61 protein-coding genes (2 of these 61 running past the window's edge) are annotated in these 57,671 nt (G+C 39.7%); 58 read left to right on the top strand and 3 right to left on the bottom strand.

Annotated features, from left to right (window positions below):
• The 8 genes from fmt to spoVM all read left to right on the top strand — a co-directional run.
• A protein-coding gene (fmt, locus tag FLK20_RS10130; protein WP_194165596.1) for a methionyl-tRNA formyltransferase crosses the window boundary here: on the top strand, positions 1-656 show its 3' portion. 286 nt of this gene lie to the left of the window's left edge; only the last 656 of its 942 coding nucleotides appear in the window; its start codon lies off the left edge, out of view; it ends in the stop codon at positions 654-656.
• 7 nt (positions 657-663) lie between these two features.
• A complete protein-coding gene (gene rsmB, locus FLK20_RS10125) occupies positions 664-2,010 on the top strand; it encodes a 16S rRNA (cytosine(967)-C(5))-methyltransferase RsmB (protein ID WP_152656524.1) in 1,347 nt (448 codons plus the stop codon).
• A 212-nt stretch (positions 2,011-2,222) separates the two neighbouring features.
• Positions 2,223-2,984: a Stp1/IreP family PP2C-type Ser/Thr phosphatase gene (locus tag FLK20_RS10120; RefSeq protein ID WP_152656437.1), complete on the top strand. Its 762-nt coding sequence runs from the start codon at positions 2,223-2,225 to the stop codon at positions 2,982-2,984.
• On the top strand, positions 2,981-5,140 hold the full coding sequence (pknB, locus tag FLK20_RS10115) for a Stk1 family PASTA domain-containing Ser/Thr kinase (protein WP_152656436.1): 2,160 nt from the start codon (positions 2,981-2,983) through the stop codon (positions 5,138-5,140). The genes FLK20_RS10120 and pknB overlap by 4 nt, the downstream gene beginning before the upstream one ends.
• Positions 5,141-6,022 carry a ribosome small subunit-dependent GTPase A gene (rsgA, locus tag FLK20_RS10110; protein ID WP_152656435.1) on the top strand — a complete coding sequence of 294 codons (882 nt, stop codon included), beginning with the start codon at positions 5,141-5,143 and terminating at the stop codon, positions 6,020-6,022. It begins immediately after the preceding gene.
• A gap of 2 nt (positions 6,023-6,024) precedes the next feature.
• On the top strand, positions 6,025-6,678 hold the full coding sequence (gene rpe / locus FLK20_RS10105; protein ID WP_152656434.1) for a ribulose-phosphate 3-epimerase: 654 nt from the start codon (positions 6,025-6,027) through the stop codon (positions 6,676-6,678).
• Complete coding sequence (locus tag FLK20_RS10100) at positions 6,678-7,325, top strand: thiamine diphosphokinase (protein WP_152656433.1); 648 nt, start codon at positions 6,678-6,680, stop codon at positions 7,323-7,325. The genes rpe and FLK20_RS10100 overlap by 1 nt, the downstream gene beginning before the upstream one ends.
• Positions 7,326-7,367: 42 nt before the next feature.
• Positions 7,368-7,451, top strand: coding sequence for a stage V sporulation protein SpoVM (gene spoVM / locus FLK20_RS10095; RefSeq protein ID WP_042535106.1), 84 nt, complete (start codon positions 7,368-7,370; stop codon positions 7,449-7,451).
• 173 nt (positions 7,452-7,624) lie between these two features.
• Here the strand turns inward: spoVM and rpmB are convergent, their stop codons facing one another.
• Complete coding sequence (gene rpmB / locus FLK20_RS10090; protein ID WP_095308553.1) at positions 7,625-7,813, bottom strand: 50S ribosomal protein L28; 189 nt, start codon at positions 7,811-7,813, stop codon at positions 7,625-7,627.
• A 598-nt stretch (positions 7,814-8,411) separates the two neighbouring features.
• On the opposite strand from rpmB, the gene FLK20_RS10085 reads away from it, so the two are divergent.
• Together FLK20_RS10085 and FLK20_RS10080 are read left to right on the top strand one after the other, a co-directional pair.
• On the top strand, positions 8,412-8,774 hold the full coding sequence (locus tag FLK20_RS10085; RefSeq protein ID WP_152656432.1) for an Asp23/Gls24 family envelope stress response protein: 363 nt from the start codon (positions 8,412-8,414) through the stop codon (positions 8,772-8,774).
• Between the two features lie 19 nt (positions 8,775-8,793).
• The gene (locus tag FLK20_RS10080; RefSeq protein WP_152656431.1) at positions 8,794-10,452 is read left to right on the top strand and encodes a DAK2 domain-containing protein; all 1,659 of its coding nucleotides are present in this window, start codon (positions 8,794-8,796) and stop codon (positions 10,450-10,452) included.
• A 114-nt stretch (positions 10,453-10,566) separates the two neighbouring features.
• Here FLK20_RS10080 and FLK20_RS10075 read toward each other — a convergent pair whose 3' ends face one another.
• Positions 10,567-11,823, bottom strand: a complete 1,257-nt coding sequence (locus FLK20_RS10075; protein ID WP_152656430.1) for an NCS2 family permease — start codon at positions 11,821-11,823, stop codon at positions 10,567-10,569.
• A 241-nt stretch (positions 11,824-12,064) separates the two neighbouring features.
• Here FLK20_RS10075 and sdaAB point away from each other — a divergent pair, with 241 nt between their 5' ends.
• From sdaAB to rnc, 9 genes are all read left to right on the top strand, one after another.
• On the top strand, positions 12,065-12,727 hold the full coding sequence (sdaAB, locus tag FLK20_RS10070) for an L-serine ammonia-lyase, iron-sulfur-dependent subunit beta (protein WP_152656429.1): 663 nt from the start codon (positions 12,065-12,067) through the stop codon (positions 12,725-12,727).
• A 13-nt stretch (positions 12,728-12,740) separates the two neighbouring features.
• Positions 12,741-13,616, top strand: a complete 876-nt coding sequence (sdaAA, locus tag FLK20_RS10065) for an L-serine ammonia-lyase, iron-sulfur-dependent, subunit alpha (RefSeq protein WP_152656428.1) — start codon at positions 12,741-12,743, stop codon at positions 13,614-13,616.
• A gap of 17 nt (positions 13,617-13,633) precedes the next feature.
• Positions 13,634-15,670, top strand: a complete 2,037-nt coding sequence (recG, locus tag FLK20_RS10060) for an ATP-dependent DNA helicase RecG (protein ID WP_152656427.1) — start codon at positions 13,634-13,636, stop codon at positions 15,668-15,670.
• A gap of 134 nt (positions 15,671-15,804) precedes the next feature.
• Entirely contained in the window at positions 15,805-16,377 is a 573-nt protein-coding gene (gene fapR / locus FLK20_RS10055; RefSeq protein ID WP_152656426.1) for a transcription factor FapR, read from the top strand.
• Positions 16,378-16,383: 6 nt separating this feature from the next.
• Positions 16,384-17,385 carry a phosphate acyltransferase PlsX gene (gene plsX / locus FLK20_RS10050; RefSeq protein WP_152656425.1) on the top strand — a complete coding sequence of 334 codons (1,002 nt, stop codon included), beginning with the start codon at positions 16,384-16,386 and terminating at the stop codon, positions 17,383-17,385.
• Complete coding sequence (fabD, locus tag FLK20_RS10045; RefSeq protein WP_152656424.1) at positions 17,385-18,323, top strand: ACP S-malonyltransferase; 939 nt, start codon at positions 17,385-17,387, stop codon at positions 18,321-18,323. Before plsX ends, fabD begins: the two co-directional genes overlap by 1 nt.
• Positions 18,323-19,063 (top strand): 3-oxoacyl-[acyl-carrier-protein] reductase, encoded by a 741-nt coding sequence (gene fabG, locus FLK20_RS10040; RefSeq protein ID WP_152656423.1) that lies wholly within the window; start codon positions 18,323-18,325, stop codon positions 19,061-19,063. Before fabD ends, fabG begins: the two co-directional genes overlap by 1 nt.
• A 153-nt stretch (positions 19,064-19,216) precedes the next feature.
• Positions 19,217-19,450, top strand: coding sequence for an acyl carrier protein (gene acpP / locus FLK20_RS10035; RefSeq protein ID WP_040980049.1), 234 nt, complete (start codon positions 19,217-19,219; stop codon positions 19,448-19,450).
• Positions 19,451-19,552: 102 nt separating this feature from the next.
• Entirely contained in the window at positions 19,553-20,239 is a 687-nt protein-coding gene (gene rnc / locus FLK20_RS10030) for a ribonuclease III (RefSeq protein WP_152656422.1), read from the top strand.
• 74 nt (positions 20,240-20,313) lie between these two features.
• Here rnc and FLK20_RS10025 read toward each other — a convergent pair whose 3' ends face one another.
• Positions 20,314-20,535 (bottom strand): DUF1128 domain-containing protein, encoded by a 222-nt coding sequence (locus tag FLK20_RS10025; RefSeq protein WP_152656421.1) that lies wholly within the window; start codon positions 20,533-20,535, stop codon positions 20,314-20,316.
• A gap of 361 nt (positions 20,536-20,896) precedes the next feature.
• On the opposite strand from FLK20_RS10025, the gene smc reads away from it, so the two are divergent.
• The 39 genes from smc to fliM form a co-directional block, all read left to right on the top strand.
• Positions 20,897-24,466, top strand: a complete 3,570-nt coding sequence (smc, locus tag FLK20_RS10020; protein WP_152656420.1) for a chromosome segregation protein SMC — start codon at positions 20,897-20,899, stop codon at positions 24,464-24,466.
• Positions 24,467-24,478: 12 nt separating this feature from the next.
• On the top strand, positions 24,479-25,489 hold the full coding sequence (ftsY, locus tag FLK20_RS10015) for a signal recognition particle-docking protein FtsY (RefSeq protein WP_152656419.1): 1,011 nt from the start codon (positions 24,479-24,481) through the stop codon (positions 25,487-25,489).
• Between the two features lie 87 nt (positions 25,490-25,576).
• On the top strand, positions 25,577-25,894 hold the full coding sequence (locus tag FLK20_RS10010) for a putative DNA-binding protein (protein WP_152656418.1): 318 nt from the start codon (positions 25,577-25,579) through the stop codon (positions 25,892-25,894).
• 13 nt (positions 25,895-25,907) lie between these two features.
• A complete protein-coding gene (gene ffh / locus FLK20_RS10005) occupies positions 25,908-27,254 on the top strand; it encodes a signal recognition particle protein (protein ID WP_152656417.1) in 1,347 nt (448 codons plus the stop codon).
• Positions 27,255-27,612: 358 nt separating this feature from the next.
• Positions 27,613-27,885: a 30S ribosomal protein S16 gene (rpsP, locus tag FLK20_RS10000; RefSeq protein WP_040980064.1), complete on the top strand. Its 273-nt coding sequence runs from the start codon at positions 27,613-27,615 to the stop codon at positions 27,883-27,885.
• A gap of 13 nt (positions 27,886-27,898) precedes the next feature.
• On the top strand, positions 27,899-28,126 hold the full coding sequence (locus tag FLK20_RS09995) for a KH domain-containing protein (RefSeq protein WP_152656416.1): 228 nt from the start codon (positions 27,899-27,901) through the stop codon (positions 28,124-28,126).
• Positions 28,127-28,262: 136 nt separating this feature from the next.
• A complete protein-coding gene (locus FLK20_RS09990) occupies positions 28,263-28,652 on the top strand; it encodes a YlqD family protein (protein WP_152656415.1) in 390 nt (129 codons plus the stop codon).
• 14 nt (positions 28,653-28,666) lie between these two features.
• Positions 28,667-29,179, top strand: coding sequence for a ribosome maturation factor RimM (gene rimM / locus FLK20_RS09985; protein WP_152656414.1), 513 nt, complete (start codon positions 28,667-28,669; stop codon positions 29,177-29,179).
• Positions 29,180-29,920: a tRNA (guanosine(37)-N1)-methyltransferase TrmD gene (trmD, locus tag FLK20_RS09980; RefSeq protein ID WP_152656413.1), complete on the top strand. Its 741-nt coding sequence runs from the start codon at positions 29,180-29,182 to the stop codon at positions 29,918-29,920.
• 120 nt (positions 29,921-30,040) lie between these two features.
• Positions 30,041-30,385 (top strand): 50S ribosomal protein L19, encoded by a 345-nt coding sequence (gene rplS / locus FLK20_RS09975; RefSeq protein ID WP_152656412.1) that lies wholly within the window; start codon positions 30,041-30,043, stop codon positions 30,383-30,385.
• Positions 30,386-30,621: 236 nt separating this feature from the next.
• Positions 30,622-31,170 (top strand): signal peptidase I, encoded by a 549-nt coding sequence (lepB, locus tag FLK20_RS09970; protein ID WP_152656411.1) that lies wholly within the window; start codon positions 30,622-30,624, stop codon positions 31,168-31,170.
• Positions 31,171-31,303: 133 nt separating this feature from the next.
• Entirely contained in the window at positions 31,304-32,143 is an 840-nt protein-coding gene (gene ylqF, locus FLK20_RS09965) for a ribosome biogenesis GTPase YlqF (RefSeq protein WP_152656523.1), read from the top strand.
• Between the two features lie 128 nt (positions 32,144-32,271).
• On the top strand, positions 32,272-33,060 hold the full coding sequence (locus FLK20_RS09960; RefSeq protein ID WP_152656410.1) for a ribonuclease HII: 789 nt from the start codon (positions 32,272-32,274) through the stop codon (positions 33,058-33,060).
• A gap of 18 nt (positions 33,061-33,078) precedes the next feature.
• The gene (locus tag FLK20_RS09955; RefSeq protein ID WP_152656409.1) at positions 33,079-34,800 is read left to right on the top strand and encodes a hypothetical protein; all 1,722 of its coding nucleotides are present in this window, start codon (positions 33,079-33,081) and stop codon (positions 34,798-34,800) included.
• Positions 34,797-35,075, top strand: a complete 279-nt coding sequence (locus FLK20_RS09950) for an EscU/YscU/HrcU family type III secretion system export apparatus switch protein (protein WP_152656408.1) — start codon at positions 34,797-34,799, stop codon at positions 35,073-35,075. Before FLK20_RS09955 ends, FLK20_RS09950 begins: the two co-directional genes overlap by 4 nt.
• A gap of 378 nt (positions 35,076-35,453) precedes the next feature.
• Positions 35,454-36,614, top strand: coding sequence for an ADP-forming succinate--CoA ligase subunit beta (gene sucC / locus FLK20_RS09945; protein WP_152656407.1), 1,161 nt, complete (start codon positions 35,454-35,456; stop codon positions 36,612-36,614).
• Between the two features lie 61 nt (positions 36,615-36,675).
• Positions 36,676-37,578, top strand: a complete 903-nt coding sequence (gene sucD, locus FLK20_RS09940; protein ID WP_152656406.1) for a succinate--CoA ligase subunit alpha — start codon at positions 36,676-36,678, stop codon at positions 37,576-37,578.
• 111 nt (positions 37,579-37,689) lie between these two features.
• Complete coding sequence (gene dprA / locus FLK20_RS09935; RefSeq protein WP_227994960.1) at positions 37,690-38,601, top strand: DNA-processing protein DprA; 912 nt, start codon at positions 37,690-37,692, stop codon at positions 38,599-38,601.
• Between the two features lie 84 nt (positions 38,602-38,685).
• Positions 38,686-40,764: a type I DNA topoisomerase gene (topA, locus tag FLK20_RS09930; protein WP_152656405.1), complete on the top strand. Its 2,079-nt coding sequence runs from the start codon at positions 38,686-38,688 to the stop codon at positions 40,762-40,764.
• Positions 40,765-41,499: 735 nt separating this feature from the next.
• A complete protein-coding gene (gene xerC / locus FLK20_RS09925; protein ID WP_152656521.1) occupies positions 41,500-42,393 on the top strand; it encodes a tyrosine recombinase XerC in 894 nt (297 codons plus the stop codon).
• 13 nt (positions 42,394-42,406) lie between these two features.
• Positions 42,407-42,952: an ATP-dependent protease subunit HslV gene (hslV, locus tag FLK20_RS09920; protein WP_152656404.1), complete on the top strand. Its 546-nt coding sequence runs from the start codon at positions 42,407-42,409 to the stop codon at positions 42,950-42,952.
• 43 nt (positions 42,953-42,995) lie between these two features.
• Positions 42,996-44,393 carry an ATP-dependent protease ATPase subunit HslU gene (hslU, locus tag FLK20_RS09915; protein ID WP_152656403.1) on the top strand — a complete coding sequence of 466 codons (1,398 nt, stop codon included), beginning with the start codon at positions 42,996-42,998 and terminating at the stop codon, positions 44,391-44,393.
• A gap of 28 nt (positions 44,394-44,421) precedes the next feature.
• Positions 44,422-45,201 carry a GTP-sensing pleiotropic transcriptional regulator CodY gene (gene codY, locus FLK20_RS09910; RefSeq protein WP_152656402.1) on the top strand — a complete coding sequence of 260 codons (780 nt, stop codon included), beginning with the start codon at positions 44,422-44,424 and terminating at the stop codon, positions 45,199-45,201.
• A gap of 556 nt (positions 45,202-45,757) precedes the next feature.
• Entirely contained in the window at positions 45,758-46,150 is a 393-nt protein-coding gene (flgB, locus tag FLK20_RS09905; protein ID WP_152656401.1) for a flagellar basal body rod protein FlgB, read from the top strand.
• A gap of 2 nt (positions 46,151-46,152) precedes the next feature.
• Positions 46,153-46,605, top strand: a complete 453-nt coding sequence (gene flgC / locus FLK20_RS09900) for a flagellar basal body rod protein FlgC (RefSeq protein ID WP_152656400.1) — start codon at positions 46,153-46,155, stop codon at positions 46,603-46,605.
• A 23-nt stretch (positions 46,606-46,628) separates the two neighbouring features.
• Entirely contained in the window at positions 46,629-46,931 is a 303-nt protein-coding gene (fliE, locus tag FLK20_RS09895; protein WP_152656399.1) for a flagellar hook-basal body complex protein FliE, read from the top strand.
• A 61-nt stretch (positions 46,932-46,992) separates the two neighbouring features.
• Positions 46,993-48,597 carry a flagellar basal-body MS-ring/collar protein FliF gene (gene fliF / locus FLK20_RS09890; RefSeq protein WP_152656398.1) on the top strand — a complete coding sequence of 535 codons (1,605 nt, stop codon included), beginning with the start codon at positions 46,993-46,995 and terminating at the stop codon, positions 48,595-48,597.
• Between the two features lie 12 nt (positions 48,598-48,609).
• Complete coding sequence (fliG, locus tag FLK20_RS09885; RefSeq protein ID WP_152656397.1) at positions 48,610-49,620, top strand: flagellar motor switch protein FliG; 1,011 nt, start codon at positions 48,610-48,612, stop codon at positions 49,618-49,620.
• Positions 49,613-50,350, top strand: a complete 738-nt coding sequence (gene fliH / locus FLK20_RS09880; protein ID WP_194165595.1) for a flagellar assembly protein FliH — start codon at positions 49,613-49,615, stop codon at positions 50,348-50,350. The genes fliG and fliH overlap by 8 nt, the downstream gene beginning before the upstream one ends.
• Positions 50,347-51,657: a flagellar protein export ATPase FliI gene (fliI, locus tag FLK20_RS09875; protein ID WP_152656395.1), complete on the top strand. Its 1,311-nt coding sequence runs from the start codon at positions 50,347-50,349 to the stop codon at positions 51,655-51,657. The genes fliH and fliI overlap by 4 nt, the downstream gene beginning before the upstream one ends.
• Before the next feature lie 17 nt (positions 51,658-51,674).
• Positions 51,675-52,121, top strand: coding sequence for a flagellar export protein FliJ (fliJ, locus tag FLK20_RS09870; protein WP_152656394.1), 447 nt, complete (start codon positions 51,675-51,677; stop codon positions 52,119-52,121).
• Between the two features lie 5 nt (positions 52,122-52,126).
• Positions 52,127-52,756, top strand: coding sequence for a MotE family protein (locus FLK20_RS09865; RefSeq protein WP_194165594.1), 630 nt, complete (start codon positions 52,127-52,129; stop codon positions 52,754-52,756).
• A 52-nt stretch (positions 52,757-52,808) separates the two neighbouring features.
• On the top strand, positions 52,809-54,572 hold the full coding sequence (locus FLK20_RS09860; protein WP_152656392.1) for a flagellar hook-length control protein FliK: 1,764 nt from the start codon (positions 52,809-52,811) through the stop codon (positions 54,570-54,572).
• Positions 54,573-54,621: 49 nt separating this feature from the next.
• The gene (gene flgD, locus FLK20_RS09855) at positions 54,622-55,134 is read left to right on the top strand and encodes a flagellar hook assembly protein FlgD (RefSeq protein ID WP_370453182.1); all 513 of its coding nucleotides are present in this window, start codon (positions 54,622-54,624) and stop codon (positions 55,132-55,134) included.
• On the top strand, positions 55,134-55,499 hold the full coding sequence (locus tag FLK20_RS09850) for a TIGR02530 family flagellar biosynthesis protein (protein ID WP_152656391.1): 366 nt from the start codon (positions 55,134-55,136) through the stop codon (positions 55,497-55,499). The genes flgD and FLK20_RS09850 overlap by 1 nt, the downstream gene beginning before the upstream one ends.
• A gap of 88 nt (positions 55,500-55,587) precedes the next feature.
• Complete coding sequence (flgG, locus tag FLK20_RS09845) at positions 55,588-56,379, top strand: flagellar basal body rod protein FlgG (protein WP_152656390.1); 792 nt, start codon at positions 55,588-55,590, stop codon at positions 56,377-56,379.
• Between the two features lie 58 nt (positions 56,380-56,437).
• Positions 56,438-56,656, top strand: coding sequence for a flagellar FlbD family protein (locus tag FLK20_RS09840; protein ID WP_152656389.1), 219 nt, complete (start codon positions 56,438-56,440; stop codon positions 56,654-56,656).
• On the top strand, positions 56,649-57,068 hold the full coding sequence (gene fliL / locus FLK20_RS09835) for a flagellar basal body-associated protein FliL (RefSeq protein WP_152656388.1): 420 nt from the start codon (positions 56,649-56,651) through the stop codon (positions 57,066-57,068). Before FLK20_RS09840 ends, fliL begins: the two co-directional genes overlap by 8 nt.
• A gap of 37 nt (positions 57,069-57,105) precedes the next feature.
• Positions 57,106-57,671, top strand: the 5' portion of a protein-coding gene (gene fliM, locus FLK20_RS09830; RefSeq protein WP_152656387.1) for a flagellar motor switch protein FliM. It continues 427 nt past the right edge of the window; only the first 566 of its 993 coding nucleotides appear in the window; its start codon is at positions 57,106-57,108; its stop codon lies beyond the right edge, outside the window.

Below are 57,671 nucleotides of genomic sequence, written 5' to 3'. Positions count from 1 at the left end.
ATATAGCTCCTTTTGGAGCAATCAATGTTCATGCATCTCTGCTCCCGGAACTGCGCGGCGGTGCACCGATTCATTATTCCATTATGCAAGGGAAGAAGACAACAGGGGTAACCATCATGTATATGGCTGAGAAATTAGATGCAGGAGATATTCTTACCCAGGTAGAGGTGGAGATTGAGGATACAGATCATGTCGGCATATTGCATGATAAACTGGCTGGTGCCGGATCAGATTTACTTATAGACACATTGCCTGATTTGTTCGCTGGTAACATAACACCGGTGAAGCAGGACGAAGCATTTGCAACCTTCGCATCGAACATCAAACGTGAACAAGAAAAGATTGACTGGAATAAGCCTGCCCGGGAGATTTATAATCAAATCAGAGGACTTCATCCCTGGCCTGTTGCATTTACTACTTATCAGGGCAAAGTCATGAAAATCTGGTGGGGAGAAGAAGGATCGGAAAGCTCATCTGCAAGGACAGCAGGCGAAATTATTAACAGGGACTCTGAATCATTTACCGTTCAATGCGGAGACGGGACGAGTATGAAGATAACAGAAATACAGCCTGCCGGGAAAACACGCATGAAGGTAAAAGATTATCTGCAGGCCTCACAGGACAGGATTCAAATTGGCGTCATACTAGGAGAATAAAATAATGATGAAATATCAATTGAGACAAACCATGCTCGATGTTCTAATTCGAATTGAAAAAGACAAAGGATTTAGCAATCTGCTATTAAATCATGAATTAAAGCAAACAGATTTAACAGAAAAGGATAAAAGATTACTGACCGAGGTTGTTTACGGAACGGTGCAAAATCAAATAGCAATTGACTATTATCTGGCAGCATTTATGAAAAATAAGAAGAAATTAGATTTATGGGTGAAACAGCTTTTAAGAATGTCAGTATATCAAATGGTTTATTTAGAAAAAATTCCAGATCATGCTGTTGTCCATGAATCCGTTGAAATTGCCAAAATTCGCGGACATAAGGGGATAGCTTCCTTTGTCAATGGGATATTACGCAGTATTCAACGGAAGGGTATTCCCGACTTAGCTCTGATTGATGACCCGGTTGAACGGATTTCGATAGAGACAAGCCACCCTACTTGGCTTGTAAAGAGATGGATAGAGATGTATGGCATGGAATGCACACAAGCGATGTGCCGTGAAAATTTAAAGCATTTTCCAATGTCGATCCGAATTCAGCCTCTGAAAACAAATCGCGAATCTGTTATGAAGCAGCTGGAGAATGAAGGCTTTACTGTAGCAGCATCGCAATTTTCATCCCAAGGCATCCTGATTGAAAAAGGAAATATCTTCAAAACAAATCTTTTGCAGGATGGATTAGTAACTATACAAGACCAAAGCTCCATGCTTGCTGCAGAATCTTTAAAGCTGGAGCCGGGTATGAAAGTACTGGATACGTGCAGTGCTCCAGGCGGAAAAGTGACGCATATTGCTGAAAAAATAGCAGATCAAGGAGAAATTCATGCCTATGATTTGCATCAGAAAAAAGTTAAATTAATAGAAGAAAAAGCAGCTACATTAGATTTGCATTCGATATCTGCTTTTCAGGGAGATGCCAGAAAGCTTCATGAAAAGTATGAAGAAGCAAGCTTTGACAGGATTCTTATCGATGCCCCCTGCTCAGGCTTAGGTGTAATTAATGGTAAGCCGGAAATTAAATATACAAAGCAGGCTCAGGATATCGAACGTCTTGCATCTATTCAGCTGGAGATAATTCAGGCTGCATCAAAACTTCTCAAGCCTGCTGGATTGCTTATTTACAGCACTTGTACAGTCGATAAGGAAGAGAATAATCAAGTGGTGCAGAGGTTTTTAGAAAAGAACCCTGCATTCAGTATCGATCTCTCCTTTAGAGAGGAACTCTCCGAACCGCTAATAAAAGCACCGGGATGGTCATCGGAAGGCTTACAACTATTCCCTCAAGATTTTCAAACAGACGGATTTTTCCTGACAAGAATCAAACGGAATAGCTAGAATATGCTTTAAAAGGGTGAAAATTTAATTTAACTTGTACGCCGGACAGTTTTATTCTGTGTAAGATTGTGCCATAATTATAAAGAAGCATATGTTCAAAAGGGTGAGAAATGCACCATGCAGTTTGATTTTCAACTTTTGAACCTTGATGAAAAGTAATAATAGTGAATTAAACAGGATATATATTTGGATCTGTAAAGGGGGAGTAGCTCTTGAAAGGGCTTTTCTTAACGCATTGCGGACAAGTTCGTAATCATAATGAAGATGCGGGTGGTGTTTTTGAGAATAAAAGCAGTCAGCCCATTGCAGTTATTGCTGATGGCATGGGTGGCCATCAGGCTGGTGATGTAGCAAGTATGCTGGCTGTTGAAAATATCAAAAACAGATGGGAAGAAACGGAACGGGTTGAACATCCAGATGATATGGAACAGTGGTTTCAGCAGACAATCAAAGCGACAAATGAACAAATCTATCAGAAGTCTCAAGAAAACAAGCAGCTGGAAGGAATGGGAACAACACTGGTTGCTGCGGCGATGGTCGGAAACTTACTTACGATTGCTCATATTGGAGACAGCCGCCTGTATATTGCAAGGGGGACCCAATTTGAACAGCTGACAGAGGATCATTCCTTTGTCAATGAGCTTGTAAAAAGAGGCGAGATTACAGAGGGAGATGCAGAGGTTCATCCTTATAAAAATTATATCATTCGTGCCCTGGGGACAGATCAAGAGGTCGATACGGATGTAAAAACGCTGACTTGGGAGGCTGGAGACCGTTTGCTGCTATGCTCAGACGGTTTATCGGATAAGCTTAGTCAAACAGAATTAGCACAATTTATTACAGCAGATAAAGGGATGGATGAGATAGGTCAGCAACTTATTGATTTAGCGAATCAGCGTGGTGGAGAAGATAATATTTCGCTTATATTGATAACACATGACGGTTCAGGCTCGGAGGCAGGTGAACCAGCATGAACACTGGACATTTATTAAATGACCGTTATCGAATTGAGAGAAAAATAGGCGGCGGCGGCATGGCAAATGTCTTTCTTGCCAGAGATACGATTCTTGATCGTGATGTAGCAGTAAAAGCATTACGAACCGATTATGTACATGATCAGGAATTTATTGCCCGTTTTGATCGTGAAGCACAATCTGCAAGCTCTCTCTCTCATCCGAATATTGTTAATATCTTTGACGTTGGTGAAGATGACCAGATATTATATATGGTCATGGAATATGTGGAGGGAATGACCTTAAAGGAGTATATCCAGCAGTTTGGACCAGTGGAGGTTCCGCTTGCATTGGATATTATGAAACAAATTGCTTCTGCCATTGCACTTGCACATGAAAATGATATTATTCATCGTGATATTAAGCCTCAAAATATATTGATTGACCGCTTTGGCCAAGCAAAAGTGACAGACTTCGGTATTGCCATGGCTCTTAGTGCGACAGCATTAACCCAGACAAATTCCATCTTAGGTTCTGTGCATTATCTTTCACCAGAGCAGGCGCGCGGCGGCATGGCAACTAAAAAATCAGATATTTATTCATTAGGTATCGTATTATTTGAATTGCTAACAGGGAAGCTTCCGTTTTCCGGACAATCTCCTGTATCCATTGCTTTAAAACATTTGCAAAATGATACACCATCTGTTAAGGAAATAAATCCGGATATTCCGCAGAGTGTAGAGAATATCGTTTTGCAGGCAACAGCCAAAAATCCGTTTTACCGCTATCAGGATGTTTATCAGTTTGAAGCAGCACTTGAAGCAGCACTTTCGCCGGAAAAATTACATGAAGCTGCTTTTACTATTCCGGACGAAGAGGGTGACGAGACAAAGGCCATTCCAATCATTACGGATGAAAATCTGTCTGCGGACGACACAGAAACAGGGCGGACGATTGTCCATCAGGTTGATACAGAGCCGACGAAAAGCTATCCTGAGGAAAATAATGAAAAGAAAAAGGAAAAAAAGAAGCCTACGAGTAAAAAGAAGAAAATTATCTGGATTTCGATTCTATTACTATTGTTTCTCAGTATTGGAGCAGCTGCCATTGTATATGCGATGCAGCCCCAGGATGTGACGATAGAAGATTTTGCTAATCAGCCGGCTGATGAAGCGATAGAAATGCTGGAAAGTCAAAATCTACTGGTGGAAATAGAAGAGGTCAACTCGGATGAAATTGAGTCCGGCTATGTGGAGAGAACAGATCCGGCTGCAGGAAGAACGGTAAAAGAAGGGGCAACGGTCACCTTGTTTGTCAGTCAAGGACCTGAACAAGTGGAGTTTGATGACTATGAAGGAGAAGATTTTGAAGAGGTTAGAGAACAGCTGAGTCAAGAGGGTTTTGAGGATATTACACCGTTTGAACGATATTCTGATCAGCCGGTTGGTGAGATTATTTCGCAGGTGCAGCCAGATCCAGGCGCATCAGTCGTTCCAGCTGACACGAAGGTTATTTTTGAAGTCAGTGCCGGACCAGAGACGGTGAGCCTCAATAACTTAACAGGAATGAATGAAGAGGATGTACAAGCTTATTTAGATCGTTATGAATTAGTTTTGAATAAGCATGAAGAGTACTCAGATGATGTTGAAGAAGGTCTCGTTATCAGACAATCTCCTGAGTCTGGAACGGATATAGAAAAGGGCTCGACCGTCGATGTTTATTTCTCCCTTGGACCTGAGGAAGAGCCGCCGCGTTCTCACTCGGTTTCTTATATGGTTCCATATACGCTTGGTAATGAGCAAGAATCAAGTGAAGACGGGGGAGAAGAAAACGAAGAAGCGTCATCCAGTGATGAAAACAATGAACAGAATCAAAATGGTGAATCGGATGAAACGAATGAAGATAATGGAGATGAAGGAAGCGGAGAAAACGAAGCAGATGGAGAAAGCGAAGAGGAAACAGATACATCTGACTCAGAAGAGCAAATCGTACGAATCTATATCGGTGATAGCAATAACGATATTTCAGATGTATATCGGGAAATAGAAATAACAGAAGATACAGAAGTGACATTTACCTTAACGATTGCAGCAGATACCGATGCGGAATATCGTATCACCAGAGATGACGTAACCATTACGGAAAGGACTGTATCCTATGAGGGAGAGGAAGAGTAGATGGCAGTAGGCAGAATTATTAAAGCATTAAGCGGCTTCTACTATGTACAGTCAAATGAAGGAGTTTATGCTTGCAGAGGCAGAGGTGTATTTCGAAATAAAAAAATTACCCCTTTAGTTGGCGATTATGTTGAATTTGAAGTCCGAAATGAGGATGAAGGCTATATTATGAAAGTAAAGGACAGGTCGAATGAGCTTATTCGGCCTCCTATTGCCAATATTGACCAGGTATGTATCGTTAATGCAGCTACTTCTCCGGACTTCCATCCGCTCTTGCTTGATCGATTCCTTGTCCTGATCGAGTCTAAGCATATTCAGCCTTTGATTTTTATCACAAAGATGGATTTAGCAACGCAGGAAGAGATAGAAAGAGTGAAGGAATATCAAGCAGCCTATCAGAGTATCGGCTATGAAGTGAAGCTGTTATCATCCGAAGAGCCCCAGAGAAATTCAGATGTCATGCCTTATTTTAAAGATAAGGTTTCTGTTTTTGCAGGTCAGTCCGGGGTCGGCAAATCGTCTTTATTAAATATGCTTGACCCTAATCTCTTTTTAGAAACCGCAGAGATTTCAAAAAGCTTGGGGCGGGGCAAGCATACCACAAGACATGTCGAACTCCTGCCGATTGGGGAAGGTCTGGTGGCTGACACGCCAGGATTCAGTGTGTTAGAGTTTTCAGATTTGGAGCCAGAGGATTTAGGTGTCTGTTTTCCAGAAATCAGACGTCACATGCCAGATTGCAAATTTCGGGGCTGTTTACATGATAAAGAGCCTAAATGTGCTGTGAAAACAGCAGTGAATAATGGATTGATAGCTGAATTCAGATATCAGCATTATTTACGATTTTTAGAAGAAATCAAAATGAGAAAGCCGAGGTATTGATGATGACAAAGATAGCACCTTCTATTTTATCGGCAGATTTTGCCAAGCTGGGAGAAGAAATTAAAGAAGTGGAAAAAGCTGGAGCAGATTATGTCCATGTAGATGTGATGGATGGACATTTTGTTCCAAACATTACCATTGGTCCCTTAATAGGAGATGCGATTAAACCAATTACAAATTTGCCGCTCGATGTGCATTTAATGATAGAAAACCCGGATGTATATATACCGCAATTTGCTAAAAGTGCTTCTATCATCACTGTGCATCAGGAAGCATGTGTACATCTGCATCGTACACTGCAATTAATTCGTTCTCATGGCGTAAAGCCGGGTGTTGTGATTAATCCGGGAACGCCGGCAGAAGCAATTAAGCCTGTTTTAACAGAGGTGGACCTTGTTTTATTAATGACAGTAAATCCAGGCTTTGGAGGACAGTCTTTTATTAAAGAAGTGGTTCCTAAGATTGCTCAAATCGCAGCATGGCGGGATGAAATGGGCTTAAGCTTTGAAATAGAAATTGATGGTGGTGTAAACGAGGAAACAGCAGCTGTTTGTACTGCAAATGGTGCAGATGTACTCGTTGCCGGAAGTGCTATTTTTAATCAAAGTGATCGGAAAAAAGCAATCGATTTGATTCGCAAGAGTGCAGAGAAATAATGAATTGTGTTGGTATTGTCGGTAATGGCCCTAAAGAGCAATTACCCAATCTTGTAAACTATCAGGGGAAAATTGATTTTTGGATTGGTGCTGACCGCGGGGCATTGTATTTAGCAGAACAAGGAATATCAATTGATATCGCACTCGGAGATTTTGATTCTGTCTCTGAACGGGAGTATGCTGTGATCGAAAAGCATGCAAAGCTTTTTGTTACATATCCAGTGATGAAGGATCAGACAGATTTAGAGATTGCTTTGGATATGGGAATCGAGAAGAAAGCAAGGCAATTTTTCCTTTTTGGTGTAACGGGAGGCAGGCTGGACCATGCATTAATGAATATACAATTGCTTTATCCTTTATTAAAGCAGGGAAAGCGTGCTGTAATTATTGATAAAAGCAATCAGGTAGAAATGTTTGCACCAGGAAGCTATTCTGTTGAGCCGGAAGGGTATTCTTATATTTCCTTTTTAGCATTTACGCCTGAAGTTAGCCCCATAACATTAACAGGATTTTTATACCCTTTAGAAAATGAAACGATACATTGGGGAACTTCTTTATGCATATCTAATGAGCTTAGTCAAAAAAAAGGTACTTTTTCTTTCCATAAAGGCATACTAATACTAGTAAAGAGTTTTGATGCAGTTTAACTAGGAGCAAATAGGATGGTTAAACAGGGAGGGCCTTTATAAATGAAATTCTATACGATTAAGCTTCCTAAGTTTGTAGGCGGATTTGTGAAAGTGATTATTGGCGTATTTAAAAAAGAAAAGTAATAGTGAACGAGCTTTTGTCACAGATGGCAAAGGCTCGTTTTTTAGGATAGATGTTGAATGTTAAGCTTCCTTTCTTTTTTTAGAAAAAAGCCCGTAAAATTTCACTTTATTTACAACAAAAAAACACCATGTAATCATGGTGTTTTTAAGGCGTATGCACATATTTTCGTATATTATACACGTTCTACTTTGCCTGATTTTAATGCACGAGCAGATACATATACTTTCTTCGGTTTTCCATCTACCATGATACGTACTTTTTGTACATTTGCTTTCCAATTACGCTTGTTGGAATTCATAGCGTGAGAACGTAGGTTACCACTACGTGTTTGGCGTCCAGTTACAACACATTTTCTAGCCATGTCATTCCCTCCTTACATTCCAAAATCAGTATACCACTAACTTAATTTATCATAAGTCACCCGATATTGCAATTGAATCTTTTTATTCTTTAAAGAAAAATTGCTTGACAGATAAATGAAAATCATCCATTGTAATAATGGAGTTTTTCTTATAATAAATTGAAATAAAGCTTTCAAACTACCGATCCAACTGGTTTCATGGGGTGAGTGATTGCAACTCCAGAAAAACAATGCACTTTCCCATGGGAGTCTCCGTGCTTTTCTTCCGGGACTGGGACTGTGATTACTCGCCCTGCCGAAGAGCTTGATTACCCGTTCCGCCCCAAATGTCGCTAGTTATAGTATATAAGCATAATTTACTCATTTTTACTAAGATAAACAAGAAAGTGTAATTTATTTTTTTGATTTATATAGATAAAATTAGTGGAAGCTGTTGGAAGGTCAGGTTTTCTAATTCGCACAGGCCCGCTTTTAAAATAGCAGGGCGTATAGTATAATCTTAAGCATGTATGGATGAAAGCTATAAGGTGTAAAAACTTAAAAGAGAAGCCTGGCATGATTCAATGAATTATATTTTGTAATAAAAGGAGCTGCAGTTATGTCAATAGAGTTACATACAAACGATGGACTCGTTACGATAACAACTGATGTTATAGCAACAATAGCCGGAGGAACAGCTGTTGAGTGCTATGGAATTGTAGGAATGGCTTCTAAAAGCCAGATTAAAGATAATATTGCAGAGATACTGGGAAAAGAAAATTATTCTAAAGGAATTGTCGTCCGTCAAGAGGACGGGAAGCTGCATATTGATTTGTATATTATTGTAAGCTACGGTACAAAAATTTCTGAAGTGGCACATAATGTACAATCACAGGTGAAATATACACTTAGTCAATCTTTAGGTTTAGATATTGATTCGGTAAATATATATATTCAAGGTGTCCGGGTGGAAAAAGAATAAAGCAGAAGGAGGAGAAGATGTGATCGTTGAAAAAATTGATGCAGCGTTATTATCACAGATGGTGCTGACCGGTGCTTACCATCTTTCAAATAATGCGCAAAAAATTGACGCGTTAAATGTTTTCCCTGTTCCTGACGGGGATACTGGAACCAATATGAATTTAACAATTACTTCAGGGGCAAATGAAGTGAAGAAGTTAGATACAGATCAAGTATATGAAGTAACAAATGCATTTGCAAAAGGATTATTAATGGGAGCCAGAGGAAATTCCGGTGTTATTTTATCACAAATTTTCCGCGGTTTTGCGAAAGCATGTGAAGGAAAAGAGGCGCTGGATGTAAAAGATTTTGCCGGGGCTTTTGAAGGTGCTGTCCAGGCAGCCTATAAGGCAGTGATGAAGCCTGTAGAAGGAACCATTCTTACGGTTGCAAAAGATGCCGGAAATAAAGCAGTGGAAATTGCAGGTAATGATTTAGATATCATTGCGTTTATGGAAGAAATATTAATAGAAGCAAAAGCATCGCTAAAGCGTACGCCTGATTTATTACCTGTTCTTAAAGAAGTAGGTGTAGTTGATTCTGGCGGACAAGGCTTAGTGACTATTTACGAAGGATTTTTAGCGGCTTTAAAAGGAGAGGAGCTGCCGGAAGAATCCGATACAGATAATAAAATGGAACAGATGGTTAATGCAGAACATCATAAAGTAACACAGGATTTCATGAATACAGAGGACATTATATACGGATACTGTACCGAGTTTATGGTGAAATTGGAGGACGAAAAGTTAAAAGAGCATCCTTTCGATGAAATAACTTTCCGGAATGAATTAAGTGAATGGGGAGACTCTTTGCTTGTTGTTGCTGACGAAGAAATTGTAAAGGTTCATGTACATGCTGAATCTCCTGGTACATGCTTAAATTTAGCACAGCAATATGGCAGCTTGATTAACTTGAAAATCGAAAATATGCGTGAGCAGCATACAGCGCTTGTTGGAGATAAAAAAGAAGCACCAAATGAAAAATCAGCTTACGGAATGGTTACTGTAGCTATGGGGAATGGACTAAAGGAACTATTTGAAAACCTTGGTGTTGCAGTGGTTGTTGAAGGTGGACAGACCATGAACCCAAGTACACAAGACATTACTGATGCCATTGAAAAAGCCAATGCAGACAATATTATTATCCTTCCTAATAATAAAAATATTCAAATGGCTGCCGAACAGGCAGCAGAATTAGCCGGTGACCATGTTAGAGTAGTACCGACAAGAACAATCCCTCAAGGAATTAGTGCTATGCTGGCTTTCCATCCGGAAGCATCCTTAGATGAGAATAAAGCTGCTATGGAAGAAGCAGGGAAGCAGGTACGGAGTGGACAAATTACGTACGCGGTAAGAGATACACAAATTGATGGAATCGATATTGCAAAAGGACATTTCATGGGGATAGATGAAGGGAAGATTGTAACAACGCATAAGGAAAAACAACAAACAGCCCAGGATCTTATTGATAAAATGATTTCTGATGATAGTGAGATAGTAACGATTCTTTCAGGCGAAGATGTAACAGATGAAGAAGTAGAAGCGCTGGAATCTTATGTAGAAGAGAAATACGATGAAATAGAAGTAGAAGTTCATCGGGGAGAACAGCCAATTTATTCTTATATCTTCTCCGTCGAATAAGAGCAGGACAAAAAATGAAGGTAAGGGATGAAATGGTTCTTTGAAACCTTTCTATATTTTACTGCATACAAAGCCCGGTTTGATTATATAAATCAAGCCGGGCTTTGCGCTTTTTCATATACCGATAATTTTTAATACAAATTCGATAAAAAACAAGGTAGATATGAGCAGTAATGGTTTGGATATTTCTTTTCTCTGTCCAAGAGCCAGTTTTACAATCGGATAGGCAATAAAACCAAATGCCATTCCATCTCCGATACTGTATGTGAATGGAATCATCACAATAATCAATAACGCCGGAATACATTCAGAAAATTGATTCCATGGTAAATGCTTCATATTTTGAGCCATTAAGAAGCCGACAATTATAAGAATCGGACTAATGGCTGTCGCTGGAATAATGGAAATCCACGGAATAAATATCACAGTGGCTAAAAATAATATCCCGGCAGTAATCGCTGCTTTTCCAGTTTTTCCTCCTGATGCTATTACAGCTGCGTTTTCAGCGCTTGAGATCGTAGGTGATGTTCCAAACAAGCCGGAAAGCAACGAAGATGTTGCAGTAATCCGATAGGACTTCTGATAGGATTCAGGTGATTTAAGCATATCTAATTGACTGGACAGTGTGCCCATGTTCTCAAAAATTAAAATTAAAGTTAGCGTAAATACGGATAGCCAAAAGCTTATATTGCTGATTGCTGTAAATGAAGGAATAAACAGCAGCTCATCAAAACGAAAGCTTACCGATGAAGCTCCATCGGTTGGAACTTTTAATACCATAGCAATGATAGTACCAATAATCATCGTGATTAAAAAGTTAGCCGGCACACCTTTTACAAAGAGGTAAATAGCGATAAATAAGGTAATTAACCCGGCAATAACAGATGGAGAAGTAAAATCGCCGATAGTAATGACTGTTTGTTCTCCGCTGGTCACAATACCGCTATTCTCAACACCGATCAGAATTAAGAAAAATCCTAATCCGATTGTTATTCCGTGTTTCAATGAATCTGGGATAGCTTCTTTTAGGATAGCGCTAAGTTTTGTGAAGGCAGTAAGCATAAATAATAATCCTGCTAAACAGACAACAGCTAATCCTTCGTGGAAGCTAAAGCCGTTGTTTCCAATAATGGAAAAAGCAAATAGTGCATTGATTCCCATGCCGGGGATCAGAATCAAGGGAAGCCTTCCGAAAAATCCCATCAGCATTGTTCCGGCAAAACTGGCTAAAATAGTTGCTGTCATTCCGGCTTCTAATGAAATTCCTGCTTCACTTAGAATGGTTCCATTTACAACAACGATATATACCGTTGTCAGGTAACCAATAATACCAGCAACAATGTCTTTGCTGAATGCGTTTTTTGGCTGCATAAAGAACCTCAGTATGTTGTTATCCCTCTCCCGCCCAATAAAGATCCACATCTTTATTCACAATTGTATATTATAAGACAAAAAAGTTGAGAAAGTCAATCTCACTCAGGGATTGGACCGGCTTTTTGGAGAAGGGATCGAACGCATGATTGCCTTTATTGGATTAAATTGTGAATGCATCCTGGATTTTTGTTATAATATGATTAAGCAGGGTTAAACAAAGATAGGACGGTGTTATTCTATGAAATATAATTCCGTATTCGATATTATCGGTCCGGTTATGGTAGGGCCTTCAAGCTCTCATACAGCTGGAGCTGCCCGTATTGGAAAAGCAGCACGCAATTTGTTTGGCAGACAACCGGCCTGGGCCAAAATTCATCTCTATGAATCGTTTGCTAAAACCTATCGCGGGCATGGAACAGACTTTGCGCTTGTCGGTGGTCTTTTAGGAATGGAAACCAACGATCCGCAAATCAGTAAATCATTACAACTGGCCAAAGAAAAGGGACTGGAGATTGAATTTATTGAGGATAGTGCTGCAGTAAGTCACCCCAATACAGTCCGTATGATTATCGGGGATGACAAAGAGCGGCAGGAGCTGATGGGAATATCTATTGGCGGCGGGAAAGTTGAAATTACAGAATTAAACGGATTTGAACTCCGGTTATCTGGAAATCATCCGGCTATTTTAATTATGCATAATGACCGTTCGGGAGCGATTGCATCGGTAACGAGAATTTTAGCAAAATATGAATTGAATATCGGTCATATGGAAGTAAATCGGAAGGATGTCGGTAAAGAGGCGCTGATGGTTATTGAAGTAGACCAGAATGTAGAAGACCCGATATTACAGGAGCTTGGGGCTGCTGATCATATTATCTCTATTGCAAAGATTGTAAGTTAAAGGGGGCATCGTGATGTTTAGAACGGTTGCGGAGTTAGTGGAAATGGCAAATGCAGAAAACATCCCTATCTCAGAAGTAATGATACGTCAGGAAATGGATGTGAAAGAAAGAACGAGAGAAGAAGTTTTTTCAGAGATGGAAAAAAATCTCGTTGTGATGGAAAAAGCGATTGAAGATGCATTGAAAGGAGTTCAATCAGTAACAGGACTTACTGGCGGAGATGCTGTTAAAGTACAGAAATATATGAAGGAAAAGACGCCATTATCCGGAAATTTGATGATGGATGCTGTGAGTAAAGCGATGGGAACGAATGAAGTAAATGCAGCCATGGGAATCATCTGTGCAACACCGACTGCGGGCAGTGCCGGCTGCGTGCCGGGCACGTTGTTTGCGGTGAAAGAACAGTTACATCCGACAAGAGAAGAAATGGTACGGTATTTATTTACCTCCGGAGCTTTCGGCTTTGTAGTAGCAAATAATGCGTTTATTTCCGGTGCAGCAGGTGGATGCCAGGCAGAAGTAGGGTCGGCAGGGGCAATGGCTTCTGCGGCGATTGTGGAAATGGCTGGAGGCACACCGGAACAATCTGCACATGCATTTGCAATGACATTAAAAAATATGCTTGGCTTAGTCTGTGATCCGGTAGCTGGCTTAGTAGAAGTCCCGTGTGTGAAAAGAAATGCAGGAGGCTCCTCACTCGCCATTATATCTGCTGATTTAGCATTAGCCGGAGTGGAAAGCCGAATTCCATGTGATGAAGTAATTGGTGCAATGTACCGAATCGGAAAGCAAATGTCCCCTTCTTTGCGCGAAACGGGAGAAGGCGGTCTGGCTGATACACCGACGGGACGATTCTTAAAAGAAAAAATCTTTGGCGTATCGGTTTAAATAGCTCTTGTAAAAGGATGTTGGAAATGAACGAATCAATCTTAGAAGTGAAAGGCGTAGGAGAAAAGCTGGCAGAGCAGCTTGCTGTCATGCATATTTATGAAACAAATGATATATTAGAATATTTCCCGTATCGATATGATATTTATGAAGAAAAACCATTGCAAGAGCTGGTTCATGATGAAAAGGTTACGATTAAAGGGAAGGTCATTTACGATCCTTCTCTTACTTTTTTCGGAAAAAGAAAGTCAAGGCTAAGCTTTACAATAGAAGTGGAAGGTGTGGCTGTAAAAGCGATCATGTTTAATCGGGCATTTGCCAAAAAACAGATTCAGCCAGACCTGGATATCACATTAACAGGGAAATGGGATGCCCGCCGACTGCAAATTACAGTCAGCAAATATAAAATCGGAAAAATGGAAGAAACAGATTCAATTACTCCTGTGTATTCGTTAAAAGGTGATCTGACTTCTTATAAATTTCAGAAGCTTTTAAAGCAGGTTTTTGATGAGCACGAAGAAGATATAACAGAAATTCTTCCTGCCTCTTATTTGGAAAATTATAAGCTGCCATCCCGGAAATCAGCAGTAAAAACAATGCATTTTCCAGAAAACAGAGTCGCTTTAAAGCATGCACGCCGGCGATTTATTTATGAAGAATTTCTGCTTTTTCAATTGAAAATGCAATTGATTAGAAAAATAAATCGCGAATCGACAAAAGGGAATGCTCAAGTGTTTCAGATGGATAAGGTAGAGAGCTTTATTGCTTCCCTGCCGTTTACCTTAACGGAGGCGCAGCAAAAAGCATTGATGGAGATTTTAAAGGATATGAAAAGTGCCTATCGAATGAATCGGCTTCTGCAAGGCGATGTCGGATCGGGAAAAACAGCTGTTGCAGCCATCTGTCTATATGCTGCTGTTACTGCGGGCAAGCAGGGAGCATTAATGGTTCCAACTGAAATTTTAGCGGAGCAGCATTTTCAATCTTTTCAATTTATGCTGGAAGAAAGAGCTAACGTGGCTTTGTTGACTGGATCTGTCAAAGGGAAGAAACGCAAAGAGCTGACACAGCAAATTGAAAATAAAGAAATTGATATTGTAATCGGCACGCATGCCCTGATTCAGGAAGATGTTTTATTTAACGATTTGGGCTTAGCAATTGTAGATGAACAGCACCGGTTTGGTGTTGCGCAGCGCAGAACATTGCGGGATAAAGGGCTGGACCCGGATGTCTTATTTATGACAGCAACACCGATACCCCGGACCCTTGCCATTACAGCATTCGGTGATATGGATGTGTCCATTATTAATCAGCTTCCTTCTGGAAGAAAAGAGATAGAAACGCTATGGGTAAAGGAAAATATGTTTGAGCGGATTCTTGATTTTATTCAAGAACGAGTCAAGCAGGGCGAGCAAGCATATATTATCAGTCCACTTATCGAGGAATCGGATAAATTAGATATTCAAAATGCAGTTGACCTGTATCATCAGCTGACAGCTTATTATGATAATGAAATGGAAATCGGTTTAATGCATGGACGCTTATCTTCAGCAGAAAAAGATGAAGTAATGCGTGATTTTGCTGATAATAAAGTAAAAGTCTTAGTTTCGACGACAGTTGTTGAAGTAGGGGTAAATGTTCCCAATGCTACAGTGATGGTTATTTATGATGCAGAGCGTTTCGGTTTGTCGCAGCTGCATCAGCTCCGGGGGCGGGTAGGAAGAGGGGATAAGCAAAGCTATTGTATCCTGATCGCAGAACCTAAAGGAGAGGTCGGCAAAGAACGTATGCGCATCATGTCGGAAACAAGCGACGGGTTTGAACTGTCTGAACAAGATTTGCAATTACGCGGACCGGGAGATTTCTTTGGCAGAAAACAAAGCGGTATGCCGGAATTTAAAGTAGCTGACATGGTACATGATTACAGAGCACTGGAAACTGCACGGCAGGATGCACAGCATATTGTTGAGAATAACTTACTGCAGGCGGAGGACTATAAGTATTTGAAAGAAATATTAGCAGAAGAAGAAGGTCTTTTGGAAAAATTGGATTAATCCAAAGATAACATGTAAATCTCAATCAATAGATTACTTGCATAAAAAAGATTGCTATTATATATTACTATTAGTACCAAGTCATAAAGTGAATGGACACCTCTGAAAATACGAAATGAAAGTTTGATGGTAGAATGAGACGCTCAAAAGCAGAACGACAGTCGTTATTAAGAGAAAAAATAGAAGAATTTCCATTTATGACAGATGAACAGCTTGCAAAGGATTTTCAAGTGAGCATTCAAACGATCCGGCTGGACCGTATGGAGCTGTCTATTCCTGAGCTCCGTGAACGGATAAAGCATGTTGCGACAAAGCAGTGGAATGAGACAGTAAAAGCTTTGCCAGTTGAAGAAGTGATTGGGGATATTATTGATTTGGAATTGGACAGAAGGGCTATTTCTATGCTTGATATAACGTCAGAGTTTGTTTTTTCCAGGAATAAGATTGCCAGAGGACATCATCTGTTTGCCCAAGCAAATTCATTAGCTGTAGCCGTCATTAACGATGAGCTTGCTTTAACAGCAAAGTCTAACCTGCGTTTCAAGAGACAGGTGAAAGAAGGAGAAAGAGTGGTTGCCAAAGCTGTTGTTAAAGGAAAGGATAACCGTGGTCATTCCATTGTGGAAGTGAACAGCTTTGTCGATAATGAACCTGTGCTGACAGGTGAATTTTTCATGTTTCATTCTAGTGAAAGCAAAGGAGAATAGGTGAGAATGCGATTAGCAATAGATGCAATGGGAGGCGACCATGCACCTGAGGAAATTGTTTTAGGTGCAATGGACGCTGTAAAAGAAAATAAAGACCTACAAATAACCCTTTATGGTGATGAAAATCAGATTAAACCGATTTTAACCGATCATCAGCAAATTAAAATTATACATACAGATGAAAAAATTACATCAGAGGATGAACCTGTCAAAGCAGTACGCCGTAAAAAGAATGCTTCTTTAGTTTTAATGGCTAAAGCTGTTAAAGACGGGGAGGCAGATGCTTGTATTTCTGCCGGGAATACAGGTGCATTAATGAGTGCAGGCTTATTTGTTGTGGGCCGAATTCCCGGAATTGACCGTCCTGCATTAAGTCCTACCTTTCCAACGGTGGACGGACAAGGTTTTTTGATGCTGGACGTCGGCGCAAATGTGGATGCAAAACCGGAGCATTTGCTTCAATATGCAATTATGGGCTCCATTTACGTAGAACGGGTAAGAAATATCAAAAGTCCACGGGTCGGTTTATTAAATGTAGGCACAGAGAATGGAAAAGGGAATGACTTAACGAAAAAAGCCTTTCAACTTTTAGAAAATGCGCCAATTCATTTTATCGGTAACGTAGAGGCAAGAGATATATTAAATGGTGTGGCCGATGTAGTTGTAACAGATGGTTTTAGCGGAAATGTAGCATTAAAGACGATGGAAGGTGTTGCTGAAACGATTTTTTCACTTTTAAAAGGGGCTTTTATGTCTTCCGCAAAATCAAAAATAGCCGCTGCTCTTGTCAAGAATGACTTAAAAGGCTTAAAGGATCGATTAGATTACTCAGAGTACGGTGGTGCAGGCTTATTCGGACTTCGCGCACCAGTTATTAAAGCGCACGGCTCCTCGAAAAGCCGGGCGATAACAAATGCCGTGAAGCAGGCTGTATACATGGTTGATAATAACGTTACCACAACCATTCAGGATACCATTGAGACGATGCGTAAAGAGGAGGAGAAATGATGAAACGTATTGCGTTTATGTTCCCGGGGCAGGGCTCGCAAGCAGTTGGTATGGGGAAAGACTTATATGATGCCTACCCGCAGGTGCAGGAATTGTACAAGGAAGCAAATGAAGTTTTAGATATGGACTTACAAACACTTATGTTTGAAGGTCCTAAAGAAACATTGACAGAAACAGAGAACACACAGCCGGCATTACTACTTTCCAGCGTTGCTGTATCTCAGCTGTTAGCGGAAAATGGTGTTGAGCCTTCTATGGTTGTCGGACATAGCCTGGGAGAATACAGTGCGCTGGTTGCGGCTGGCGTAATCAACTGGCAGGAAGCCATTCAGCTTGTTAAAGTAAGAGGTCGTTTGATGGAGCAGGCATTTCCGAAAGGGCAAGGAACGATGGCAGCTGTTTTAGGTCTTGGTCAAGACAAGGTTCAGGAAGTACTGGATCAAGTAACAGGTGAAATTGTAGATATTGCAAATTTAAATTGCCCTGGACAAATTGTTATCTCCGGCTCTGTTGCTGGTGTGGAGCAAGCGGCAGCATCTTTAAAAGAAGCAGGAGCAAAGCGTGTGCTTCCATTGAACGTGAGCGGACCATTTCATTCCAGATTGATGAAGCAGGCAAATGAAGATTTTGCAGCATATTTAAACGAAGCAGCATTCGAAGAGGCAAAAATGCCTGTTTATGCAAATGTTTCAGCTGATGCCGTAACGGAAAAAGAAACTATAAAAGAATTATTAGTGCAGCAGCTTTACTCGCCGGTCCGTTTTGAGGAATCTATTCAAAAGATGCTGGAAAAAGATGTGGATGCCTTTGTTGAAGTAGGTACGGGTAAAGTTTTGTGCGGACTATTAAAGAAAATTGACCGGAAAACAAAAACGTTTGCTGTTCAGGATCAGGAATCACTCGAAGCGTTTATTCGCTGGTATAAGGAGGAAGAATAATGCTACAAGGACAAACAGCAGTAGTAACAGGAGCTTCCAGAGGAATTGGCAGAGCAATTGCGTTGGAGCTTGCTAATAATGGGGCTAATGTGGTTGTAAATTATTCAGGAAGTGAAGCCAAAGCCGAAGAGGTTGTCGGAGAAATCCAGGAACTTGGAGTGAAGGCTGTTAAAATTCAGGCAGATGTTGCTGATGAAGAGTCTGTAAAGCAGCTCCTGAAACAAGCTGTCAAAGAATTCGGCTCCATTGATATTTTGGTGAACAATGCAGGTATTACGAAAGATAACCTGTTGATGCGAATGAAGGAAGATGAATTTGATCAGGTGATTCAAACCAACCTGAAGGGTACTTTTTTATGCACAAAAGCAGTTACCCGTCAAATGATGAAACAGAAATCAGGACGTATTATTAATGTTGCATCCATTGTTGGAGTGAGCGGAAATCCGGGACAGGCTAACTATGTTGCAGCGAAAGCAGGAGTTATCGGATTAACGAAAACAACAGCGAAAGAGCTCGCTTCACGAAATATTTTAGTAAATGCTGTTGCTCCCGGTTTTATTTCTACAGATATGACCGATCAATTAAGTAAAGAGCAGCAGGAATCTTTATTACAAATGATCCCGTTGGCCCGTTTAGGAAAGCCGGAAGATGTAGCACGGGTTGTCCGCTTTTTAGCCAGTGAGGATGCAAATTATATTACAGGACAGACGATTCATATTGACGGTGGAATGGTGATGTAATACAATTGCAGAACAATAAAGAAAACTTGGTTGTCACCAAGCTTTTAGGTGATAGCCTTAGTTACACTTATACTTTTTTCCTTAAGTTATTTATACTTTTTTTAAAAGTGAAATAAAAAATAGTAATATATTCTTGAAAGGAGGTGAAGGGAAATGGCAGACGTATTTGAACAGGTAAAGTCAATTATTGCTGATCGTCTTGATGTAGACGAAGAAAAAGTAGTTTTAGAAGCTTCATTTAAAGATGACCTTGAAGCAGATTCATTAGATGTTGTTGAGCTTGTTATGGAATTAGAAGACGAGTTTGATATTGAAATCGCTGATGAAGATGCTGAAAAGATTAATACAGTAGGTGATGCTGTAGATTACATAAACAGCAAAGCTTAATGGAATAAATGGCTGAGGGGAAAGCTTCTTTGTAAGAGGCTTTCCTTATGTTCTTTTTAAGGAAAGCCGGGTCAAATACCTGGTGGATTGAAGGAGGTTAATATGGACTTAAGTCAGCTGGAGCAGAAATTAGAAATTACCTTTCAACAAAAGGGTTTATTAAAAGAAGCATTTACACATTCTTCTTACGTCAATGAATATAAAAAAGATAAGCTGAATGATAATGAAAGGTTGGAATTTTTAGGAGATGCTGTATTGGAATTAGCTGTTTCCCAATATTTATATAGAAATAATCAGGAAATGCCTGAGGGTGAAATGACAAAATTACGTGCAGCTATCGTTTGTGAAGCATCTTTAACCGTCTTTGCAAAGCAACTTGGCTTTGGACAATATATCCTTTTAGGTAAAGGAGAGGACAAGACGGGGGGAAGAGAGAGGCCGGCGATTTTAGCGGATGCATTTGAAGCCTTTTTAGGAGCACTGTATTTGGATCGAGGCTTTGATGCTGTACTTTCTTTTCTAAACACGCATATCTTCCCGACACTAACAGTAGATACCTCCACAAGTGTAATGGATTATAAAAGTCATCTTCAAGAAATCGTTCAGCAGCAAAAAGATAGAAAAATTGAATATCAGATTATTGATGAGCGGGGTCCTTCTCATCACAAAGAATTTATTGCTCAAGTTGTCATTCAAGGAGAACCGGCAGGAAAAGGAAATGGGAGGACCAAAAAGGAAGCAGAGCAAAAAGCGGCAAAAGCAGCATTGGAGAAAAAGCTTCCGGATTAGAGAGGGTCTATTCATCAAAAAAAACATTACGCAAGAGTAATTTGGGTGCTTGTTCTTGCGTAATGTTTTTTTTCTTATTTACGGATGGCTGCCAGTTCGTTAACAAAAGCCTGTGTCTCAGAAGCGCTTAGATGACCTTTGCTAATAACCATATCATACATCCATTTTAAATCTTCATATTTTTCAAGATTATAATCTTCTACGTCCATAATGGCACGATTTACTACTTTTAGCTTTTCAGCTAATGCTTGCAGCATGTACTCCATATTTTCAATGCTAGGCTGATCTAACTGCATCATATCCTCCTTCAATTTGTTCCTGATCAGGAATTTATATGTACATTGGAAATGAGTTGTTTAACATTCGCTTTCACCATGTACTAATGAACAAAAATGCTTTTCATAACAGATGTCTATTATAGCATAAGATTCATCACTCGTTAATAGACTTATTTCTGAATTAATAGTATGCCATACATAGGCTAAAGCGTCATAATATGATAAAATGTATTAGCTAAACTATACAAGGAACAGCAAAATAAATTGTATTTATCTCGTAATTTGAATGATTGAATAATATGTTTTATGTTTACAATTAGGATGAGTGAATAATGATTTACTGCGTATAAATAGACGATTAGATTTTAGGAGAATGATTATGCATTTAAAGCGATTAGAAAGTGTCGGATTTAAATCCTTTGCGGAGCGGATTAATGTAGATTTCGTACCTGGTGTGACCGCTGTCGTTGGTCCTAATGGCAGCGGGAAAAGTAATATTACAGATGCGATACGCTGGGTATTGGGTGAGCAATCAATGAAATCACTTCGCGGATCAAAAATGGAAGATATTATATTTCAGGGGAGTGATTCGAGATCTCCTTTAAATGTCGCTGAAGTTACACTCGTACTAGATAATAAAGATCAGCGTGTACCGCTGGATTATGAAGAAGTCAGTGTAACGAGAAGAGTCTACCGCTCTGGAGAAAGTGAATTTTATATAAATAAGCAGGCCTGCCGGCTGAAGGATATTGTTGATTTGTTTATTGATTCCGGTCTGGGCAGAGAGGCCTTTTCTATTATCAGTCAAGGTCGGGTTGAAGAAATTCTAAGCTCCAAAGCGGAAGATCGCCGTGTGATTTTTGAGGAAGCAGCAGGCGTTTTAAAATATAAGCAGCGTAAGAAAAAAGCCGAATATAAGCTTGCTGAAACGCAGGAGAATCTCAACCGTGTGGAGGATATTGTTCATGAAATTGAACAGCAGTTGGAACCGCTAGAGGAACAATCCCAAAAAGCCAAAGCATACCAGACCTTACAAGCCGAGCTTCAAGAAACCGAGATTTCTGTGTTGATTACAGAAATGGAACAAATTCATGATGAATGGCAGCAAATATTAGAAAGCCTGGCAGTGAATGAGAAAAAACAAAAAGAACAATCTGAAGCTATTCATCTGATTGAAGCGGAATTAGTACAGGAAAAAAAACGCACACAGCAGTATGAAACAGAAATAGAACAGCTGCAGTCTGAATTATTAGATGTAACAGAACGTCTGGAAAAATTTGAAGGAAAAAAACAGCTGTTTGATGAACGATCCAAGCATGCAGATGAGAATAAAGAAAAGCTTGTTCAGCAGCTGGAGCGTGTGACTTCTAATGTTAGTATGCTAGAAGGGCAAAAGATGCAAGAGCAGGAGAAGCTGACACGCTTAGAAACAGAGAAAGCTGATACGCAAGCCAGGAAACAAGAAATTGAGAAAAAATTAGCGATGCGTCCGGAAGATGTAGCTAATCGTATTGAGGATTTAAAAGCAGAGTATATTGAATTGCTGAATCAGCAGGCTGCTTACCGAAATGAAAAGCAATCGATTGACCGTCAGCAAGAGCAAGTGGAAGCTAAAAATACTTCGCAGTCCATGAAATTTAAAGATACACTTTCAGAGAGAAATGCGTTACAAGATAAGCAGGCAGCTGCGGAAGAAGTGCTGCAAACTTATCAGAAGCATTTAGAAGAGAAAGATAAGCAATTAAAGACGCTAAAGCTTGACATGCAATCAGAACGTGCAAAATATGAAGAAGCACAGTCAAAGCTGTATCAGGGCTATCAATATATTGAAAAGGTAAAATCAAAGAAAGAAATGCTTGAAGAAATGAAGGAAGATTTTCAAGGCTTCTTTCAAGGCGTCCGTCATGTTTTGCGAGCAAGAGAAGAGGGCAAGCTGGCCGATGTAGACGGGGCAGTTATCGAGTTAATAGATGTTCCTAAAGACTATATTACAGCGGTTGAGACCGTATTAGGCGGACAGGCTCAGAATATTGTTGTAGAAACCGATCAGGCAGCAAGAGCGGCAATTAATTGGCTGAAAAAGACCAATAGCGGAAGAGCAACCTTTCTGCCGCTTCAATCTATTCAAGCCCGTTTTTTATCAAGTGAAGGCAAGCAGGAAGTGCGAAACCATCCTGGCTTTATCGGTGTTGCCGCTGATTTAGTACAGCCGAAAGCAAAAAAATATGAAAAAGCTGTTCAGCATTTAATGGGTAATGTTGTCATTGCTAAAACACTGCGGGATGCAAATGATATTGCAATAAAGCTGCACCGGAGATATCGGATTGTTACCCTGGATGGCGATATGGTGCACCCTGGAGGTTCGATGTCAGGAGGAGCCCAGAAGAAGCAAAACCAGTCTCTGTTTACCCGGGAAAAGGATTTGCAGGAGCTGCATGCACGATTAGCAGAGTACAAACAAAAAACAGAACAATTTGAGCAGGGTGTACAGAAAAAAAGAGATTATTTGCGGGAATTAGATGAGAAAATAAACGTTACCGAGCAAGACGTGCAGAAATTGCAAAAGGAAGTTCAGGAAAGCCAGACGGATTTTCAAACCATTCAAGCGAAACTTACATCCATCAATGATCATTTAGCCATCTATGATATGGATAAAAAGCAGAATGAACAGAGCCATACAGAGTTAGCAGGTCGAAGTGCGGTTCTGACAAAGGAATTAGAAAAAATTAATCTAAAGCTTCAAGTGGTACAGAAAGAAGTGGATGATTTAACAGAAGAAGAAGCGAGATTAAAAGAGACGCAGTCAAAAATGCAGGATACCTTTTATGAGATGAAAGTGACACTGGCAGAGCAGGAAGAGCGCTTTAAAAATCAGAAAGCTAATACAGAGGCGTTAGCAGCACAGCTTGAACGGGCAATCCAGGAAAAGAAACAAGTAGAGGAAGAGCTGGAGACAATTACAGCCATTAAAAATCAGGAAGAAACAGAGGAAGAACTGGAAGAAAAGATTGTCCATGCCCGAAATTCTAAACAGGAAATAACAGAGAGCATAGAGAAGGTTCGTCATAAAAGGAAAGAAAATGCTGATAAACAACAGCGCTTAGAAGAAAAGCTGAAAGAAGCACAAGAACAATATAAAGCGACGAATGAGCAATATCAAAAGCAGGAAGTTAAATCAAATCGTTTGGATGTAGAGCTGGATAATCACCTGCAGCAGCTTGAAAAAGAATACATGATGACATATGAAATGGCGAAGCGTGATTATTCCAAAGTTGAAAATATAGACGAAGCCAAAGCAGTTGTCAACCGCTTGAAGAATAAAATCAATCAGTTAGGTACGATTAATTTAGGAGCGATTGATGAATTTGAGCGTATCTCTGAAAGGTACCAGTTCTTAAAAGAGCAAAGAGATGACCTTGTAGAAGGAAAGCGAACGCTATATACTGTTATTGAAGAGATGGACACAGAAATGAAGGAAAGATTTGATTCTACTTTTTCAAAAATAAAAGAAGAATTTTCTCAGGTATTTAAGCACCTGTTTGGCGGAGGGCATGCGGAGTTAAAATTAACAGAGCCGGATAATTTATTAGAAACAGGTGTAGACATTATCGCACAGCCGCCCGGTAAAAAGCTGCAGCATTTAAGTTTATTATCAGGGGGGGAACGTGCACTGACGGCAATTGCCCTTCTCTTTTCCATTTTGCGGGTCCGGCCAGTTCCTTTTTGTATACTGGACGAAGTAGAAGCAGCATTAGATGAAGCAAATGTAATCCGTTTTGCCAAGTATGTGAAGCAATTTAGCGAGGATACGCAGTTTATCGTGATAACACACCGTAAAGGAACGATGGAGGAAGCTGATGTTCTTTACGGTGTTACCATGCAGGAATCAGGTGTATCAAGATTGGTTTCTGTCCGGTTAGAGAATACAAAAGAATTGATTCAATCGTAGGAGGCTATCAGTATGGGTTTTATGGATAAACTAAAAGCACGTTTTAAACAAAGCGAAGAAACAAAGGAAGTTTCTGAAAAATATCAGGAAGGTATGAAAAAGACAAGAAATTCCTTTTCCGGTAAACTAAATGATTTAATTGCACGTTATCGTAAGGTAGATGAGGATTTCTTTGAAGAATTGGAAGAGGTCTTAATCACAGCAGATGTTGGTGTTTCGACAGTAATGGATCTTGTTGAAGAGCTTAAAATGGAAGTGAAGCGTCAAAAAATTAAAGATTCCTCTGAAGTAAAGGATGTTATTTCAGAGAAGCTTGTGGAAATTTATTATGGGGAAGAAAATGAGTCCATTCAGCATTTGCAGCTGGATGGTGACGGGCTGCAGGTGATTCTGGTTGTCGGTGTTAATGGAGTAGGGAAGACTACCAGTATTGGCAAGCTTGCGCATCAATTAAAAGCAGATGGCAAGAATGTCATTTTAGCAGCCGGGGATACCTTCCGCGCCGGCGCAATTGACCAGCTCGAGATCTGGGGGGAGCGTGCCGGTGTTCCAGTGATTAAACACAGCGAAGGCAGTGACCCGGCAGCAGTAATTTATGACGGCATTAAAGCTGCGAAGTCCCGTGAAGCAGATGTTCTTATTTGTGATACTGCCGGAAGACTTCAAAATAAAGTGAACCTGATGAATGAGCTTGCTAAAGTGAAGCGCGTGATTGAACGTGAAATTCCTGGAGCGCCCCACGAAGTGCTGCTTGTTTTGGATGCTACCACTGGTCAGAATGCATTAACACAGGCACGTACTTTTGCAGAAGCAACAGATGTAACAGGAATTGTTTTAACGAAATTGGATGGTACTGCAAAAGGCGGAATTGTTTTAGCGATTCGTAATGAACTGCAAATTCCGGTGAAGTTTGTCGGATTAGGCGAAGGGATTGATGACCTGCAGCAATTTGATGCAGATGCGTTTGTATATGGGCTGTTTGCTGATTTGGGGATAAATGAAGAAATAAAGGAAGCTGAATAAGTTGTAGCTGCTCGTCTACTTGACAATTCTTGAATTTGTTAGATATGATGAATGTAAAGGGAAATCACTTAACAAGAGGTGTGTCCGTTGCTGGAAAAGACGAATCGGATTAATTACTTATTTGACTTTTATCAGTCGCTGTTGACACCAAAACAGCGCAGTTATATGGAAATGTACTATCTGGAAGATTATTCTCTGGGCGAAATTTCAGAGCTCTTTGAAGTATCCAGACAGGCTGTATATGATAATATTAAGAGAACGGAAAAGATGTTAGAGTCCTATGAGGGTAAGCTTCATCTTTTTTCGAAGTTTGAAAAACGCATGCAAATTATTTCTAAGCTGTCGGAAACGGTAACGGACCCGGAAGCAAAGAAATATGTGCAGCAATTACAAGATTTAGATTAGGAGGATACCTTCTATGGCATTTGAAGGATTAGCGGACCGTCTCCAGGGTACGATAAAGAAAATTACTGGTAAGGGTAAGGTCTCCGAGCAGGATGTAAAAGAGATGACAAGAGAAGTCCGTCTGGCACTTTTAGAAGCAGATGTAAACTTCAAGGTTGTCAAACAATTAATCACCAGGATTAAAGAAAGAGCTGTCGGGCAGGAAGTGATGGAAAGCTTAACACCGGGACAGCAGGTTATTAAAGTTGTAAAAGATGAATTAACGAACTTAATGGGGGGAGAACAAAGTAAAATTGCTGTAGCTGACCGTTCTCCGACTGTTATTATGATGGTTGGTTTACAAGGTGCAGGTAAAACGACAACAACCGGAAAGCTGGCGAACCATTTACGTAAGAAGCATAACCGCAATCCTTTATTAGTTGCCTGTGATGTCTATCGTCCGGCAGCGATAAAACAGCTGGAAACGCTTGGTACACAGCTTGACATGCCCGTTTTCTCATTAGGAACGGAGGCAAATCCGGTTGACATTGCCAATCAGGCGATCGCCCGGGCAAAAGAAAATCACAATGATTATGTCATTATTGATACAGCCGGCCGCCTGCACGTTGATGAAAACCTGATGGAAGAATTACAGCAAATTAAAGCGGATGTAAAACCGGATGAAATTTTCTTAGTAGTTGATTCCATGACGGGACAGGATGCTGTCAATGTAGCGGAAAGCTTTAATGAACAGCTCGATATTACAGGAGTTGTCCTTACAAAATTAGATGGTGATACCCGCGGGGGTGCGGCACTGTCTATTAAAGCTGTTACAGATAAGCCGATAAAATTTGCCGGGATGGGCGAAAAACTGGATCAATTGGAAGCTTTCCACCCTGAACGGATGGCATCCAGAATTCTGGGCATGGGGGACGTGCTTTCTTTAATTGAAAAAGCACAGACCAATGTTGATGAGAAGCAGGCAAAAGAATTAGAAGAAAAAATGCGTACGATGTCCTTTACATTTGATGATTTCCTGGAGCAGATGGGGCAGGTTCGCCAGATGGGGCCGCTCGATGACTTAATGGCAATGATCCCCGGTGCAAACAAAATGAAAGGATTGAAAAATGCGCAATTAGATGAAAGCCAGTTAACAGAAGTAGAAGCAATAATTCAGTCCATGACGAAAAAAGAACGTCAGGATCCGGCTATTATTAACGGCAGCAGAAGAAAACGTATTGCAAAAGGTTCAGGCACTTCTGTTGCAGCTGTAAACCGTTTGTTAAAGCAATTTTCAGAAATGAAAAAAATGATGAAGCAAATGACCAATATGCAAAAAGGGAAAAAAGGAAAAGGCGGATTTAAATTACCTTTTATGTAGCAGTAGGTATTCAAAAAGTCTGGTGAAAGGACTCCATCGGCTCAAGTCTCAGAATACCCGGGACTTGAGCTAAATTCTTAATCAGCAAAAGCGTTTTTAATTTTTAAATATAAATTAGTTGAAAATAAATAATGATTATATGCAGTAACTAGCGGAAGAAAAACACGAAGACTCCTATGGGAAAGCGTAGTGTTTTTCTGGAGCGATAGCTTTAAATCTGTCATTCAACTGATTTAGGGTTGATTCCTGCACATTTTTATAATAAAATATGCTTGTAATGGAAAAATACTTTACAGACTAAAAATAATCTGTTAAAATCAATTCTTGTGATAAGATAATTATTGGAGGTGCACAAAGCATGGCAGTAAAAATTCGTTTAAAACGCATGGGTTCTAAAAGAAATCCATTCTATCGTATTGTAGTAGCGGACTCCCGTTCTCCACGTGATGGTCGCTCTATCGAACAAATCGGTACGTACAATCCTGTAGTAAATCCAGTTGAGGTTAAAATAGATGAAGAAAAAGCACTTGATTGGATGACAAAAGGTGCAAAACCTAGCGACACAGTGCGTAACCTATTCTCTAACGAAGGCATCATGAAGAAATTTCACGAACAAAAAAATTCTAAATAAGTAGTGTGATATCATGAAAGCCCTGATTAAATCGATTGTTACCTCATTAGTAGATCATCCGGATGATATTGATGTTAAAGTAACCGAAGAAGACTCAAAGGTTATTTACCATTTAACAGTTCATCCTGATGATGTCGGAAAAGTCATTGGCAAAAACGGACGTATTGCTAAGGCAATACGTACAGTTGTCTATGCAGCAAACACTGGTGGTAATAAACGCATTTTTTTGGATATTATGTAAGGTTCGTATCCGGAAGCTGGTATACCCGGTCTTTTCGGATAATCTGGTAAAGGGAAAGCTGACCCTGTTTTTAGGGGCTCAACTTTCCCTTTTTACACATTCGAACCCGAATTTAAGAGGCAGGAGCTGATTCTGAATGAAATTAATAAAGAAAGTTCCCATTAAACTAGTAGTGACAGAAGAAAGCAAAGAAAAAATCCGCCAAAATTTCACAAGTCATAAATTACGTCTTGAACAAGAGTGTCAACAACTCCAATTTGAAAAAAGAAAATTAAAAAATAAAAATGCCAATGTTCGTTCAGATATGGAAACACGATTTAACCAGGAAATTAAAAACCGTCAAGAAAAAATGAAGCTATTGGATTTTAAATTAGAACAATTAGATGAATTAAAAATGGGCAGCGAAATCGTTGAAAAAGAGGTTGAAGCTCTTGTTGAAGTCGAAGTAGGCTCTGATTGGAATCATATTATGAAGGAGCAGGCTATCGTAATTAAGGATGATAAGGTTATCCGAATCGATGAATAGAATAGGTGAAAAATATGAATACAGAGAAATTAAAAATTGGTAAAATCGTTAACACACATGGAATTCGCGGCGAGGTAAAAGTTTTGCGAATTACAGATTTTGAAGAACGCTTTATGCCGGGAAATGAGGTTATCATTCTATCCGATCGGGACGATATTACATTAACGATTGATTCACATCGTATCCATAAAGGGTTTGATCTCATTACATTTAAAGGATATACAAATATTAATGATGTGGAAAAGTGGAAGGGCATAAATTTGTATATTGATAAGAGTCAAACAGCAAATTTGGAAGAGAATGCGTATTACTATCATGAAATCATCGGCTGTAAGGTTGAGACAGTGGAGGGAGAGGTTTTAGGAAAAGTGAAAGAAATTTTATCTCCCGGTGCAAATGATGTATGGGTCGTACAAAGACCCGGCAAGAAGGATTTGTTGTTGCCTTATATTGAAGATGTGGTGAAAAAGGTAGACATTCAGGCAAGTATTATTTCAGTGGAATTAATGGAAGGGATGTTAGATTAGATGCATATTGATATTCTGACACTGTTCCCTGAGATGTTTCATGGTGTGATGGAGAATTCTATTTTAAAGAAGGCGGCAGATAAGGGACAATTTTCGTATCGGCTCGTTGATTTTCGTGATTATTCGACACATAAGCATAAAAAAGTGGATGACTATCCTTATGGCGGAGGAGCAGGCATGGTACTGACTCCGCAGCCTGTATTTGACGCTGTTGAAGCAGTGAAAAAAGAGAGAGCTTCCCGTCCTCGCGTGGTTTTAATGTGTCCTCAAGGAGAACCCTACACACAAAAAAAAGCAGAGGAATTAGCGCAGGAGGACCATCTGATTTTTATTTGCGGACATTATGAAGGATATGATGAACGAATTCGTAAGCATCTTGCAACAGATGAGATATCCATAGGGGATTATGTCTTAACAGGCGGGGAATTAGGAGCAATGGTTGTTGTGGACAGCGTTGTCAGGTTGCTGCCAGAGGCATTGGGAAATGAAGAGTCGGCAAAACAAGATTCTTTTTCCACGGGATTATTAGAGCATCCTCATTATACACGTCCATCTGATTTCCGGGGATTTCAGGTTCCGGATGTATTGTTATCAGGAAATCATGCCAATATTGAGGCGTGGAGGAGGAAAGCATCTCTGAAGCGGACAAAAGAAAGACGACCCGATTTATTAAAAAAGATAGAATTAAAGGAAGCAGATAAAAAAATACTGCAGGAGCTACAAAAAGAAAACGAAAATTAGTTGTACATTACAACAGAATATGCTATATTATTAATTGTGCTTATGTGCGTGTAAGCATGTAGAACGATGTTCCGCTGTTCCAATAAGAGCATGAGCATTAGTTTGGAAGGAGTGAAAATCATGCAACAAATTATTGCTGACGTAACAAAAGATCAATTACGTACAGATCATCCTGATTTTCGACCTGGTGACACTTTAAAGGTTCACGTGAAGGTTGTTGAGGGTAATCGTGAGCGTATCCAGGTATTTGAAGGTGTTGTAATTAAGCGTCAAAACGGCGGAATCAGTGAAACATTCACAGTAAGAAAAATTTCTTACGGTGTTGGTGTTGAGCGTACTTTCCCATTACATTCACCAAGAGTTGATAAAATCGAAGTTTCTCGTCGTGGTATTGTACGTCGTGCGAAGCTTTACTATCTGCGTAACCTGCGTGGAAAAGCAGCTCGTATTAAAGAACGTCGCTAATCAACGAGTGAGAAATATGAAACGAATAAAAAGGGGCTACGTCAATATTGGCAGTAGCTCTTTTTCATTGTACAGGGCTTCGTGTAAAAATAATGTTATAGCCATCCTGCACATTGTAAGGATTAGTTTCGCTAACTGCTAAAGTATTATTCAAAAAATAATAATACTTAGAAGTTGTTTATATAAAGTTTACTAGCTACAATAAAAGGTAGACTGAAGTTATCGGGGGAAGTCAGATGACAGGTAAAGAACGAAAGAAGAAAAAAAATGAATGGCTGGATTGGATAAAAGCATTATTACTTGCTTTTGGTTTTGTGTTCTTAGTACGAATGTTTTTATTTGCGCCTATTGTTGTAGAAGGACCATCTATGCTGCCAACCTTGCACGACCGTGATCAAATGATCGTTAATAAAATTACGTATACACTTGGAGAGCCGGATCGTTTTGATATCGTTGTTTTCCATGCTCCTGAGAAAAATGACTTTATTAAACGTGTCATTGGTCTGCCTGGAGAGCACGTTGCTGTAAGAGATAATATATTGTATATTGACGGCGAACCAGTGAATGAGCCTTTTTTAAACGATCAGGTCTTTACAAATGATTTTGAGTTAGAAGAGCTGGAAGAAGGGTATGAAGTCGTTCCTGAAGATTCTGTGTTCGTATTAGGTGATAATCGAAGCAATTCAACAGATAGCCGCATTATCGGTGTTGTTCCGATGGATGAAGTTGTCGGTAAGGCAAGCCTCGTCTACTGGCCATTGAATCGTATACATTTCAGTAAATAAGCAGGGAAAATAATACTTGTATCGTAGTCTGCTTAGCATTTAGCATTAGAAGCTATGATGACTGTGAATGCAGAAAGTAACAAAAGCGAAACAGAGGTTGAAAACGCTTGGTATGAAAGGAATTGTGAATGATATGCCTATACAATGGTTTCCGGGTCATATGGCAAAAGCACGGAGAGAAGTGCAGGAGCAGTTAAAGCTCGTTGATTTTGTGATAGAACTAGTTGATGCAAGAGCCCCGTACTCCTCACAAAACCCGATGCTGCAGGAAGTTTTAGGACAAAAACCGAAGCTTGTCCTGCTGATGAAAAAAGATTTAGCTGATCCTGTAAGAACAGCTGAATGGATAGAAAGCTATCAGGACAATGGCATACAGGCTGCTGCTGTTGATGTGAATCAAAAAGGAGACATTCAGCAGGTTGTGCAGCTGGCAAAAGCAATGGGACAAGAAAAAATGGATAAGCTTAAGAAAAAAGGCATTAAACCCAGACCTGCAAGAGCAATGATTGTTGGTATTCCAAATGTAGGGAAATCTACACTGATAAATCGACTTGCTAATAAAAAAATTGCAAAGACAGGAGATCGCCCGGGGATTACCAAACAGCAATTATGGATTAAGATAAAGAAAGACTTTGAATTACTGGATACACCAGGTATTTTATGGCCGAAATTTGAAGAAGAGGTTGTAGGCTACCGGCTGGCTGCGATTGGAACAATAAAGGATCAGCTCCTGCCCCTTCAGGATATCACAGCATTTGTTATTCGCTTCTTATTTGAAGCATATCCGAATTATTTACAGGAGCGTTACGGTATCGAAGAAAGCTCTGATATGGTAGAGCTATTTGAAGGCATCGGCAGAAAAAGAGGTGCATTGGAAAGCGGCGGTCACGTAAATTTTGATAAAGTCTCTGATATTGTTCTTCAAGATCTGCGCACCGGGAAGCTGGGTAAATTTACATTAGAACAACCATAACAGAGGACGTACTAAAACGTATTTCATAGCCTGCAAGGGATTTTTTCTTTGTAGGCTATTTTCATACTTAAAAAAGATAACTTAACATGTTCAGCGAAATGACGATAATAAAAGAAAGCAGGTTCATAATGAAAAAACAATCCATCGCAGAAATTAAAGGTTTGTTAAATGAGGATAATCTGACATCTGAAGAGTGGCAAATGCTGATTGACGATGAAAGAAAAGGTGTCCAGACACTATTAAAATCCTATCATCGCAAAAAAGAACGTGAGAGACTTTTAATAAAGCAGTTTGAAGAAATGCAGCAATATGAGAATAAAGCATATATAAATGGAGCAGACAAGATTGCAGGTGTAGATGAAGTTGGAAGAGGGCCGCTTGCAGGACCTGTGGTTGCGGCAGCTGTTATCCTTCCCAAGGATTTTCGTTTAATAGGGTTAAATGATTCTAAGAAGCTGAAAGAGGATGTAAGAGAAGCGTATAGTTCATATATCAAGGCGCATGCTGTCAGCTATCATATTGCCTTTATAGATAATCAGGTGATTGATACAGTCAATATTTATGAAGCAACCAAAAAAGCAATGTATGAAGCATTAGCCGGATTAAATCCCTCTCCCGACCATGTGCTGGTAGATGCAGTCCATCTGCCGCGCTTAAATTGTTCTCAGGAAGCAATTATTAAAGGCGATGCCTCAAGCATCAGCATTGCAGCTGCCAGCGTTTTGGCAAAGGTAGCCCGTGATCAATTTATGAAGGAATTACATAAAGAATACCCTGGTTATGATTTTGATAAAAATATGGGATATGGAACCAAAGCGCATTTAGAAGGGCTGAATCAATTCGGAGTGACGCCTTATCATAGAACATCATTTGCTCCCATTAAAGAGGAAGTTCAAAAAACATTCGGGCAACGATAAAGAAAAAGAGGAGAAGTTATGAGGATTCAAGATAACACAACGGTGGGCAGCTTACTGCAATCATCCAAAGCGAGCTTACTCCATAATTTGAAGACAGGCGACGTATTACAAGGAACGGTTAAACAGCTTTATGCAAACAACAGGGCGGCCATTCAAATTCAGGGCAATCAGATTATAGCTCAGCTTGAGGCTTCACTTTCTGTTGGCGGAAGATATTTTTTTCAAGTCACATCCAATGAAGGGAAAATGCCTGAATTAAAAGTAATGACAGGAGCACAGCGAAATGGACAGCAGCTGATCAGTAGTCTTCTGGAGCAGCTCGGGATCAAAGAAAATAAATTAACTTCCCAACTGGTTCATGCTCTTGTCAGAGAACAGGTACCTATGCAGAGAAGTGATTTGATGCAGGCCATACAATATATTCGGGATAATAAACTCTCGCAGCAACAGGCACAGCCTGTTCTCATACAATTAATGAAAATGCGTATCCCTATTACTCAAGCTTCTTTTCAGGCAGTACAGGCAATACAAAACGGTAATATCAGTAACAGCTTAGCATCACTTGATCGCTCTCTTCCACCTGGACAGCAGCCGATGCTGCAAGTAATGTTAGAGCATATCCTTAGAGGATTTCCATCTGAGCAAGGTGCTGTACGTGCTGTCTTAACTGCCGATGCTCAGGCAGCAAGACCAGTATTATTTCCTTTACTTCAAAATCTCGGTTTTGTTTCCAAAGCACTGGATAAGCCAGGCTGGACGAATGTGTTACAACAATGGAATCCACCTGCACCACAAAGTCAAGGAGCGGTGACTGCACCGTTCACAAGCAGTTTTGAAGGGGTGAAGGAACAGCTTCAGGCTATTTTGAGAAATCAAAAGCAATTAATGGCAGAGGCAAAAATGCTACACGGGGCGATGCTCCAAGGAAGCAGCACTGCAGCTCTGTCTAAGACAAATTTAACTGCCGAGTTTCCACAATACTCCTTCAATAACGCAGCAATTATGCAGGAGAGTGAAAGTGCTGTCCGTCCGTTATTGGAAGCGTTAAGAGAGCCCAAAAATTATCAGGCGCTGGAGCGACTGATAAATATCTGGACTGCTTCCAATGAAAATAACGTCAATAATCCTAAAGAACTATTCCTTCATCAGCTCCAATGGGTTCTTCGTGATGCAGGATTAAATGCAGAAAGCTCCTTAAAAACAGATAATGTAAACGCCATGCAATTCAAGCACCTACTGCTGGAAATGTTGCAGAACAGTGGCCTGGCAGGAAGAGAAAATGCGCAGCAGGTTGTCCATATTTTAAACGGCATGCAATTAAATAACTTGAATGACAGCAGTTATTTTATCCAGGCTAACATCCAGATACCCAGTCAGAAGTTAGGTTTATCAAAGGACATTAATTTGCATTTTGAAGGAAAGAAAACAGCAGATGGGAGTATTGACCCTGAACACTGCCGCATTATTTTTGATTTGCAGCTGCATCGCATGAAAGAGACAATTGTTGATTTGCATGTTCAAAAAAAATCATTATTTATTACCATTTATAATGATCAGGCTACAACCCCGATGCTGGTTGACAAATTTCGACCTAATCTGCAGGAAGCATTAGAAAAAATGAACTATCAGGTATCATCGATTACCTGTAAGCCATATACAGAAGCGGATAAACAACAACATCAGATAATAAAATCTGATGCTGAAAGGGCGGTTCAAGGGAAGGTGGACTTTCGAGTATGAATGAAAAACGTAAAAAAGCAGTAGCCCTAAGCTATGAGCAAAATATGGACGATGCACCAAGAGTCATTGCATCAGGGAAAGGCTTGCTTGCTGAAGAAATCATAGAGCGGGCGGAGGAGCATAATGTACCAATTTTAGCAGACCCCTCTCTGGTAGAGGTTCTGGCAGAGTTAAATATAAACGAACAAATCCCGGAAGAGCTGTTCCAAGTGGTCTCAGAAGTATTTGCCTTTATTTATCGGGCGGATAAGCAAACTGGGAAAGAGAACAAGTGAAGAAAAGTTTTGCCGGAGCTTCTGGGCTGCTGTTTTACAATCATCATTACATTCATACTCTTAATTAGGATCAATATGAAAATAAGTAGCAGGTACGTTCAGTAACCTGAGGGAATAGCTGAAATGATGGAGGGAAAATATGGGGGATGGAACAAGCTCTTGGAAAGCACTGGAACTGGAAGGGTTCATCGCTGCGGAATACTGTTGCAGGAATTATATACGCGCAGAACTCCACCCAGCTTGTCAGCCGTAAATTTTTTTGATGAAGAACCTTTCACGAATAAAGAAATAATATTGAATTTATATTCCCTATTTCTTGTTTATTTTCTCTATTTTTAATACAATAGTATTGCATTGATTTTGATAGGAGGATGGAAGATGAACATTCATGAGTACCAAGGTAAACAAGTTTTACGAGAGTTTGGTGTAAAAGTTCCGAACGGTCATGTTGCTTATTCAGTAGACGAAGCTGTAGAAGCAGCAGAAAAGCTTGGCTCGCCTGTAACCGTTGTCAAAGCGCAAATCCATGCAGGTGGACGTGGGAAAGCCGGCGGTGTAAAGGTTGCAAAGAGCTTGGAGGAAGTTCGTACATATGCGGATGAAATTTTAGGGAAAACACTTGTAACACATCAAAACGGTCCTGACGGCACAGAAGTAAAACGTTTACTTATTGAAGAGGGCTGTGATATTCAAAAAGAATATTACGTAGGGGTAGTTCTTGATCGGGCAACATCCAGAGTAGTAATGATGGCATCTGAAGAGGGCGGTACAGAAATTGAAGAGGTAGCGGAAGCAACACCTGAAAAGATCTTTAAGGAGGTCATTGATCCGGTTGTTGGTTTAGCGCCTTATCAAGCTAGAAGACTAGCATTTAATATTAATATTCCTGAAGAATTACTTGGTAAAGCAGTTAAATTTATGACAGCACTTTATGATGCTTTTGTTGCCAAGGATTGTTCGATTGCAGAAATTAATCCGCTGGTAACAACAGGGGATAACGAAGTATTGGCATTAGATGCGAAATTAAATTTTGATGATAATGCTCTTTATCGTCATCCGGAAATAGGAGAGCTGCGGGACTTAGGTGAAGAAGATGAAAAAGAAATTCAAGCTTCCAAGTACGATTTAAGCTATGTCTCATTAGATGGGAATATCGGATGTATGGTAAATGGTGCCGGCTTAGCAATGTCTACTATGGACATTATTAAACACTATGGCGGCGATCCGGCTAACTTCCTTGATGTTGGGGGCGGTGCTACAGCTGAAAAAGTAACAGAAGCATTTAAAATCATTCTTTCAGACAAAAATGTAAAAGGAATTTTTGTGAATATTTTTGGCGGAATTATGAAGTGTGATGTCATTGCTGAAGGCGTTGTAGAAGCGACAAAACAAATTGGCCTGACGATTCCGTTAGTTGTTCGTTTAGAAGGTACAAACGTAGAGCGCGGAAAGGAAATTTTAGACAAATCAGGTCTGAATATTACTTCTGCAACTTCGATGGCAGACGGTGCAGAAAAGATTGTTGCTGCAGTAAAATAAGTAGTAACCGTGTATTGACTTACAAATAAAGGACGTACAAATAGGAAAGGGCGGACTTAGAATGAGTGTTTATATTAATAAAGATACAAAAGTAATAGTCCAAGGTATTACAGGTGGAACGGCACGTTTCCATACAAAGCAAATGTTAGAATATGGTACGAAAATTGTTGGCGGTGTTACTCCTAAAAAAGCAGGCACGGAAGTAGAGGGAGTACCTGTTTTTAATACTGTTGAAGATGCTGTAAAAGCAACTGGAGCAACTGCATCGGTTATCTATGTGCCGGCGCCTTTTGCTGCTGATGCAATCATTGAAGCAACAGATGCGGAGCTTGATTTAGTGATTTGTATTACAGAGCATATTCCAGTCATGGATATGGTTAAGGTAAAACGCTATATGGAAGGTAAGAAAACGCGCCTTGTTGGACCAAACTGCCCAGGCGTTATCACAGCAGATGAAACAAAAATCGGCATTATGCCTGGATATATTCATAAGAAAGGGCATATCGGTGTTGTTTCCCGCTCTGGTACATTAACATATGAAGCGGTTCATCAATTAACAGAAGCCGGCTATGGACAAACGACTGCAGTTGGTATCGGCGGAGACCCTGTTAATGGGACTAACTTCATTGATGTACTGGATGAATTTAACAAAGATCCTGAAACAGAAGCTGTTATCATGATTGGTGAAATCGGCGGAACTGCAGAAGAAGAGGCTGCGGAGTGGGTGAAAGCTAACATGACAAAACCAGTTGTTGGATTTATCGGTGGTGTAACAGCACCTCCTGGAAAACGCATGGGTCATGCCGGTGCGATTATCTCTGGAGGAAAAGGTACGGCCGATGAAAAAATCCGTGTCATGGAATCTTGCGGGATTAAAGTAGCTGCTACCCCTTCTGTAATGGGAGAAACAATGATTGCAGCATTAAAAGAAAATGGTTTAGAGGAAAAATGTAAAACGCACTAAGCCTAGGCTGCATCTTAAATCAGCCTGACAAATATTCTGCTTCTATCTCTAGAGATAGAAGCAGAATCATGTCTGGGCATCTCATTATAACAGAAAGGGGATTGATATATATTGAATGACCGCTTTAATCGCTTTGGCCTTATTCATCTCAGTCGATGTCGTTATGCCACACGTCCTTTTATTCGGAAATGGGTACGGATAGATCCCGAATTGAAAATGATTTATCAGATATCCTCTCATGAATTGTCACAAATTATTCGAATTCCTCAGCAAAAAGCACAAATCCTCTTGCAAGACCTTCATAATTCGCAATTGAAAAAGAAAATATTGGAAGAATCAAGAGATTTCCATATCATCACAATAGTTGACGAATATTACCCCGCTATGTTAAATACAATAAAAGACGCACCGATTGTTTTATATGGAGCAGGGAATCTAGGCCTTTTACAAAAGCAGCCAATGCTTAGTGTGATTGGTACAAGAAATCCATCCAATGAAGCTTTCGGGAAGTTAAGCTTTACGGTAACTCCTCTTATAGACGCTAAATGGGTTATTGTCAGTGGAATGGCCAGAGGGGTTGATAGTATGGCGCATCGGTTGACATTAGAGAGGAAAGGGAATACGATTGCTGTTCTGGGTAGTGGATTTCATTCGATATATCCAAAAGAGCATATTCCTTTGTATCAACAAATAGTAAGGAAAGGTCTGGTTTTGTCAGAATATCCTCCTGATCAGCCGCCTCAAAAATTTCATTTTCCTGAAAGAAATCGTATTATAAGCGGTTTGACAATGGGAACCTTAGTGATAGAAGCAATGCAAAAGAGCGGTACAATGATTACAGTAGACCAGGCTCTTGATCAAGGCAGAGACGTATTTGCTGTGCCAGGCAATCCGCTTATAAAACAGTGCACTGGTTGTAATGAAATCATTCAGGATGGTGCAAAATTAATTCAATCAGCGGAAGATATTTACACAGAATGGAATTACTATTTTCAAGATGATATTGAATTATTCAATAAATAGTGTTTGACAAAATCGTATTCTATCTATAATATTAGGAACGATTTCTATTCGTAAATTGTCAACCTCATTATGGGAGGAACGTACATGTCAGATTATCTTGTTATCGTTGAGTCGCCTGCAAAAGCGAAGACGATTGAACGGTATTTAGGAAAAAAATATACAGTAAAAGCTTCCATGGGCCATATTCGTGATTTGCCTAAAAGTCAAATGGGAGTAAATGTGGAAGAAAATTATGAACCAAAGTATATTACCATACGGGGAAAAGGGGATATACTGAAGGATTTAAGAAAATCAGCCAAAAAAGCAAAAAAAATCTATCTCGCAGCCGATCCGGATCGTGAAGGAGAAGCGATTGCATGGCATTTAGCACATGCATTAGATGTTGATGAACAGTCAAAATGCCGTGTTGTTTTTAATGAGATTACGAAGGATGCTATTAAAGAGTCGTTTAGGCACCCTCGTCCAATAGACTTAGACCTGGTAGGTGCCCAGCAGGCCCGGCGTATCCTGGATCGATTAGTAGGCTATAATATCAGCCCGATATTATGGAAGAAAGTAAAAAAAGGCTTGAGTGCAGGGCGTGTGCAGTCTGTTGCATTAAAAATGATTATTGATAGAGAAAAAGAAATTGAGAATTTTAAGCCTGAAGAATACTGGTCTATCGATGCCATATTTGCAAAAGGAGAGGAAAGATTTGAAGGTTCCTTTTACGGTATTGACGGTAAAAAAACCAAGCTTCAGACAAACGATGATGTAGAAGAGGTTAAGAAGAAATTAGATGGAAAAGAATTCACTATTCAAAGTGTGAAGAAAAGAGAAAGAAAAAGGAATCCTGCTTTTCCATTTACGACTTCATCTCTTCAACAGGAAGCGGCAAGAAAGCTTAATTTCCGGGCCAAGAAAACGATGATGATTGCCCAGCAATTATATGAAGGAATAGACTTAGGCCGTTCTTCTGGCGGCATTACAGGTCTGATCACATATATGCGTACAGATTCCACAAGAATCTCAGATGGAGCCAAGGAAGAAGTAAAAGAATATATCAAAAAGAACTATGGAGAAAATTATCTTGGTGAACAAGGTCCAGCTAAAAATAAAAGTGGTGCCCAAGATGCCCATGAGGCTATTCGCCCAACCTCCACTCTGCGTGATCCCAAAGAATTAAAAAATATTTTATCTAGAGACCAGCTGCGCCTATATAAGCTTATCTGGGAGCGCTTTGTTGCCAGCCAAATGGCTCCGGCTGTCATGGATACAATGACCGTGCAGCTGCTGAATAATGGTGTAGAGTTTCGTGCAACTGGTTCCAAAATTAAATTCAAGGGTTTTATGAAAGTGTACGTGGAAGGCAATGATGATAATAAGAAGCTGGAAGATAAAATATTGCCGGATCTGGAAGAAGGCATGAAGGTGGAAGCAGCAGAAGTCAAGCCAAATCAGCATTTCACACAGCCGCCCCCACGTTATACAGATGCGAGGCTGGTTAAAACTATGGAAGAACTGGGGATTGGCCGTCCATCAACATATGCGCCGACTTTAGATACGATTCAGCGCAGAGGCTACGTATCAATGGATAACAAACGATTTGTACCAACAGAGCTGGGTACGATCGTCTGTGAGCTTGTCAAAGAGTTTTTCCCGGAAATCATTGATGCGGAATTTACTGCGAAAATGGAAACAGACTTAGATTCCATTGAAGAAGGGAAAACAGTCTGGATTCAAATTATTGATGAATTCTACCAGGACTTCAGTAAGCGACTTGAAAAAGCAGAAGCTGAAATGGAAAAGGTAGAAATACGTGATGAACCTGCAGGAATAGACTGTGAAGAATGCGGTCATGAAATGGTATATAAAATGGGGCGGTATGGCAAGTTTTTAGCGTGTTCTAATTTTCCTGATTGCCGAAATACCAAGCCAATTTTGAAGAAAATAGGTGTCACTTGTCCGAAATGCCATAAAGGTGATGTGGTAGAAAGAAAATCAAAGAAAAAGCGGACATTCTATGGCTGCGATCAGTTTCCGGAATGTGATTTTGTTTCATGGGATAAGCCCATTGCCAGAACCTGTCCAAAATGTGAATCCATGCTTGTTGAAAAGAAAAGTAAAAAAGAAACACAAGTTCAATGCTCCAATTGTGAGTATAAGGAAGTTGCACAAAAATAGCCGGTCATCTGATCGGCTATTTTTGTATTTAAAATCGTATAAAGAACCTTAAAGTTGACTAAAATTATAATTGTTATTATAATCTCTATTTGGTAAGGTATTTCCCTTTACAGAGCATGTCCAATGATAGTGCTCCTAATGATTGAAACACGCCGCTACAGCCCTTTTTAACATCTTGACAATAGAAAAGAAAAAAGAAGGCCGGCGCTTATATACACTCTGACATCCTGCCAATGATTTTTGCATAGGTAAATATCTAATTTGGATGATTTAATTCTTATTCAAGAACAGCCATGTCCAGCTCCAAGCGTCAAATTTTAGAGATTTCATGACATTAAAGAGGATTTAGGATTGGCAAGCCGGCATGCCTAGGCAGAGCTAAAGTCGCACTTATGCCTATGGGGAAAGTCAACATCGGCTCTAGATGAAGCAAGGTTGACTAAGCCCCCGCTAAGGCCTGACGTCGACATATCCCTAGAGGGGCAAGTTTCCTTTATCTCTTAAATGAAAGAAAGTTCGGCCAAGGTAAACTACCCCACAGCTCGGGGCGTAATCTCTACGTTTTTAAACGGGCGCTTTACGCTTTTGGTTCCTTCATTGAATTTTCTTAAACACAAGCACCTTTCTGAATTTTATTACAATTTCGTTAAATTCATTGCATTCTTATATGGAGTATGCTATGCTTTATCCGTTATACGATGAAGAGGTGACTTCTTTGTGAATTTAAAACCATATATGGATAACTTTATAGAATATTTACAAATTGAAAAAAATGCCTCGCCGTATACGGTTCAATACTATCGGGCTGATTTAGAAACATTCGAAGCTTTTATGCAAAGAGAAGATGTAAATGATTTAAAGGACGTAAGCTACCGGGAAGTTCGGGTATTCCTTACAGAATTATATAATGATGCATTAAGCAGAAGGTCTGTTTCCAGAAAAATATCTTCATTGAGGAGTTTTTACCGTTTTTTAGAACGGGAGAAAATTGTGGTGGAAAATCCGTTTACGCAGCTGACCCTGCCGAAAGCAGAAAAGCATGTCCCTGGGTTTTTATATGAAGAAGAGCTGGAGAAGCTTTTTTGTGTAAGTGATGTGACGTTGGATTTAGGACAGCGCGACCAAGCGTTGCTGGAGGTTCTGTATGGAACCGGGATTCGTGTCAGTGAATGTCAGCAATTGCAGATAAAGGATATTGATTTTTCAATAGGAACCATTTTTGTAAAAGGAAAAGGACGAAAAGAGCGTTATGTCCCTTTCGGCAGCTTTGCAGAAGCGGCTTTGGAAAAGTATTTGCTCAATGGAAGAATAAATTTACTGAATAAATCAAATAACATGACAGAGTATGTATTTTTAAATGCAAGAGGGAAGCCGATAACCACAAGAGGCATTCGTACTGTATTAAATAAAATAGTTGAAAAAGCTTCTGTAAATATACAAGTGCACCCTCATAAGCTCAGACATACTTTTGCAACGCATATGTTGAATGAGGGAGCCGATTTAAGATCTGTACAGGAACTGCTGGGACATGAAAGCTTATCCTCTACACAAATATACACGCATGTTTCTAAAGAGCATCTAAAGAAGGCTTATATGAAAAGTCATCCGCGCGCAAATGATAAAAATTAGGTGAGGTGGATCTATGGACTCTCAAATGCATGCTACAACTATATTTGCAGTACAGCATAACGGGAAATGTGCAATGAGTGGTGATGGGCAAGTCACATTAGGCAATGCTGTTATTATGAAGCACAAAGCAAAAAAGGTAAGAACGCTATACAATGGAAAAGTTCTGGCTGGTTTTGCCGGTTCTGTAGCAGATGCTTTCACGTTATTTGAGAAATTCGAAGGCAAGCTAATGGCGTTTAATGGCAATCTGACAAGAGCTGCTGTTGAATTGGCACAAGAATGGCGTTCTGATAAAGTTCTCAGAAGACTGGAAGCTATGCTGATAGTAATGAATAAGGAGAATATGTACCTTGTTTCCGGCACAGGTGAAGTCATTGAACCGGATGATGGTATCCTTGCAATAGGTTCTGGAGGCAATTATGCATTAAGTGCCGGCAGAGCATTGCTTCAAAAAGCACCTGAGCTGCCTGCTGCTGAAATTGCGCGAACAGCATTAGAAGTTGCAGGAGATATTTGCGTGTTTACCAATGATCAGATTACGTTAGAAGTACTGGAATAAGTTTTTGCTTTTAATGAAATCTTGATAAAGGAGGAAGCTTTTAATGACGGTGGACTTAACGCCAAAGCAAATAGTGAATCAGCTGGATCAATATATTATCGGACAGAAGCAAGCGAAAAAATCGGTGGCTGTAGCACTAAGAAATCGCTATAGACGCATGCAGCTGGAGGAAGATTTTCAAGATGAGGTTGTGCCCAAAAACATATTAATGATTGGTCCGACAGGTGTAGGTAAGACGGAAATAGCAAGACGGCTTGCGAAGCTGGTCGGTGCACCATTTATTAAAGTAGAGGCTACAAAATTCACGGAAGTCGGTTATGTCGGCAGAGATGTTGAATCCATGGTTCGTGATTTAGTTGAAAAGGCTGTTCGGATGGTGAAGGAAGAAAAGATGGAAGATGTCATGGGCTTGGCTGAACAAGAGGCGAATCAAAAACTTGTAAAGCTGCTTGTCCCGCAAACAAAATCTAAAAATTCTGTGAAGAATCCATTTGAAATGCTGTTTCAAGCTTCCGATCCGGATGAAGATCAAGAAGATGACGCTTCTAATCAGGAATCAGAAATTAAATCAAAGAGAAAGCGAATTGCCCATCAGTTAGCTTTAGGTGAGCTGGAAGATCATTATGTTTCTATTGAAATAGAAGAAATTCCACCTTCTATGTTTGATATGCTGCAAGGTTCGGGAATGGAACAAATGGGGATGAATATGCAAGATGCATTTGGTCAATTTATGCCCAAGAAGAAAAAGAAACGTAAATTAACAGTTTCGGAGGCAAGAAAAGTGTTAACCCGGCAAGAGGCACAAAAGCTTGTTGACATGGATGAGGTCACCCAGGAAGCGATTAAGCGCTCTGAACGAACAGGTATTATTTTTATAGATGAGATTGATAAAGTAGCAGGAAAGCAGGAAGGTTCTGCGAATGTCTCCAGAGAAGGTGTGCAAAGAGATATTCTGCCGATTGTAGAGGGATCAACAATTGTTACTAAGCATGGAGCATTAAAGACAGATCATATCCTGTTTATCGCTGCGGGAGCTTTTCATATGTCAAAGCCCTCTGATTTGATTCCGGAGCTGCAGGGAAGATTCCCAATCCGTGTTGAGTTAGAGAAGCTGACGATCAATGAATTTAAGCAAATTTTAACAGAGCCTTCTAATGCTTTGCTAAAGCAATATAAGCTTATGCTAGAAACAGAAGGTATAAAACTTAAATTTACGGACGAAGCTATAGAAAGACTTGCGCAAATTGCCTATGATGTCAATCAGAACACAGATAACATTGGAGCACGCAGGCTGCATACTATCTTAGAAAAATTATTAGAAGACCTATCCTATGAAGCTCCTGATATTTCAATGGCTGAAGTTGAAATTACAGGTGCCTATGTTGATGATAAGCTTTCAGTAATTGCTAAAAACAAGGATCTAAGTCAATTTATACTATAATTTAAATTTTTGAATGGAGGAATATCAAATGGATTTATTAACGAGAGCAAGAAAAATTAATGCAATGTTACAAACAGCAACAGGAAAGTCGGTAAACTTTAACGAAATGTCAGCGTCACTGCGTGATGTGATTCGCGGGAATGTGTACATTGTCAGCCGGCGCGGTAAGTTATTAGGTGTTGCGGTGAATCAAGAGGTTGAAAATGATCGTATGAAATCAATGCTTGAGGAGAAACAATTTCCTGCAGAGTATACAGAAGGATTACAGGAAATTCGTGAGACTACGGCAAACCTTGATATTGACAACAAACATACGGTGTTCCCGGTTGAAAATAAAGAGTTATTTAAAAATGGTTATACGACAATCGTTCCAATTATCGGCGGAGGAGAACGCTTAGGAACATTAATCATTGGCCGTGTGAACGAAACATTCAATGATGATGATTTACTGTTAGCTGAATATGGTGCTACGGTTGTGGGAATGGAAATTCTTCATGAGAAAACAGAAGAAATCGAAATGGAAGCACGAAGCAAAGCTGTTGTACAGATGGCGATCAGCTCTTTATCTTACAGTGAGCTGGAAGCAATCGATCATATCTTTGAAGAGTTAAATGGAAAAGAAGGCTTGTTAGTGGCAAGTAAAATCGCTGATCGTGTAGGAATTACACGCTCTGTTATCGTTAACGCATTGCGTAAGCTGGAAAGTGCAGGAGTTATTGAATCCCGTTCACTTGGTATGAAAGGAACGTATATTAAAGTACTGAACGATAAATTTTTGGTAGAATTAGAAAAAATCCGTACACGCTAATAAGTGTAAAAAGGCTGTGAGGGTAGGTCCTCCACAGCTTTTTTTCTTTTTATACAGGTAAAGGATGAAATTTTAGAAAGAAATATGTCAAAAATCATAAAAATTTTAATAGAACAAGTCTAAAAAAAGAAGGTAAATGCATTAACGGAGGATGTCAAAAAGATGATTAAATTGGAGCTTCTCTAATTAGTTAGAAAAAACTGAAATCGATATAGTAAATTATATTTAACATTATTTTAAAATGAGTATATTGAATTCCTTGTCTAGAAAGGGTAGAATGAAAAAGAGGTCTAAATACCTGGGTTGTGTTGGTTTATAGAGATGAAAACTTATAAAAGCCACCCTTATCGAGATATTAAATAAACAATTTGTCAGTAAAATTCAATAAAAAACAAAAAATCGAGTCTTTTAACCTAGTCCTGAAGATCTGTTTTTAAATTTGACAAGAATTATGTAGAAATTGCGTAGACTTTGTCTGCGACTTAATTTAAAATTAATTCGTACAACCAATGTCATTTATGGGTGTTGTGATAAAAAAAGAGGTGTAAATGAGAAAATGAACCTATTTAGTGGAACGATTAGTCATTTAGAAAATTCTATACAGTATGCTTCTGCAAAAAATAATGTTATTTCAAATAATATTTCAAATGCTGACACACCGAATTATAAAGCTGAAAAAGTAAATTTTAGATCTGCTTTGGAAAATGAGATGGATGGTCTTCAGGCGAGAACAACAAATGAACGTCACTTGAACTTCGGATCTGCGGGAGATAGACCTTACCGGATAGTAAAAGATACATCAACTACATATAATCACAATGGTAATAATGTCGATATTGATAAAGAAATGTCAGAGCTTGCTAAAAATCAAATCTATTATAATAGTCTTATTGATCGTATGAATGGAAAATTTAGCAGTCTGCAATCTGTTATTCGGGGAGGAAATTAAAATTGTCTATTTTTCAATCAATGAATGTTAGTGCAAGCGGTCTGACATCACAAAGGCTGCGTATGGATTTGGTGTCTTCCAATTTGGCAAATGCGCAATCAACCCGCGCTACACAAAATGCTGACGGAGAATTCGAAGCCTATCGCCGAAAAATGGCTGTATTTGGCACAGGACAGCCTTCATTTAAGCAAATGTTAAAGTATGCAGAAGGGAATAATGTATCTGGCGGTGGTGTGAGGGCAACAAGAATTATAGAAGACCAGACACCATTTGAGCTGGTATACAACCCGGAACATCCTGATGCAAACGAGGAAGGCTATGTAGAAATGCCTAATGTTGATCCATTAAAAGAAATGGTTGATTTAATGAGCGCTTCCCGTTCGTATGAAGCAAATGTAACAGCTTTTAATGCGAGCAAGGGCATGCTTATGAAAACATTAGAAATTGGAAAATAAAAAGATAAAGGTGGCAGAACGGAATGAATACAATTGGAACCTATCTCCCTCCGGTAAACCAAGTTGATGAGGGACAATCTTCGCGTTTAACTCCAAGTCAGGCACAGAATAATTTCTCTTCATTGTTACAAAACGCTATAGAGGATTTAAATCATATTCAGTTAGAATCAGATCAGAAAACAGAAGGACTGGCAAACGGCAGTATAGAAAACCTTCACGATGTAATGATTACAGCTCAGAAAGCAAGTATTACATTGGAAACAGGTGTGCAGGTACAGCGTAAAGTAATTGATGCGTATAATGAAATTATGCGGATGCAGGTGTAAGGACATTTAGCAGATAGGCAGAACATAGATATTAGTTTTGAACTTAGTGAGGGTAGTGTATATGAACGAGAAATTACAAAAATGGAGAGAATCTGCTGTTACTTTTTGGCAGTCCAGATCCAAGGGGCAGAAAGGAACGATAATTGGCAGTGCAGCTTTAGCCGTTATGATAATTGCCGCGGTGATTTACTTTAGCTCAAGTACAAATAATGTTCCTTTGTATAATAATTTATCCTTGCAGGAAGCCGGTCAAATTACAACGGAATTAGATGCGAGATCTGTTCCCTATGAGCTTGAAAATGGCGGAACCTCCATTCTGGTTCCTGAAGGACAGGTTGATTCGTTATTATTGGAATTCGCTTCGATGGGGCTTCCAAGCAGCGGGAGTATTGATTATTCTTTTTTTAGCGAAAATGCTTCCTGGGGTATTACCGAGAATGAATTCAGCGTTATGAAATTAGATGCGATGCAAACAGAGCTTGGAAATTTGATTTCGGGAATTGAGGGCATTCACGATGCAAATGTCATGATAAATATGCCGGAACAGCCTGTGTTTGCTGATGAACAAGCAGGTGAAGCAAGTGTTGCCATCATGTTACATACGCAGCCGGGATATCAATTTGAAGGGAATCAGGTAGAAGGCCTCTATCATCTTGTCTCGAAGGCGATTCCTAATTTAGATCCTGAAGATATTATTATTATGAACCAGTACTTTGAATATTATGATCGGGATACGCAATTTGCCGGAGGTCAGGATACATATTCGAATCAGCAATCTATTAAAAGAGATGTAGAGAGAGACATACAACGCAGATTACAGCAAATGCTCGGAACGATGGTAGGAAATGAAAATATTGTCGTTTCCGTTACTGCAGATATTGATTTTTCCCAAGAAAACCGTACAGAGGATTTAGTAGAGCCTGTCGATTTAGAAGCAATGGAAGGTATACCGGTTAGCCTGGAGACGATTCAGGAATCTTATACAGGTCAGGGAGATCCGGACGGTGTTGTGGGCGCAGGAGAAGAAGATATTGCTAACTTTCCTGCCGGCGAAGGGGATAATGGGGAATATGAATTAGATAGAGAAACCATTAATTATGAGTTTAATCGTATTCGTCGTGAGATTGTAGAAAGCCCCTATCAGGTCAGAGACCTTGGTATACAAGTAGCAGTAAATAGCGCAAGACAGGGTGCAGATGGAGAAATAGAATTTTTAAACCAGCAGGAACAGACAGATGTTGAAGAAGGTATTGAATCGATCCTGAATTCTATCATAGAAACATCGGTTGATGGTGAGCTGCAGGATGAAGAAACGGCGGCAAATACATCCATTGTTTTTCAAGAATTCAGCACTTCTGCAGGTGGGCAGGAAGAGCCGGCAGGAGCAGGAATTCCTTTATGGGTTTATATTGCTGGCGGGGTATTATTAATTGCGGTAATTGTTTTAATCGTTATGCTCCGAAGAAACCGTACAGAGGAAGAGTGGATGGAAGAAGAGGTGCAGGAAGAAGCGGTATCCGTTACGGCACATGAAGAGCCGATTATTCCTGAGCTTTCTGCGGAAGAATCAGAGGAAATGGTCAGAAGAAAGCAGCTTGAGAAAATTGCAAGTGATAAACCGGAAGAGTTTGCAAAATTATTACGCAGCTGGATAAATGAAGATTAGGAGGTTTTATTTATGGCAAGAAAAAATACACTGACAGGAAGACAAAAAGCAGCCATTCTTTTAATCTCATTAGGCCCGGATGTATCAGCGCAAGTGTATAAGTATTTATCAGAAGAAGAAATTGAAAAGCTGAGCTTGGATATTTCTTCTGTTAAAAAAGTAGATTCAGCACTAAAAGAAGAAGTATTGGACCAATTTCACCAGATTGCGGTTGCACAAGATTATATCTCCCAAGGTGGGATAGGATATGCCAAAACGGTCTTAGAAAAAGCATTTGGGAAGGAAGAGGCATCCAGTATTATTAACCGGTTAACCTCTTCCTTACAGGTAAGACCATTTGATTTTGCAAGAAAGGCAGATCCACAACAGGTTTTGAATTATATTCAGGGAGAGCATCCACAAACGATTGCACTTATTCTTTCTTATCTGGATGCAGAACAGAGCGGCCAAATACTTTCTGCTTTGTCCAAAGATATACAGGCTGATGTAGCCCGCAGAATTGCTACAATGGATTCAACCTCACCGGAGATTATCAGTCAAATAGAGCAGGTGCTTGAAAAAAATATATCTTCTTCTATGACAGAAGATTATACACAAACAGGCGGTATACAAACGGTGGTAGAAGTATTGAATGGTGTCGATCGTTCCACGGAGAGAACCATTTTAGAAGCTTTAGAGTCTAAGGATCCTGATCTGGCAGAAGAAATTAAGAAAAGAATGTTTGTATTTGAAGATATTGTTACATTGGATAATCGTGCTATTCAGCGTGTGATAAGAGAAGTTGACAATGATGACCTGCGACTGTCTCTCAAAGTAGCGAGCGACGAAGTGAAAGAGATTGTATTCCAAAACATGTCCGAACGAATGGTAACAACCTTTAAAGAAGAAATGGAATTTATGGGACCAGTACGATTAGCAGATGTAGAAGAAGCACAAACAAGAATTGTCAATGTCATACGCGGACTGGAAGAAAAAGGTGAAATCGTTGTGGCACGTGGCGGGGGAGACGATATTATTGTCTAATTTAAAGAAACAAATATCGATTAAGCCAATTGAATCTATCATTCCTCCGGCAATTACATCTGCGGAGGATGCAACAGAAGTACATCAGCAATTAACGGAGACAATTTCCCTGCAAAAGCAAGAGCTGGCTTCCATAGAAGAACAGCAAAAAAAACGGATAGAGGAATCTGATCATCAGATAGAAGAAGCACGAAACAGGTGGGAAACAGAAAAGCAGGAATTAATAAAGCAAGCCCGGCAGCAGGGATTTCAACAGGGGTATGAGGATGGAAAGCAAGAAGCTTACACGCAGTTTGAACACAAACTACAGGAAGCAAATCATATCGTTGATATAGCGAAAGAGGATTACCATCAGGCACTGGAAAAACAAGCGGAAAGTATTGTGGAGATATCCATGGCAGTAGCAAATAAAGTTTTGCATCATGAGCTGAAGGGGCAGCCGGATTATATCAGGTCCTTGATAAAAGAAGCACTTGATGAAGTCAGATATCAACCGGTGATTGTCATTGTTATCCACCCGGATTATTATGAGGAAGTTCATTCTTATCAGGGAGAACTGCAGCGTTTAGTCGGGGATGAAACGAAGCTTTCTATTCATGCTGATACGAGCCTTCAACCAACAGATTGTATGATCCAGTATCCACATGGTCAGATAGAAACAAGTGTGAACACACAGCTGGAAAAAATCCGGGAAGCATTAATAGATTATGTGATGGAGGATGTGCAATGAACACAGAAGCGTTGATTGCAGTCATTGAAAAAACAGTTCCATACAAACGGTTTGGAAAAGTGATTCGTGTTGTAGGCTTGATGATTGAGTCGGAAGGTCCGGCTGCAAATATCGGTGAGGTTTGTTACATTCATACAAGCTCTGATAAGGGTGATTCTATCTTAGCGGAAGTTGTCGGGTTTCAGAATGAAAAAATAATTTTAATGCCTTATCGGGAAGTGAATGAAGTCGGGTCAGGCTGTTTGGTAGAAGCAACAGGAAACCCATTAAAAGTAAAGGTTGGCCGGAGTTTAATAGGCAAAGTGCTGGACCCTTTAGGAAAACCGCTTTTAAACACTGTATCTCTCCCTAAGGGCTTAACAGGTTATCAGACAGAGCGAAAGCCGCCTAATCCGCTTGCCCGTCCGACAATCAGGGAGCCGTTACAGGTTGGTGTTCGGGCGATTGATGGCTTTTTGTCAATGGGAATCGGGCAGCGTGTAGGTTTATTTGCAGGAAGTGGTGTCGGTAAAAGTACATTGCTGGGAATGATTGCAAGGAACAGTAATGCCGATGTGAATGTTATTGCTCTCATTGGAGAGCGGGGCAGAGAGGTTAGGGAATTTATTGAGCATGATTTAGGAGAAGAAGGGCTGAAAAAGTCCATAATTGTTGCAGCTACCTCTGATCAGCCTGCACTGATGCGGATTCGTGGAGCTTACACAGCGACTGCGATCAGTGAATATTTCAGGGAGCAGGGCTTAAATGTGAACCTAATGATGGATTCTGTTACACGTGTGGCAATGGCACAAAGGGAAATTGGGCTGGCTGTTGGAGAACCGCCAACGACAAAAGGATATACGCCAAGTGTGTTCTCCATATTACCAAAGCTTTTAGAGCGGGCCGGGACAGATGAAAATGGTTCGATAACAGGTTTTTATACCGTGCTTGTTGACGGTGATGATATGAATGAGCCGATTGCTGATGCGGTAAGAGGTATATTAGATGGTCATATTGTTTTGGACCGTAAAATTGCAGAGAGGGGGCAGTACCCCGCAATCAATATTCTCAAGTCCATTAGCAGAGTGATGAATGTTATTGCAACAGATGAGCACCAGCAGATTGCTGCAAGATTGAGGGCGCTTCTTTCGACATACGAAGAAAATAACGAGTTAATCTCGATCGGTGCATATAAAAAAGGAGCAAGTTCCGAAATTGACTTGGCTGTTGCATCATATCCACATATTGTTTCTTTTTTAAAGCAAGGGGTCTACGAGCAGGTAAGTCTTGCAGAAACCATACAGATGATGAAAAACCTGGTTGAATAAAGGAGTTGGTTTATTAAATGGCTAAGATATCCGGTTTAACGAAAATAAGGGATATGCATGATAATGAGAGACAAGTAGCGCAAAAGGCTTACGCAGAATCGCAGGAAACGTTCGAGAGGATTGCAAAAGAGCTTTATAATTTATTGAAGAAAAAGGAAATAGCAGAAAATTCCTTTGAAAATGCCATTCAAGCGTCTACGTCGATTGAGAGAATAAAAGAGCAGTCTGCTTATATTGAAAAATTGACAAACCAAATTCAAACCGTACAGGTTTTAGTGCAAAGAGCGAGAAATGATATGAATTCGAAGCAAACAAAATTATCTGAAGCTTACATGGAGTTTAAAAAATATGACAGGATCATTGATTTAAAAAGAGAAAAAGCACAAGCAGTCATAAGAAAACAGGAAGCTGATTTTATGGATGAGATGTCCATGCAGCAATATATGAGACAAAATCAAAGGTGAAAATGATGAAAAATAAAAAACAAAATGGAACGGAAGTTAAAAAATCTTCAGGCGGTATCTTTTTAAAGCTGTTTTTAATAGCTATGCCACTTTTCATCCTGGCTGTTATTGGTGTTTTTGTTTTACATATTGCTGGATTTAATACATTGGATTGGTTGAAGGAACAAGGGAAATCCCTCCCTGTTGTTGGAGAAATGTTGATGGATGATGAGGAGATAGGTACTGCAAATGACTTGCGGGCTTTGCAAAATCAATTGGAAAGCAGAAATGACATCATTGATAATAAAGATGAACAGATTCAAGAGCTGGAGGAAACAATTGCTGATTTAGAGAGTCAGATTAACAGCTTGCAGGATGAATTAGATGAAATGGAAAACGTTGATGAAGCAGAAGGCAGCAGTGAACAGCAGGAAGAGCAGTCACAAACAGAAGCAGGGGCGGTTTCTGAAAAAAGCTCGATGACAAGAACGTTAGAAAGTATGAAAAGTAAGGAAGCTGCAGCTATTCTGGAAAATCTGGAAGATGATTTAGCTATAACGATTTTAGAAGAAATGTCAACAGGTGATCGCGGTGATATTTTACAGCAGATGAACGTTGAGGCAGCGACAACCTATACACAAATGTTAATGGAGTAATTCCCGGAAAGGAATTTTACACATAAAAAATACTTTGAAAGGAGGTGGAAAAATGAACACGATCATGTTAAATATAGCTGATCTTATCTTTCCTCAGCAGACGGATGCACAAATAAAAACAAAGCAAGGTACAAGCTTTGGAGATTTGTTATTACAGAAAAAGAACCCCTTGCCTGAACTTCATAATCAAACAGAACAGTCGCGGCAGCTTACAGATACATATGAAAATCTGGAAGAATTACTGCCGGATGAAGTACTTGCTATTTTGAAGGATAATCCTGTTTTGCAGGAAGAAATGGCTGCCTTAGTCATGCAAAGCCTCTCTGCTCAGCAGAAAGTTTCGGCCGGAGAAAAGGATGAGCAGCAGAAGGTCATGCTAGAGAACCTGTTTAGTCAGCGTCTATCCTCGCTGGACCAGCTGGAGCTGGCGGCGGAAATGAAAGCAAATCTACAAGCGGCCATAGATGTTTATAACCAAATAGTAAAGCTATTACAAGGTATTGAAAAAGCAGCAGACATAGATAAGACAGCCGGGATGTTAACGAATTTATTACAGTCCTGGAATCAGTTTTTCGAGGAAAATCCGGAGATGGATAAACAGGAAGTGCTGGATGATATTTATCAGCAAATACAAAAAACAGATTCATCCATGTTTGGTCAGGCAATAAACCAAATTGCATATCAGCTGCTGGATGCAAATCTGTTAGAAGGCCAAACGAATGACGTTACAGGCTTTAAAGCATTAGAAATAAACAAGGTTTTGCTGAATTTAAATCAGTTAATGCGAAGAGCTGATTCTGCTGCTGTAGAGCAAATAGTAAATCAGATAACCGATCTATTGGCAGAGGGCGATTTAATAGATAAAAAATTGTTGAATGATATACGAGGGGATTGGAGTCGGGCTGATGGGCAAGCAAGTACTAGGTTACAACAATTCATACACGCCATTCAACAGCACATGCAAAAAGCGGATGCTGCCGTTGTTGAACAGGCAGTAAAACAATTGCAGGGGCTATATTTATCTACGGAAGCAAAACTGCAGTCGCAGCAAGCATCTACACTAGATACAGAAGGATTACAGCGGGCGGAAGCTAGGGTAGCATCCTGGCTGCAATCCATTTTTAAAGAAGTATCCTCAGGGGTTATGAAGCAGAATAGTGATGTCAATGCAGCTGGTCAAGCAGAAAAAAATCATTCAGCAAAGCAAGTGTCCGAAGTTACTGCACGCATCGAGCCTAAATTGGCAGCATGGCTGCAAACTTCTTTTCAAGGTGCATCACCTGCAGTATTTAAGCAAGACAATCTCCCTCTCTCCAGAGTAGAGCAATTTATTGTTCATATGGGAGAAACGGATGCTTCAAAGACTTTATCAGGTAAAGAGCTGATTGATAAAATTGAAACAATTGTTCAAAATCAACGTCTGCAAAACTTTGTACGGGGGCAAAACCCAATATTGATTCATTTAAGGCCTGATAATTTAGGAGATATGACGATTCGTTTTGTTCAGGCAAATGGAGAGCTGACAGTTCAGATGCTTGTTTCTTCTAAAGCCGTGAAGGAAGTATTGGAATCTAATCTGCATCAGCTGCGGAATGTGTTTTCACCGCATCAGGTAACGATTGAAAGACAAGATAATTTGACTGTCTCCCAAACAGATGCATCGAAAAGCTCGAAAGAAAATCAAAATGAGCAGCAGCAAACGGAGCAGCAAGGGACATCTGCTGATTCAAATGAACAGGAGCAATCCGCTGAAGCGGAGTCATTTGAATCGTTTATGGAGAAATTACTTTCTCAAAATATAGAGGAACAAATTTAATCAGGGATGAAGCTGCGTAAAAAGCTTATCCAGGAGGTTTTGAAAGGCGGTGACAACAATCACTTCGATAGACTCATCTTTATATTTAAGTAATCAGCCAAAAGAAAGAGCCCCTTCTACGGAACTGGGAAAAGACGAATTTTTAAAATTATTGGTTGCGCAAATGCAAAACCAAAATCCGATGAATACCATGGATGAATCAGAATTTATTGCACAAATGGCAAGTTTTTCTTCCTTGGAGCAAATGATGAATATGTCCAAATCAATGGAGCTCCTGGTGAATAATCAGCTTGTCTCACCAGCTATTCAATATAGTCATATGATTGGAGAGACAGTGAGCTATAGAACATTTGATGATGAAACAGGAAGAGAAACAGGCACTGAAACCAGTAAAGTTGTGTCTGTATCGCAGCAGGAAGGATGGGCTGTTCTCCATCTGGAGAATGGTGAAAAAATCTATGCTGATACAGTAATTGAAGTAGGGATTAAAGGAGAAGCAGCAGATAACGATTCAGAAAATGAAGCAACAGACCCTTCTGAAAATGAGGAAGGAGAAGAATAATGGTACGTCCAATTCAACCAATCGTCCCAGCTATATCTAAAGAGCAATATATTCAGCAAACAAGTACAGAAAAAGGGAAATCATCCTTTAAAGATATTTTAAATCAACAGCAGTCACTGATTATCAGCAAGCATGCAGCAGACCGCATGAAACAGCGTAATATTCAGTTTACCAATCAAGAATGGCAGTCGATTCAGGAAAAAGTGACAGAGGCTAAGCAAAAGGGTGTTACGGAGGCATTAGTTGTTGCCAGCGGGAATGCAATGGTAGTAAGCGTGAAAAATAATACAGTTATTACTGCTTTACATCAGACCGAAGCAGACAATAAAGTGTTTACAAATATTGATGGAACAATTTTATTATAATTTCAAACAGGCTGGACCCTTTTAAGGGAAGCCTATAGCCGTGGAATGACAGAAGCGGTCAAATAAAAAGGAAAAAGGGGAAAAAATCATGTTACGTTCAATGTATGCAGGTATTTCAGGAATGAAAAATTCACAAACAAAACTGGATGTTATCGGGAATAATATTGCTAACGTTAATACAACAGGCTATAAAAAAGCAAATATCACTTTTCAGGATATGTTAAGTCAGACAACATCAAACGCACAAGGTGCAGGAAATGGTCGTGGTGGAATAAATGCTTCTCAAGTTGGTCTTGGATCGCAGCAAGGAGCGATTTCAAACATTCATACCGCAGGCTTTACGCAAACTACAAATAATCCATTAGATTTTGCAATAAAAGGTGATGGGATGTTTGTTGTACAAGGAGAGAATAATACAAATTATTATACACGTGCTGGTAACTTTTTCTTAGATGATAATGGAGATATCGTAAATTCTAATGGATATTACTTACAGGGTGAAAATGGTAATATTAATATTCCAGGAGAGGCTCAGAGCTTTGGTGTGCAGCCAGATGGAACGGTTACTTATATTGATGCTGATGGTGAAGCGCAAGAAGCAGGACGGATTGTATTAGCGAAGTTTTCTAATCCGGGTGGTTTAGAAAAGGTTGGGAACAGCTTATACGCAAATACAGATAATGCTGGTTTTGTTGCTGCGGATGTTCCAGGAGAAAATGGAACTGGAGAAATCATTGGCGGTATGTTAGAAATGTCCAACGTTGACTTATCCGAAGAATTCACCGAAATGATTACAGCGCAGCGTTCATTCCAGGCGAATACAAGAATCATTACAACATCTGATGAAATTTTACAAGAGCTTGTTAATCTAAAACGATAAGCAAGGGAGGGAAGGGGCTGACCGGCATGTAATTTATGCAGGCTGGCTCCGGTAACTTATGATCCGACTGACCCGATTAAATAACGAATCTTTTGTACTTAATGCTATCATGATTGAGCAGGTCCAGGCTCATGCAGATACGAGTGTTTCTTTATTAAATGGGAAAAAGGTATTTGTCAAAGAAAGTGAAGAAGAAATTATTGAAAAGGTAACAGCCTTTTATCACCAGATTGGATTTCCCGTACTCCCATTAAAGGCAGGTGAGAAAAATGAGTAAAATTCTAAAAATAGCTGTCACATCTATCATTACCTTACTTGTTGGAGCTGTAGCAGCATTTATTGTTGTCATCTATATCAATGAACCGGAAGAAACATCTGGAGAACAAACGATTGATGACATGATCAGTCACTCCTTTGAAACAGCAGAGGTGACAACAGATATAAAGGATAACAGGTACGTTCAGGTACAATTTCAAGTCATTACAGATGATGATAAAGCAATGGAAGAGCTGGAAAAACGAGATTTTCAGATTACTAATTTATTAATTAAAGAATTGGCTGTCATGGAAGTTGATGATTTTCAAACAGGTCTTGATGAGCTGGAGGATACACTGAAGACAAATTTAAATGAGATGATGACAGAAGGAACGGTTACCGAAGTATACACCATTAAGAAGATACTTCAATAGGTTGAATCGTGCCAGGAGTAGGAGGTGACCAATTTTTATGGATGAGGTATTATCACAAAATGAAATAGATGCCTTGCTTTCAGCGATAACATCAGGAGAAATGGATGCAGAAGAGTTGAAAAAGGAAGAAGATGAAAAACGTATACGCGTTTATGATTTTAAGAGAGCATTACGTTTTTCAAAAGATCAGATACGCAGTATTTCAAGACTTCATGAGAATTATGCGAGATTGCTGACAACTTTTTTTGCTACACAGCTCAGGACATATGTGAATATTAATGTTACCTCTGTTGATCAAGTACCTTATGAGGAATTTATCCGGTCTGTACCGAAACCGACAGTACTTAACATTTATAGCTTAGAGCCGCTGGATGGCAATTTAATCATGGAAGTCAATCCTAATGTTGCATTTGCATTATTAGAGCGGCTGCTTGGCGGGAAAGGTTCTACTGGTTCAAAAACAAGCAGTCTGACCGAAATTGAAAAGATTTTGCTTACACAATTGTTTGAGAAGGCAGAAGTAAATTTAAAAGAAGCTTGGTCATCTGTTGCGGATATTGAACCTGTATTGGAAGAATTTGAAGAGAATCCCCAATTCATACA

It is taken from the genome of Oceanobacillus sp. CFH 90083 (assembly GCF_009389585.1).
Classification (GTDB): Bacteria; Bacillota; Bacilli; order Bacillales; family Amphibacillaceae; genus Oceanobacillus.
This window is presented reverse-complemented; position numbering and strand designations above follow the sequence as displayed.

Excerpts from the sequence above, each read along its gene's own strand:
- fabG (WP_152656423.1), top strand. The coding sequence starts at position 18,323 with ATGCTACAAGGACAAACAGCAGTAGTAACAGGAGCTTCCAGAGGAATT.
- flgG (WP_152656390.1), top strand. The coding sequence starts at position 55,588 with ATGTTACGTTCAATGTATGCAGGTATTTCAGGAATGAAAAATTCACAA.
- fliJ (WP_152656394.1), top strand. The coding sequence starts at position 51,675 with ATGGCTAAGATATCCGGTTTAACGAAAATAAGGGATATGCATGATAAT.
- fabD (WP_152656424.1), top strand. The coding sequence starts at position 17,385 with ATGAAACGTATTGCGTTTATGTTCCCGGGGCAGGGCTCGCAAGCAGTT.
- FLK20_RS09840 (WP_152656389.1), top strand. The coding sequence starts at position 56,438 with ATGATCCGACTGACCCGATTAAATAACGAATCTTTTGTACTTAATGCT.
- FLK20_RS10025 (WP_152656421.1), bottom strand. The coding sequence starts at position 20,535 with ATGCAGTTAGATCAGCCTAGCATTGAAAATATGGAGTACATGCTGCAA.
- fliF (WP_152656398.1), top strand. The coding sequence starts at position 46,993 with ATGAACGAGAAATTACAAAAATGGAGAGAATCTGCTGTTACTTTTTGG.
- ftsY (WP_152656419.1), top strand. The coding sequence starts at position 24,479 with ATGGGTTTTATGGATAAACTAAAAGCACGTTTTAAACAAAGCGAAGAA.
- trmD (WP_152656413.1), top strand. The coding sequence starts at position 29,180 with ATGCATATTGATATTCTGACACTGTTCCCTGAGATGTTTCATGGTGTG.
- fapR (WP_152656426.1), top strand. The coding sequence starts at position 15,805 with ATGAGACGCTCAAAAGCAGAACGACAGTCGTTATTAAGAGAAAAAATA.
- sucD (WP_152656406.1), top strand. The coding sequence starts at position 36,676 with ATGAGTGTTTATATTAATAAAGATACAAAAGTAATAGTCCAAGGTATT.
- plsX (WP_152656425.1), top strand. The coding sequence starts at position 16,384 with ATGCGATTAGCAATAGATGCAATGGGAGGCGACCATGCACCTGAGGAA.
- rsgA (WP_152656435.1), top strand. The coding sequence starts at position 5,141 with ATGGCAGTAGGCAGAATTATTAAAGCATTAAGCGGCTTCTACTATGTA.
- fliG (WP_152656397.1), top strand. The coding sequence starts at position 48,610 with ATGGCAAGAAAAAATACACTGACAGGAAGACAAAAAGCAGCCATTCTT.
- sdaAA (WP_152656428.1), top strand. The coding sequence starts at position 12,741 with ATGTTTAGAACGGTTGCGGAGTTAGTGGAAATGGCAAATGCAGAAAAC.
- hslU (WP_152656403.1), top strand. The coding sequence starts at position 42,996 with ATGACGGTGGACTTAACGCCAAAGCAAATAGTGAATCAGCTGGATCAA.
- recG (WP_152656427.1), top strand. The coding sequence starts at position 13,634 with ATGTTGGAAATGAACGAATCAATCTTAGAAGTGAAAGGCGTAGGAGAA.
- ffh (WP_152656417.1), top strand. The coding sequence starts at position 25,908 with ATGGCATTTGAAGGATTAGCGGACCGTCTCCAGGGTACGATAAAGAAA.
- FLK20_RS09955 (WP_152656409.1), top strand. The coding sequence starts at position 33,079 with ATGAGGATTCAAGATAACACAACGGTGGGCAGCTTACTGCAATCATCC.
- codY (WP_152656402.1), top strand. The coding sequence starts at position 44,422 with ATGGATTTATTAACGAGAGCAAGAAAAATTAATGCAATGTTACAAACA.
- fliL (WP_152656388.1), top strand. The coding sequence starts at position 56,649 with ATGAGTAAAATTCTAAAAATAGCTGTCACATCTATCATTACCTTACTT.
- FLK20_RS09865 (WP_194165594.1), top strand. The coding sequence starts at position 52,127 with ATGAAAAATAAAAAACAAAATGGAACGGAAGTTAAAAAATCTTCAGGC.
- spoVM (WP_042535106.1), top strand. The coding sequence starts at position 7,368 with ATGAAATTCTATACGATTAAGCTTCCTAAGTTTGTAGGCGGATTTGTG.
- sucC (WP_152656407.1), top strand. The coding sequence starts at position 35,454 with ATGAACATTCATGAGTACCAAGGTAAACAAGTTTTACGAGAGTTTGGT.
- FLK20_RS09950 (WP_152656408.1), top strand. The coding sequence starts at position 34,797 with ATGAATGAAAAACGTAAAAAAGCAGTAGCCCTAAGCTATGAGCAAAAT.
- rpmB (WP_095308553.1), bottom strand. The coding sequence starts at position 7,813 with ATGGCTAGAAAATGTGTTGTAACTGGACGCCAAACACGTAGTGGTAAC.
- FLK20_RS10100 (WP_152656433.1), top strand. The coding sequence starts at position 6,678 with ATGAATTGTGTTGGTATTGTCGGTAATGGCCCTAAAGAGCAATTACCC.
- fliI (WP_152656395.1), top strand. The coding sequence starts at position 50,347 with ATGAACACAGAAGCGTTGATTGCAGTCATTGAAAAAACAGTTCCATAC.
- rsmB (WP_152656524.1), top strand. The coding sequence starts at position 664 with ATGAAATATCAATTGAGACAAACCATGCTCGATGTTCTAATTCGAATT.
- FLK20_RS09990 (WP_152656415.1), top strand. The coding sequence starts at position 28,263 with ATGAAATTAATAAAGAAAGTTCCCATTAAACTAGTAGTGACAGAAGAA.
- hslV (WP_152656404.1), top strand. The coding sequence starts at position 42,407 with ATGGACTCTCAAATGCATGCTACAACTATATTTGCAGTACAGCATAAC.
- acpP (WP_040980049.1), top strand. The coding sequence starts at position 19,217 with ATGGCAGACGTATTTGAACAGGTAAAGTCAATTATTGCTGATCGTCTT.
- sdaAB (WP_152656429.1), top strand. The coding sequence starts at position 12,065 with ATGAAATATAATTCCGTATTCGATATTATCGGTCCGGTTATGGTAGGG.
- FLK20_RS09860 (WP_152656392.1), top strand. The coding sequence starts at position 52,809 with ATGAACACGATCATGTTAAATATAGCTGATCTTATCTTTCCTCAGCAG.
- xerC (WP_152656521.1), top strand. The coding sequence starts at position 41,500 with ATGGATAACTTTATAGAATATTTACAAATTGAAAAAAATGCCTCGCCG.
- rnc (WP_152656422.1), top strand. The coding sequence starts at position 19,553 with ATGGACTTAAGTCAGCTGGAGCAGAAATTAGAAATTACCTTTCAACAA.
- rpe (WP_152656434.1), top strand. The coding sequence starts at position 6,025 with ATGACAAAGATAGCACCTTCTATTTTATCGGCAGATTTTGCCAAGCTG.
- fliE (WP_152656399.1), top strand. The coding sequence starts at position 46,629 with ATGAATACAATTGGAACCTATCTCCCTCCGGTAAACCAAGTTGATGAG.
- lepB (WP_152656411.1), top strand. The coding sequence starts at position 30,622 with ATGACAGGTAAAGAACGAAAGAAGAAAAAAAATGAATGGCTGGATTGG.
- FLK20_RS10085 (WP_152656432.1), top strand. The coding sequence starts at position 8,412 with ATGTCAATAGAGTTACATACAAACGATGGACTCGTTACGATAACAACT.
- rplS (WP_152656412.1), top strand. The coding sequence starts at position 30,041 with ATGCAACAAATTATTGCTGACGTAACAAAAGATCAATTACGTACAGAT.
- pknB (WP_152656436.1), top strand. The coding sequence starts at position 2,981 with ATGAACACTGGACATTTATTAAATGACCGTTATCGAATTGAGAGAAAA.
- rimM (WP_152656414.1), top strand. The coding sequence starts at position 28,667 with ATGAATACAGAGAAATTAAAAATTGGTAAAATCGTTAACACACATGGA.
- FLK20_RS09995 (WP_152656416.1), top strand. The coding sequence starts at position 27,899 with ATGAAAGCCCTGATTAAATCGATTGTTACCTCATTAGTAGATCATCCG.
- flgB (WP_152656401.1), top strand. The coding sequence starts at position 45,758 with ATGAACCTATTTAGTGGAACGATTAGTCATTTAGAAAATTCTATACAG.
- ylqF (WP_152656523.1), top strand. The coding sequence starts at position 31,304 with ATGCCTATACAATGGTTTCCGGGTCATATGGCAAAAGCACGGAGAGAA.
- FLK20_RS09960 (WP_152656410.1), top strand. The coding sequence starts at position 32,272 with ATGAAAAAACAATCCATCGCAGAAATTAAAGGTTTGTTAAATGAGGAT.
- rpsP (WP_040980064.1), top strand. The coding sequence starts at position 27,613 with ATGGCAGTAAAAATTCGTTTAAAACGCATGGGTTCTAAAAGAAATCCA.
- FLK20_RS10075 (WP_152656430.1), bottom strand. The coding sequence starts at position 11,823 with ATGCAGCCAAAAAACGCATTCAGCAAAGACATTGTTGCTGGTATTATT.
- topA (WP_152656405.1), top strand. The coding sequence starts at position 38,686 with ATGTCAGATTATCTTGTTATCGTTGAGTCGCCTGCAAAAGCGAAGACG.
- smc (WP_152656420.1), top strand. The coding sequence starts at position 20,897 with ATGCATTTAAAGCGATTAGAAAGTGTCGGATTTAAATCCTTTGCGGAG.
- FLK20_RS09850 (WP_152656391.1), top strand. The coding sequence starts at position 55,134 with ATGGTACGTCCAATTCAACCAATCGTCCCAGCTATATCTAAAGAGCAA.